Origin of the sequence: Kocuria subflava (assembly GCF_012163155.1) — a bacterium.
GTDB classification, from domain to species: domain Bacteria; phylum Actinomycetota; class Actinomycetes; order Actinomycetales; family Micrococcaceae; genus Kocuria; species Kocuria subflava.
Genome location: NZ_JAAVUN010000011.1, coordinates 1 through 57,293, shown reverse-complemented (window position 1 = coordinate 57,293; position 57,293 = coordinate 1). Strand labels below are relative to the sequence as shown.

At 65.3% G+C, this 57,293-nt stretch carries 53 protein-coding genes and 2 pseudogenes (1 of these 55 running past the window's edge); 41 read left to right on the top strand and 14 right to left on the bottom strand.

Annotated features, from left to right (window positions below; all coding sequences use genetic code 11):
* The 3 genes from miaB to dapF all read left to right on the top strand — a co-directional run.
* Nucleotides 1–1,143: the 3' portion of a tRNA (N6-isopentenyl adenosine(37)-C2)-methylthiotransferase MiaB gene (gene miaB, locus GTW58_RS07140; RefSeq protein WP_119933276.1), read on the top strand. It extends 465 nt beyond the left edge of the window; 1,143 of the gene's 1,608 nt are visible here — the last part of the coding sequence; its start codon lies beyond the left edge, outside the window; the stop codon is at nt 1,141–1,143.
* Entirely contained in the window at nt 1,136–2,077 is a 942-nt protein-coding gene (miaA, locus tag GTW58_RS07135) for a tRNA (adenosine(37)-N6)-dimethylallyltransferase MiaA (RefSeq protein ID WP_168023481.1), read from the top strand. The genes miaB and miaA overlap by 8 nt, the downstream gene beginning before the upstream one ends.
* Before the next feature lie 126 nt (nt 2,078–2,203).
* Nucleotides 2,204–3,154: a diaminopimelate epimerase gene (gene dapF / locus GTW58_RS07130; protein WP_119933289.1), complete on the top strand. Its 951-nt coding sequence runs from the start codon at nt 2,204–2,206 to the stop codon at nt 3,152–3,154.
* Here the strand turns inward: dapF and GTW58_RS07125 are convergent.
* The gene (locus GTW58_RS07125; protein WP_119933274.1) at nt 3,135–3,779 is read right to left on the bottom strand and encodes a class I SAM-dependent methyltransferase; all 645 of its coding nucleotides are present in this window, start codon (nt 3,777–3,779) and stop codon (nt 3,135–3,137) included. The genes dapF and GTW58_RS07125 overlap by 20 nt on opposite strands.
* 136 nt (nt 3,780–3,915) lie before the next feature.
* Between GTW58_RS07125 and hflX the strand changes: the two genes are divergently transcribed.
* The 3 genes from hflX to GTW58_RS07110 are packed head-to-tail and all read left to right on the top strand — an operon-like array spanning nt 3,916 to nt 8,717.
* Nucleotides 3,916–5,586, top strand: coding sequence for a GTPase HflX (gene hflX / locus GTW58_RS07120; protein ID WP_119933273.1), 1,671 nt, complete (start codon nt 3,916–3,918; stop codon nt 5,584–5,586).
* On the top strand, nt 5,583–7,679 hold the full coding sequence (locus GTW58_RS07115; protein WP_119933272.1) for an ATP-dependent DNA helicase: 2,097 nt from the start codon (nt 5,583–5,585) through the stop codon (nt 7,677–7,679). The genes hflX and GTW58_RS07115 overlap by 4 nt, the downstream gene beginning before the upstream one ends.
* 15 nt (nt 7,680–7,694) lie before the next feature.
* The gene (locus GTW58_RS07110) at nt 7,695–8,717 is read left to right on the top strand and encodes a zinc-dependent alcohol dehydrogenase family protein (RefSeq protein ID WP_047689786.1); all 1,023 of its coding nucleotides are present in this window, start codon (nt 7,695–7,697) and stop codon (nt 8,715–8,717) included.
* Nucleotides 8,718–8,763: 46 nt separating this feature from the next.
* Here the strand turns inward: GTW58_RS07110 and lexA are convergent, their stop codons facing one another.
* Nucleotides 8,764–9,534: a transcriptional repressor LexA gene (gene lexA / locus GTW58_RS07105; protein ID WP_047689788.1), complete on the bottom strand. Its 771-nt coding sequence runs from the start codon at nt 9,532–9,534 to the stop codon at nt 8,764–8,766.
* Between the two features lie 317 nt (nt 9,535–9,851).
* Here lexA and GTW58_RS07100 point away from each other — a divergent pair, with 317 nt between their 5' ends.
* The 7 genes from GTW58_RS07100 (at nt 9,852) to GTW58_RS07070 (ending at nt 15,024) form a co-directional block, all read left to right on the top strand.
* The gene (locus GTW58_RS07100; protein WP_052209485.1) at nt 9,852–10,355 is read left to right on the top strand and encodes a LysM peptidoglycan-binding domain-containing protein; all 504 of its coding nucleotides are present in this window, start codon (nt 9,852–9,854) and stop codon (nt 10,353–10,355) included.
* A gap of 77 nt (nt 10,356–10,432) precedes the next feature.
* Nucleotides 10,433–11,542 (top strand): histidinol-phosphate transaminase, encoded by a 1,110-nt coding sequence (locus GTW58_RS07095; protein ID WP_119933271.1) that lies wholly within the window; start codon nt 10,433–10,435, stop codon nt 11,540–11,542.
* A 64-nt stretch (nt 11,543–11,606) separates the two neighbouring features.
* Nucleotides 11,607–12,242: an imidazoleglycerol-phosphate dehydratase HisB gene (hisB, locus tag GTW58_RS07090; RefSeq protein WP_047689792.1), complete on the top strand. Its 636-nt coding sequence runs from the start codon at nt 11,607–11,609 to the stop codon at nt 12,240–12,242.
* Nucleotides 12,242–13,063 (top strand): imidazole glycerol phosphate synthase subunit HisH, encoded by an 822-nt coding sequence (gene hisH, locus GTW58_RS07085; RefSeq protein WP_052209486.1) that lies wholly within the window; start codon nt 12,242–12,244, stop codon nt 13,061–13,063. The genes hisB and hisH overlap by 1 nt, the downstream gene beginning before the upstream one ends.
* Nucleotides 13,060–13,227, top strand: coding sequence for a hypothetical protein (locus GTW58_RS07080; protein ID WP_168023483.1), 168 nt, complete (start codon nt 13,060–13,062; stop codon nt 13,225–13,227). Before hisH ends, GTW58_RS07080 begins: the two co-directional genes overlap by 4 nt.
* Before the next feature lie 64 nt (nt 13,228–13,291).
* Nucleotides 13,292–14,080: a bifunctional 1-(5-phosphoribosyl)-5-((5-phosphoribosylamino)methylideneamino)imidazole-4-carboxamide isomerase/phosphoribosylanthranilate isomerase PriA gene (gene priA / locus GTW58_RS07075; RefSeq protein WP_052209490.1), complete on the top strand. Its 789-nt coding sequence runs from the start codon at nt 13,292–13,294 to the stop codon at nt 14,078–14,080.
* Entirely contained in the window at nt 14,080–15,024 is a 945-nt protein-coding gene (locus GTW58_RS07070; RefSeq protein ID WP_047689794.1) for an SseB family protein, read from the top strand. Before priA ends, GTW58_RS07070 begins: the two co-directional genes overlap by 1 nt.
* An 87-nt stretch (nt 15,025–15,111) precedes the next feature.
* On the opposite strand, the gene GTW58_RS07065 is transcribed toward GTW58_RS07070, so the two are convergent.
* Nucleotides 15,112–15,576 (bottom strand): DUF1844 domain-containing protein, encoded by a 465-nt coding sequence (locus GTW58_RS07065; protein ID WP_047689796.1) that lies wholly within the window; start codon nt 15,574–15,576, stop codon nt 15,112–15,114.
* 106 nt (nt 15,577–15,682) lie between these two features.
* On the opposite strand from GTW58_RS07065, the gene GTW58_RS07060 reads away from it, so the two are divergent.
* The 7 genes from GTW58_RS07060 (at nt 15,683) to GTW58_RS07030 (ending at nt 21,487) form a co-directional block, all read left to right on the top strand.
* Nucleotides 15,683–16,543, top strand: coding sequence for a serine hydrolase (locus GTW58_RS07060; protein ID WP_119933270.1), 861 nt, complete (start codon nt 15,683–15,685; stop codon nt 16,541–16,543).
* A gap of 32 nt (nt 16,544–16,575) precedes the next feature.
* A complete protein-coding gene (locus tag GTW58_RS07055; RefSeq protein WP_232818075.1) occupies nt 16,576–17,514 on the top strand; it encodes an SDR family NAD(P)-dependent oxidoreductase in 939 nt (312 codons plus the stop codon).
* A gap of 325 nt (nt 17,515–17,839) precedes the next feature.
* Nucleotides 17,840–19,093: a translation initiation factor IF-3 gene (gene infC, locus GTW58_RS07050; RefSeq protein ID WP_209436429.1), complete on the top strand. Its 1,254-nt coding sequence runs from the start codon at nt 17,840–17,842 to the stop codon at nt 19,091–19,093.
* A gap of 149 nt (nt 19,094–19,242) precedes the next feature.
* On the top strand, nt 19,243–19,437 hold the full coding sequence (rpmI, locus tag GTW58_RS07045) for a 50S ribosomal protein L35 (RefSeq protein ID WP_047692783.1): 195 nt from the start codon (nt 19,243–19,245) through the stop codon (nt 19,435–19,437).
* 105 nt (nt 19,438–19,542) lie between these two features.
* Nucleotides 19,543–19,929: a 50S ribosomal protein L20 gene (gene rplT / locus GTW58_RS07040; RefSeq protein WP_047692785.1), complete on the top strand. Its 387-nt coding sequence runs from the start codon at nt 19,543–19,545 to the stop codon at nt 19,927–19,929.
* 23 nt (nt 19,930–19,952) lie between these two features.
* Entirely contained in the window at nt 19,953–20,918 is a 966-nt protein-coding gene (locus tag GTW58_RS07035; protein ID WP_119933268.1) for a TrmH family RNA methyltransferase, read from the top strand.
* An 80-nt stretch (nt 20,919–20,998) separates the two neighbouring features.
* The gene (locus tag GTW58_RS07030; protein ID WP_231559555.1) at nt 20,999–21,487 is read left to right on the top strand and encodes a (deoxy)nucleoside triphosphate pyrophosphohydrolase; all 489 of its coding nucleotides are present in this window, start codon (nt 20,999–21,001) and stop codon (nt 21,485–21,487) included.
* 802 nt (nt 21,488–22,289) lie between these two features.
* Here the strand turns inward: GTW58_RS07030 and GTW58_RS07025 are convergent.
* The 9 genes and pseudogenes from GTW58_RS07025 to GTW58_RS06990 form a co-directional block, all read right to left on the bottom strand.
* On the bottom strand, nt 22,290–22,883 hold the full coding sequence (locus GTW58_RS07025) for a cadmium resistance transporter (protein WP_119933267.1): 594 nt from the start codon (nt 22,881–22,883) through the stop codon (nt 22,290–22,292).
* A complete protein-coding gene (gene cmtR, locus GTW58_RS07020; RefSeq protein ID WP_006590980.1) occupies nt 22,880–23,239 on the bottom strand; it encodes a Cd(II)/Pb(II)-sensing metalloregulatory transcriptional regulator CmtR in 360 nt (119 codons plus the stop codon). Before cmtR ends, GTW58_RS07025 begins: the two co-directional genes overlap by 4 nt.
* 181 nt (nt 23,240–23,420) lie before the next feature.
* The gene (locus GTW58_RS07015) at nt 23,421–23,810 is read right to left on the bottom strand and encodes a heavy metal-responsive transcriptional regulator (protein WP_029603659.1); all 390 of its coding nucleotides are present in this window, start codon (nt 23,808–23,810) and stop codon (nt 23,421–23,423) included.
* Nucleotides 23,811–23,904: 94 nt separating this feature from the next.
* Nucleotides 23,905–24,264: a hypothetical protein gene (locus tag GTW58_RS14595; protein ID WP_232818074.1), complete on the bottom strand. Its 360-nt coding sequence runs from the start codon at nt 24,262–24,264 to the stop codon at nt 23,905–23,907.
* Nucleotides 24,260–24,607, bottom strand: a pseudogene (locus tag GTW58_RS14860) (FAD-dependent oxidoreductase); the annotation flags it as partial. The pseudogene GTW58_RS14860 and the gene GTW58_RS14595, both read right to left, overlap by 5 nt.
* Nucleotides 24,608–24,724: 117 nt before the next feature.
* Nucleotides 24,725–26,170 (bottom strand): mercury(II) reductase, encoded by a 1,446-nt coding sequence (gene merA / locus GTW58_RS07005; RefSeq protein ID WP_119933266.1) that lies wholly within the window; start codon nt 26,168–26,170, stop codon nt 24,725–24,727.
* Nucleotides 26,171–26,398: 228 nt separating this feature from the next.
* On the bottom strand, nt 26,399–27,322 hold the full coding sequence (locus GTW58_RS07000) for an AAA family ATPase (RefSeq protein WP_081994409.1): 924 nt from the start codon (nt 27,320–27,322) through the stop codon (nt 26,399–26,401).
* Entirely contained in the window at nt 27,309–28,766 is a 1,458-nt protein-coding gene (locus tag GTW58_RS06995) for a Mu transposase C-terminal domain-containing protein (protein ID WP_168023482.1), read from the bottom strand. The genes GTW58_RS07000 and GTW58_RS06995 overlap by 14 nt, the downstream gene beginning before the upstream one ends.
* Before the next feature lie 13 nt (nt 28,767–28,779).
* Nucleotides 28,780–29,412 carry a recombinase family protein gene (locus tag GTW58_RS06990; RefSeq protein WP_016998066.1) on the bottom strand — a complete coding sequence of 211 codons (633 nt, stop codon included), beginning with the start codon at nt 29,410–29,412 and terminating at the stop codon, nt 28,780–28,782.
* 361 nt (nt 29,413–29,773) lie between these two features.
* Here GTW58_RS06990 and GTW58_RS06985 point away from each other — a divergent pair, with 361 nt between their 5' ends.
* The 7 genes and pseudogenes from GTW58_RS06985 to GTW58_RS06960 all read left to right on the top strand — a co-directional run bounded on the left by GTW58_RS06985 (nt 29,774) and on the right by GTW58_RS06960 (nt 37,748).
* Nucleotides 29,774–30,370 carry a recombinase family protein gene (locus tag GTW58_RS06985; protein WP_064441666.1) on the top strand — a complete coding sequence of 199 codons (597 nt, stop codon included), beginning with the start codon at nt 29,774–29,776 and terminating at the stop codon, nt 30,368–30,370.
* Nucleotides 30,255–31,556 (top strand): annotated as a pseudogene (locus GTW58_RS14320) (transposase); the annotation flags it as partial. The gene GTW58_RS06985 and the pseudogene GTW58_RS14320, both read left to right, overlap by 116 nt.
* A 45-nt stretch (nt 31,557–31,601) precedes the next feature.
* A complete protein-coding gene (locus GTW58_RS14315) occupies nt 31,602–32,360 on the top strand; it encodes an AAA family ATPase (protein WP_189587266.1) in 759 nt (252 codons plus the stop codon).
* A gap of 221 nt (nt 32,361–32,581) precedes the next feature.
* Entirely contained in the window at nt 32,582–32,992 is a 411-nt protein-coding gene (locus GTW58_RS06975) for an endonuclease domain-containing protein (RefSeq protein ID WP_157980548.1), read from the top strand.
* Between the two features lie 194 nt (nt 32,993–33,186).
* A complete protein-coding gene (gene pheS / locus GTW58_RS06970) occupies nt 33,187–34,308 on the top strand; it encodes a phenylalanine--tRNA ligase subunit alpha (RefSeq protein ID WP_119933530.1) in 1,122 nt (373 codons plus the stop codon).
* Between the two features lies 1 nt (nt 34,309).
* Nucleotides 34,310–36,886, top strand: coding sequence for a phenylalanine--tRNA ligase subunit beta (pheT, locus tag GTW58_RS06965; protein ID WP_119933529.1), 2,577 nt, complete (start codon nt 34,310–34,312; stop codon nt 36,884–36,886).
* A gap of 145 nt (nt 36,887–37,031) precedes the next feature.
* Entirely contained in the window at nt 37,032–37,748 is a 717-nt protein-coding gene (locus tag GTW58_RS06960; RefSeq protein WP_119933528.1) for a hypothetical protein, read from the top strand.
* A 35-nt stretch (nt 37,749–37,783) separates the two neighbouring features.
* Here the strand turns inward: GTW58_RS06960 and GTW58_RS06955 are convergent, their stop codons facing one another.
* A complete protein-coding gene (locus GTW58_RS06955; protein WP_119933527.1) occupies nt 37,784–38,743 on the bottom strand; it encodes a quinone oxidoreductase family protein in 960 nt (319 codons plus the stop codon).
* A 165-nt stretch (nt 38,744–38,908) separates the two neighbouring features.
* On the opposite strand from GTW58_RS06955, the gene argC reads away from it, so the two are divergent.
* The 7 genes from argC to GTW58_RS06920 all read left to right on the top strand — a co-directional run bounded on the left by argC (nt 38,909) and on the right by GTW58_RS06920 (nt 46,766).
* The gene (gene argC, locus GTW58_RS06950; protein WP_119933526.1) at nt 38,909–39,961 is read left to right on the top strand and encodes an N-acetyl-gamma-glutamyl-phosphate reductase; all 1,053 of its coding nucleotides are present in this window, start codon (nt 38,909–38,911) and stop codon (nt 39,959–39,961) included.
* 38 nt (nt 39,962–39,999) lie between these two features.
* On the top strand, nt 40,000–41,181 hold the full coding sequence (argJ, locus tag GTW58_RS06945) for a bifunctional glutamate N-acetyltransferase/amino-acid acetyltransferase ArgJ (RefSeq protein ID WP_198673449.1): 1,182 nt from the start codon (nt 40,000–40,002) through the stop codon (nt 41,179–41,181).
* A 58-nt stretch (nt 41,182–41,239) separates the two neighbouring features.
* A complete protein-coding gene (gene argB / locus GTW58_RS06940; protein ID WP_119933525.1) occupies nt 41,240–42,259 on the top strand; it encodes an acetylglutamate kinase in 1,020 nt (339 codons plus the stop codon).
* The gene (locus GTW58_RS06935; protein ID WP_119933524.1) at nt 42,256–43,545 is read left to right on the top strand and encodes an acetylornithine transaminase; all 1,290 of its coding nucleotides are present in this window, start codon (nt 42,256–42,258) and stop codon (nt 43,543–43,545) included. Before argB ends, GTW58_RS06935 begins: the two co-directional genes overlap by 4 nt.
* 111 nt (nt 43,546–43,656) lie before the next feature.
* Complete coding sequence (gene argF / locus GTW58_RS06930; RefSeq protein ID WP_047691886.1) at nt 43,657–44,616, top strand: ornithine carbamoyltransferase; 960 nt, start codon at nt 43,657–43,659, stop codon at nt 44,614–44,616.
* Nucleotides 44,613–45,116: an arginine repressor gene (locus tag GTW58_RS06925; protein ID WP_047691888.1), complete on the top strand. Its 504-nt coding sequence runs from the start codon at nt 44,613–44,615 to the stop codon at nt 45,114–45,116. The genes argF and GTW58_RS06925 overlap by 4 nt, the downstream gene beginning before the upstream one ends.
* Nucleotides 45,117–45,254: 138 nt before the next feature.
* The gene (locus GTW58_RS06920) at nt 45,255–46,766 is read left to right on the top strand and encodes a long-chain-fatty-acid--CoA ligase (RefSeq protein WP_209436422.1); all 1,512 of its coding nucleotides are present in this window, start codon (nt 45,255–45,257) and stop codon (nt 46,764–46,766) included.
* A 4-nt stretch (nt 46,767–46,770) separates the two neighbouring features.
* On the opposite strand, the gene GTW58_RS06915 is transcribed toward GTW58_RS06920, so the two are convergent.
* Complete coding sequence (locus GTW58_RS06915; RefSeq protein ID WP_119933523.1) at nt 46,771–47,172, bottom strand: ankyrin repeat domain-containing protein; 402 nt, start codon at nt 47,170–47,172, stop codon at nt 46,771–46,773.
* A 76-nt stretch (nt 47,173–47,248) separates the two neighbouring features.
* Between GTW58_RS06915 and GTW58_RS06910 the strand changes: the two genes are divergently transcribed.
* The 7 genes from GTW58_RS06910 to tyrS all read left to right on the top strand — a co-directional run bounded on the left by GTW58_RS06910 (nt 47,249) and on the right by tyrS (nt 56,663).
* Entirely contained in the window at nt 47,249–48,766 is a 1,518-nt protein-coding gene (locus GTW58_RS06910) for a long-chain-fatty-acid--CoA ligase (RefSeq protein ID WP_119933522.1), read from the top strand.
* Between the two features lie 63 nt (nt 48,767–48,829).
* Nucleotides 48,830–50,041: an argininosuccinate synthase gene (locus GTW58_RS06905; protein WP_047691894.1), complete on the top strand. Its 1,212-nt coding sequence runs from the start codon at nt 48,830–48,832 to the stop codon at nt 50,039–50,041.
* A gap of 149 nt (nt 50,042–50,190) precedes the next feature.
* Nucleotides 50,191–51,639 (top strand): argininosuccinate lyase, encoded by a 1,449-nt coding sequence (gene argH / locus GTW58_RS06900; protein WP_119933521.1) that lies wholly within the window; start codon nt 50,191–50,193, stop codon nt 51,637–51,639.
* Nucleotides 51,640–51,673: 34 nt separating this feature from the next.
* Nucleotides 51,674–52,348 (top strand): DNA-3-methyladenine glycosylase, encoded by a 675-nt coding sequence (locus GTW58_RS06895; protein WP_119933520.1) that lies wholly within the window; start codon nt 51,674–51,676, stop codon nt 52,346–52,348.
* Nucleotides 52,349–52,445: 97 nt separating this feature from the next.
* On the top strand, nt 52,446–52,952 hold the full coding sequence (locus tag GTW58_RS06890) for an adenine phosphoribosyltransferase (RefSeq protein WP_047692008.1): 507 nt from the start codon (nt 52,446–52,448) through the stop codon (nt 52,950–52,952).
* Nucleotides 52,953–53,038: 86 nt separating this feature from the next.
* On the top strand, nt 53,039–55,321 hold the full coding sequence (locus tag GTW58_RS06885) for a HelD family protein (RefSeq protein ID WP_119933519.1): 2,283 nt from the start codon (nt 53,039–53,041) through the stop codon (nt 55,319–55,321).
* Between the two features lie 31 nt (nt 55,322–55,352).
* The gene (tyrS, locus tag GTW58_RS06880; protein ID WP_119933518.1) at nt 55,353–56,663 is read left to right on the top strand and encodes a tyrosine--tRNA ligase; all 1,311 of its coding nucleotides are present in this window, start codon (nt 55,353–55,355) and stop codon (nt 56,661–56,663) included.
* Nucleotides 56,664–57,293 lie beyond the last annotated feature (630 nt).

Below are 57,293 nucleotides of genomic sequence, written 5' to 3'. Positions count from 1 at the left end.
AATGAGGAAGCCGAGATCGAGATCCTGGAGTCCCTGGAGACCTTCCCCTCGGCCCTTCCCACCAAGCGGGATCAGGCTTACGCCGGTTGGGTGTCCATCTCCGTGGGGTGCAACAACACGTGCACGTTCTGCATCGTGCCGTCGTTGCGGGGCAAGGAGGAGGACCGCCGTCCCGGTGACATCTTGGCCGAGGTCCAGGCCCTGGTGGACCAAGGTGCCGTGGAAGTCACCCTGTTGGGTCAGAACGTGAACTCCTACGGGGTGTCCTTTGGTGACCGGCAGGCGTTCTCCAAGCTGCTGCGCGCCTGCGGTGAGATTCAAGGTTTGGAGCGGGTACGGTTCACCTCTCCGCATCCGGCGGCCTTCACGGACGACGTCATTGACGCCATGGCCCAGACCCCCAACGTAATGCCCCAGTTGCACATGCCGTTGCAGTCCGGCAGCGACCGCGTGCTCAAGGACATGCGACGGTCTTATCGGTCCAAGAAGTTCCTGGGCATTCTGGAAAAGGTTCGGGATCAGATCCCGCAAGCTGCCATCACCACGGACATCATTGTGGGTTTCCCCGGGGAAACGGAGGAGGACTTCCAGGACACCATGCGTGTGGTGGAGGAGTCCCGTTTCTCCATGGCCTACACCTTCCAGTACTCGGTGCGCCCGGGCACCCCCGCCGGTGAGCGTGAAGACCAGTTGCCCAAGGCCGTGGTCCAGGAACGCTTTGAACGCCTGGTGGCATTGCAGGATCGCATTGCCGCGGAGGAGAACGCGGCTCTGGTGGGCCGTACCGTGGAGTTGTTGGTGACGGCCAATGCCGGCAAGAAGAGCGGTGAAACCCACCGTCTGTCCGGGCGCGCCCAGGATCAGCGCCTGGTGCATTTCTCCGTGCCGGAGGGCGCTGAGGCTCCACGCCCGGGTGATTTTGTGACGGTTCCCGTCACCCAGGCGGCTGCCTACCACCTGATTGCCGATCCTGCCGCGGACCAGTACCACCTGCGGCGTGCCCGTGGGGGCGATGCCTGGGAACGTGAGCAGGCGCAGTCCTGCGGGACCGGCTCGGGCGCTGCCGGAAGCACCAAAGCCGGCCAGGTCAATTTGGGAATGCCCACCCTGCCTGTGGCCGCGGCCCCGGTCAACGGTGGCTGATTTCACGACGACGCCGTCCCCGGCTTCCCTGCCCGTCATTGCGCTGGTGGGCCCCACCGGCACGGGCAAAACTGCCCTGAGTGTCCAGCTTGCTCAGCAGCTGGGCGGGGAAGTGGTCAACGCGGATGCCATGCAGTTCTACCGGGGCATGGACATCGGGACGGCCAAGGCCACGGTGGAGGAACGCGCCGGGGTGGCCCACCACCTGTTGGACATCATGGATGTCACCCAGGAAGCCTCCGTGGCCGCGTTCCAGCACCAGGCGCGGCAGTGCTTTGAGCAGATCTGGCAGCGTGGCCACGTACCCATCCTGGTGGGTGGCTCTGGGTTGTATGTCCGGGCCGCCTTGGACCACATGGAGTTTCCCGGTACGGATCCAGCGGTCCGACGTCGTTTGGAAGAGGAACTGGCCGCGCACGGTCCGGGTGCACTGCGCACGCGGTTGCAGGCGGTGGACCCGGAGTCTGCGGCGCGGATTAAGAATGACCGCCGTTTGGTTCGCGCGCTGGAAGTTCACCAGGTCACGGGCCGGCCGTTCACGGCGTTCATGCCCACTCGGGAGTACGTGCAACCGGCCATCCAGATCGCCCTGGACCTGGACCGTTCGCAGCTGCACGACCGCTTGGAGCAGCGGGTGCACGCCATGGTGGAGGCGGGGCTGGAAGATGAGGTCCGCCGTTTGATTCCCAGGGGACTGCGTGAGGGCAAGACGGCGTCCCGAGCCCTGGGTTACGGGCAGTTCTTGGCTGTGCTGGACGGTGAGATGACCATTGAGGAGGCTGTGACCTCCACCGTGGTGTCCACCCGGCAGTTCGCCAAACGTCAGGTGACCTGGTTCCGTGGCGACCCCCGGGTGCAGTGGCTTGATGCCACTGATCCGCTGCTGGTGAAGCACACACTGGAGCTGATCCGGCGCAGTGGAATTGCGGATTAGCATGGTCGCGTGACTACCGAGCACCCCGAATCCCCGCAGCAGGCAGAATCCACTCAGTCCCGGGCTGAGGCCCAGCCCAACACTGACGCCGAGCCCAACGCGGCAACGCACGCCGGCTCCCAGGCACTGTCCGCCGCTGAGCGCACCCGTGCCGATGAGGTTTTTGGTGAGCTGACCGGGTGGCCTTTCATCAAGGCACACGGCACAGGCAATGACTTTGTGGTGGTGGTGGATCCTGAGGCCGAACTGCTGCTCTCGGAAGAGACCGTGCAGTTGGCGTGTGACCGTCACCAGGGAATCGGTGGTGACGGTTTCATCCGCATCACCCGTTCGGCCAACCTGGACGAGGGCGCGGCGTTGTTGGACCAGGCGCCGGAAGCAGAATGGTTCATGGATTACCGCAACGGGGACGGCTCCATTGCTGAGATGTGCGGTAACGGTGTCCGAGTCTTCGTCCACGTGCTGGCCGCACAGGGATTGATCGACCTGCCCCAGGGGGAGGTGGTCCGCATCGGCACCCGTGCGGGGGTCAAGACCGTGGCTCGCACGGCGGACGGGTACGCCGTGGACATGGGGCCGTGGGGATTCATCGACGGCGATTCCGCTCGCTCCCGCGGATCTGATGCCGTGGTCACGGGTGGTGGGCTGCGCGTCCCGCGTCCGGCGGTGTCCATCACCATGGGCAACCCGCACACGGTGGTGGCTCTCGCCGAGGGCGAAAAGCTGGATTCACTGGAACTGTTCACGGAACCCACAGTGCGGCCCACCCCGCCGGAAGGCACCAACGTGGAATTTGTGGTGCCCATTGACGAGGAAGGGGAGGGCTCCGAGGAGATCGGTCGGATCCTCATGCGTGTTCACGAACGCGGCGTGGGGGAGACCCAGTCCTGCGGAACCGGTGCCTGCGCTGCCGCTGCCGCCACGCGTTTCTGGGCCGGGGAGACAGCACCCGATGAATGGTTGGTGGAAGTCCCCGGTGGCGTGGTCTCAGCAACATTCGTGGAGGGCCCGCACGGGGCTGAACACGTGGTCCTGGCCGGGCCCGCCGTGGTGGTGGCTACCGGGACTTTCGGCTGACCGCAAGCACCCGAAAGCCTTTGGACGTGGCACTACGCTTCACGTCCCAGCTCTGGCCGGTGGCCTCCGCCAAAGCCGTCACCAGCCATTTCTGCAGGGAGTCTGCCCCCAAGTTCTTCTGCACCACCAACCAGGCAACCCCGTCCGGACTCAACCGCGGCAGCCACTGCAACAGGATCTGGTGCAGGGCCTCCTTGCCAACACGGATGGGCGGATTGGACCAGATCACGTCAAAGCGCCGCTCGGCAGGAACGTCCTCCGGCAGGTAGGTTTCCGCGCGAACGCCGTTGGCGGCAGCGTTGTCCCGGGTCAAGGCCAGAGAGCGTTCATTGACGTCCACGGCGGTGACCCGCGGTGCGTCGTCGTCGGTTGACTCCGTTGAGAGGTTCGCGCCAGAGAGGCCAAGGGCCAGGGTGATGGGACCCCAGCCGCAGCCAAGGTCCAAGAACTCGCTTCCGGCCGGGTCAGGTGCGGAGTCCAGCAGAACGGCCGTGCCCTTGTCCAGGGCCTTGGGGGAGAAGACCCCTGCGGAGGTGACCACGGAGACGGTGCGTCCGCGAAGCTCAACCTGCATCTGAGTACGTTGTTCAGGAGTTTCCGGGGTGAGGAAGTAGTGCACCGTCATGACCGATAGCCTAGACGGCGGGGAACAACACACACCGTTACACCGTTGTACCCGTGGAAGACCCGCCGGCCCACACCCTGCCGCTACACCACAAGCAGGTACCTGATCAGCGCCGGCTGCAACACGAAAAGGATTCATGACCAACTCCCAAAACTCGCCCGAACACACCACGGCACCGGCACGGGGCGGCCACCAGCCGTCCCAGTCAGAACTTGAGGACGTGGTGGAGCGTGTGCTCTCCCGCGTCCGCGCAGGCCGTGGCTCCGGGACGATCGTGGACGCCGCCGACGGTCAAGATGCCGGAGACTGGCAGCCCCACGTTCTGGGTGGCCGCGCCCGCGAACTGTCCCAACGCACGGTTCACACCACAGCTGACGGAGACCAGTTCGACCTTGCCGAGCGGCAGTCCTTGCGCCGTGTGGCCAATCTGTCCACGGAACTCGAGGACATCACGGAGGTCGAGTACCGAGAACTACGCCTGGAGAAGGTGGTTCTGGCGGGGCTGTGGACCTCTGGCCGCGCCGAGGATGCAGAGAACTCCCTGCGCGAACTGGCCGCTTTGGCCGAAACCGCAGGCTCCGAGGTGTTGGACGGCGTGATTCAGCGCCGTGCCACCCCGGATCCGGCCACCTACCTGGGATCCGGCAAGGCGCTGGAACTCAAGGAGATCGTGTCAGCCACCGGTGCGGACACCGTGATCGTGGATGAGGAACTTGCCCCCTCCCAGCGCCGTGCCCTGGAAGACGTGGTCAAGGTCAAGGTCATCGACCGCACAGGTCTGATCCTGGACATCTTTGCCCAGCACGCCAAGTCCAAGGAGGGCAAGGCGCAGGTTGAACTGGCCCAACTGGAGTACATGCTGCCGCGTCTGCGTGGTTGGGGTGGCAACCTCTCCCGTCAGGCCGGTGGCCGGGCCGCAGCCGGTGAAGGCATCGGCTCGCGTGGTCCCGGTGAAACCAAGATCGAGTTGGACCGCCGCCGCATCCGTGCCCGCATGGCAAAGCTGAAGCGGGAGATCGCCGGGATGAAGCCGGCCCGTGAGGCCAAGCGGCTCAGTCGTCGTCGCAATTCCGTTCCGTCAGTGGCTATTGCCGGCTACACCAACGCCGGCAAGTCCTCATTGTTGAACCGGCTCACGGACGCCGGGGTGCTGGTGGAGAACGCGCTGTTCGCCACCCTGGACCCCACGGTCCGCAAGGCCACCACACCGGATGGAATCGGATACACCCTCTCCGACACCGTCGGGTTCGTCCGATCCTTGCCCACCCAGCTGGTGGAGGCATTCCGCTCCACCCTGGAAGAGGTCGCGGATGCGGATCTGATCCTGCACGTGGTGGATGGAGCACACCCGGATGCGGAGGGACAGATCCGTGCGGTGCGTGAGGTCCTTGCTGACATCCAGGCCACCACGCTGCCGGAGATCATTGTGGTCAACAAGGCTGATGCCGCTGACCCATTTGTGATCGACCGACTGCGCAACACGTACAGGAACGTGGCTGTGGTCTCCGCGCACACCGGTGCCGGGATTGATGAGCTCAAGGACTTGATCGCCTCCTCCATCCCGCGTCCGGATCACGTTCTGGACATGGTGGTGCCTTACAGCGACGGCGACGTCGTCTCTCGCCTGCACAGCTGGGATGCGGAGATCCTGCGCACCGAATACCTTGCCGAGGGCACGCACCTTCTGGTGAAGGTCCGTGAGGACCTGGCCGGGGAACTGGCGCACTACGTGCCGGAGAACCCGCCGGAGTTCACCGTGGCCGATGGTCAGGCAGAATCGGTCGGTTCCACCCCACACTCCGCATGAGCGCTCCTGCCTCCCCGTCGGACAGCATTCGCGACGGCAAGGGCCGGGCGGTCACTGACCGTCCGGAAACCTTGCCGGGCGCAGCCGATGCGCTTGCGTTGCTGGACACCGCGGTTGAGACCCTGGGAGGGCAGCGCCGTGACGGTCAGCGGTTCATGGCCGCCAAAGTGGCTGAAGCACTTGAGCTCAAACGGCACCTGTTGGTCCAGGCGGGCACGGGTACGGGAAAGTCGCTGGCGTACCTGACGCCAGCACTTCACCATGCCGCCGCAAACCGCGGCGCTGCCTCCAAACCAGTGGTGATCGCCACCGCCACCTTGGCGCTGCAGTCCCAGGTGGTGGGCCGTGACGTCCCGCGGCTCCTGGGCGCTCTGGAGGGCGAGCTGCCGGAGGGCATGGAGGTCGCCCTGCTCAAGGGGCGCAGCAACTACGCCTGCCTGCACAAGTTGGAGGGCGGTTATCCGGAAGACGACGACGGCGCACTGTTCGCCGCCCCCGGGGAAGGTTCCCATCCGTCGTCGGGGCCGGTCTCGTCCTTGGGGCAAGAAGTTCAGCGACTACGCGGCTGGGCGGCCAAGACGGACGCCGGCGATCGGGACGAGGTCCTGCCCGGGGTGACCGACCTGGCCTGGCGGCAGATCTCCGTCACGGCACGCGAGTGCCTGGGACGCTCCTGCCCGTTCGTGGAGGAGTGTTTTGCGGAACTGGCCAAGGCCCGCGCTGCAGAGTCGGATGTGGTGATCACCAACCACGCGCTGTTGGCCATCAACGCCTTTGAAGATCTTCAAGTGTTGCCCGAACACGACGTTGTGATCATTGACGAGGCCCACGAACTGCGCGACCGCGTGACCGGCGCTGTGACCGGGGCGCTGTCCGCGGCCACGGTGCGAGCGGCGGCCACCTCCATCCGCAAGCACACCTCGGCCAAGACCGATGATCTCAGCTCCGGTGCCGATGATCTGGAACGGTCCCTCTCCGGTGTCCCCGCGGAACTCCTGGCCCGCGGGCTCACCGAGGCCATGACAGCAGCGGTGGCGCGCATCCGTGACGCCGCCCGGCAAGCGTTGACCGATTCCAAGCCGGAAAGAGGAACCGGGCAGGAGGCCGACACCGACGGCGGCCGGCAGATGGCGCGTTCCCGGGTGACCGAGGTCCTGGAACTGTGTCAACGCATGCTGGAGGCCGATGAACAACGCGAGGTTCTCTGGCTCTCCCGTGTGGGCGGATGGGAAGCCGGACGCGGCTACGTGCCCGCCCAGGACGATGACCCGGCCACCCTGCACATAGCCCCGCTGTCCGTGGCTGGTCAGTTGCGTGACGGACTGTTTGCGGAGCGAACCGTGGTGATGACTTCGGCCACGCTCTCCGTGGGGGAGTCCTTTGACTCCGTGGCCGGTGATCTGGGACTGCAGGGTGCTGGTGCCCCGCGGTGGGACGGCGTGGACGTGGGAAGCCCGTTCGACTACGGCCGGCAGGGCATCCTGTACCTGGCCAAGCACCTGGAAAAGCCCGGGCGCCAACTTTCCCCTGGCATGCTGGATGAAATCCTGGAGTTGATCGAAGCCTCCGGGGGTGCTGCTCTGGGGCTGTTCTCCTCCCGGCGAGCAGCGGAAGAAGCAGCAGAACATGTGCGCTCGCGCGCAGAGATCCCCATCCTGTGCCAAGGGGAGACCTCACTGAACTCCCTGGTCAAAGAGTTCGCCGAGGACCCGGAAACCTGCCTGTTCGGGACCATGAGCCTGTGGCAGGGGGTGGACGTCCCCGGGGACTCCTGCCGTCTGGTGCTGATTGACCGCATTCCGTTCCCGCGCCCCGATGATCCGTTGTCCACGGCACGGACCCGGGCCACCGCTGAGGCCGGTGGCAACGGCTTCATGGCCGTTTCTGCCACGCACGCGGCCGTTCGCCTGGCCCAAGGAGCGGGGCGACTCATCCGTTCCGCCTCTGACCGCGGTGTGGTGGCCATACTGGACTCACGGATTGCCACAGCCCGGTACGGGGGATTCCTGCGGGCAAGCCTGCCGCCGTTGTGGACCACGGCGGATCGCACCGTGGTCCTGGGAGCCTTGAAGCGACTCGATCCGAACACCTGAGACAGGAGAGCAACCATGCGCGGAACCATCATTCACGGACCTGGCGACGTACGGGTGGAGGACCGTGAGGACCCCACCATCCAGAAGCCCACCGATGCCATCATCCGGGTGACTGCTGCGTGTGTGTGCGGCTCGGACATGTGGCCGTGGCGCGGAATTGACGAAATCCAAGATCCCCGCCCCATGGGCCATGAATACGTGGGAGTGGTGGAACAAATTGGCGACGACGTCCGCAACGTCTCCGTGGGGGACTTTGTGGTGGGCTCCTTCATGGCCTCGGACAACACATGCGAAATCTGCGAATCCGGATTCCAGTCCCGGTGCATCCAGGGTGAATTCGCCACCCCCGGTGGTGCCCAGTCCGAACTGCTCCGGGTTCCGCTGGCTGACGGCACCCTGGTGGCCACGCCGGGGCAGCCCGACCCGAAGCTGATCCCGTCCTTGCTGGCGGCCTCCGATGTGCTGGGAACGGGCTGGTTCGGTGCCGTGGCAGCGCAGGCCGGTCCGGGCAAGACCGTGGCCGTGGTGGGCGACGGCGCCGTGGGACTGCTGGCCGTGCTGGCCGCAAAGGAACTGGGGGCGGAACGCATCATCGCCATGAGCCGCCACGAGTCCCGGCAGAAGCTGGCCCGGGAGTTCGGCGCCACGGACATCGTGGAGGAACGCGGTGAAGACGGCGTGGCCAAGATCAAGGAACTGACCGATGGCTACGGGGCGCACTCCGTGGTGGAAGCGGTGGGCACCCAGGAGTCCATGCTCCAGGCCATCCACTCGGCCCGGCCCGGCGGCCACGTGGGATTCGTGGGCGTCTCCCATGACGTCTCCCTGCCCGGTGAGACCTTGTTTGCTGCGGAAGTCAGCTTGCTGGGTGGTCCCGCACCCGTGCGGCGATTCCTGCCCGAACTCATCCAGCTGATCTGGGACCGGAAGATCGATCCCGGCAGGGTCTTCGACCTGGAACTACCGCTGGGAGAGATCGCCGAAGGTTACAAAGCCATGGACGAACGCCGCGCCATCAAGGCCCTGATCCGTCCCTGAGCCAACTCTGGACCGCTGACCTCACGTTGGTGTAGGCACCGGTATTTCAGAGGCTACGCAGTACGGAGACCACCTTGCCCATGACCGTGGCGTGATCACCCAGGATGGGTTCGTACTGCGTGTTCTGGGGCAGCAGCCAGGTGTGACCGTCACGTTGGCGGAAGGTCTTGACCGTGGCCTCGTCATCCAGCAGGGCGGCCACGATGTCACCGTTGTTCGCGGTGTTCTGTTGGCGGACCACCACCCAGTCGCCGTCGCAGATGGCGGCATCGATCATGGAGTCACCGCGGACCATGAGCATGAACAGCTCGCCCTGGCCGGTGAGCTGACGCGGCAGTGCCACAGTGTCCTCCACCTGCTGATCTGCCATGATGGGCACACCTGCGGCAATGTGTCCGACCAGGGGAACCAGGGCGATCTCCCCGGCATCCGCGTACTCGCTCTGCGCTGAGTGGGTACGCGGCGTGAGGGGCGTGACATTCGGCGGGAGGTTCACTTCCGCAGCGGTCTGCCCGGTCTCTGCAGCGGTCTGCCCGGTTTCCACGGTGGGATCCAGCACCTCCATGGCACGGGGGCGTTTGGGATCACGGCGGATGTGACCGAGCTTCTCCAACTGATTGAGCTGATGGGTCACGCTGGACAGGGACGCCAGTCCGGCCAGGTCTCCGATCTCCCGCATGGACGGCGGGTACCCGTGCTCGGCAATGGAGGCGCGAATCACGTCCAGGATCTTCTGTTGGCGCGCTGACAAGGGCTTTCGGGCATCAAGCGACTGAATGCTGTCAGCCGTTGCGGGGGCTGAGTCCTTGTGTGCCATGTCCGTCCTTAGTGCTGCCCGAGGCCAAATCCTTGTGTTGTCTGACCCCCTCGGTTGACTGGTTCCAGGTGAACAAGCCGGTCGAGTCACGGGGGTCATCCCGCGGTTGATCGGCTGGTGAACCAGCCCGTCAACGTCCTCTCAGCATAAGGGAGGTGATGGGCGCAACCAAACAAATGTTCGAATGCGTGTCGACATCATTCGTACACACGTGCTAGAACTGTTCGAAACGGAATCGAACACCTGTTCGAGCCCCTCGGGGTGTCATGCAGGACCAAACGGTTTGTAGAACACCTCAGCAAGAAGGAGTGCTTCCCATGTCAGCCATCAGCTTTGTACCTCGCTTGACCTCGCACGTGGCCCCCAAGGCCCCGCTGCTGCGCGGCGTTCGTTCGGGCTGCCGTGCTTTCACCTCAGAAGTTGTTGCAGCAGTGCCGGTGCTGCAGCGCGGGCCGCGTGAGGTCACCCAAGCCTCGCACACTCGGAAGCTGGGTGCGGCGGCTGCCAAGCAGCGTGTGCATCTCACTCGCCGGGGGCGTCTGCTCTTTGTGGGTTTGCCGGTGATGCTGGCCACTGCAGCCGTTGCCATGGCCCTGTTGATCTTGGTGGCACCGGCCACGGTCACGGCCAGCACGGATCCTGTGCAGGGCTCCGGAACGGAAGTGGTCACAGTGGCAACTGGGGAGAGCCTCTGGGACGTGGCGCTGGCTGCCGATTCAGACCGGGACACCCGTGTGGTCATCGCTGAGATCATGGAACTCAATGACCTCACCTCTCAGTCCGTGACCACCGGTCAACAGCTGATGGTGCCTGTCAACTGACGCCTTGTGGCCCTGCAGGTGGGGTCCGGGTGCGGAGCGAACCTGCAGGCAGTCGCTGAGCCTCGTAGACTGGTGCGGTGACTGAGACCAACCCACGCACTGAGCTCCTGAACGCGCTGCCCCTGCGGGAGGACCTTCGCGGCAAGAGCCCGTACGGAGCCCCGCAGTTGGAAGTTCCGGTCACGTTGAACACCAACGAGAACACCCATCCTGTCCCCACTGAGGTGCAGCAGGCCATCGTGGAGGAAGTCTCCATGGCCGCTTTGAACCTCAACCGCTACCCGGACCGTGAGTTCACGGAACTTCGGGAGGAACTTGCGGCGTATCTGGGCCAGGGTCTGGGGCCGGAGAACCTGTGGGCGGCCAATGGCTCCAATGAGATTCTCCAGCAACTCATGCAGGCTTTTGGTGGGCCCGGGCGCAGCGTTCTGTCCTTTGTTCCCACCTACTCCATGTACCCCATCCTGGCGGCCGGGACCAACACGGAGTTCATTGCCGGGCAACGCGCAGCGGACTTCACGCTGAGCCCAGAATCAGCCGCAGCCCAGGTGCGTGAACACAAGCCGTCCATCGTGATCCTGTGCTCTCCCAACAACCCCACGGGAACGGCACTTGAGGACGACGTCGTGGATGCGGTGTACCAAGCCGGTGAGGCTAGCAACAGCATCGTGATCGTGGATGAGGCCTACGCCGAATTCGCCCGCAACCCAGCCACCACTGCTCTGAGCCTGCTGCCCGGCAGGCCACGCCTGGTGGTCACCCGCACCATGTCCAAGGCCTTCGCCCTGGCTGGTGCCCGTATCGGGTACTTTGCGGCCGCGGCCGAGATTGCCGATGCCATACGGTTGGTCCGCCTGCCCTACCACCTGTCCGCTGTCTCGCAGGCCACGGCGCTGGCAGCGCTGCGCCACCGCAGCAGCCTCTTGGCTGATGTGGAGGACATCAAGATGCAGCGTGACCGCATTGTTGATGAACTGAAACGATTGGGATTGCAACCCTCCGAGTCGGATTCCAACTTTGTGTTCTTCGGTGGGGACTTTGATGCCCCGGCGTTGTGGCAGGAGTTGCTGAGTCGCGGCATCCTGATCCGTGATGTCGGCATTGCCGGGCATTTGCGGGTCACTGCCGGCACGGAGGAGGAGACCACGGCGTTCTTGGAAGCCGTGGAAACTCACCTGACCCGGTAGCCGTCCCCCGGGCAGCACACCCACCACCGTCACTTTTGATCCACCAGCACCCAGCGGAGTATTCATGACCACCACAGATCAGCAACCCGATCAGAACAGTCAGGGTCGGCGTGCCCGTGTTGAACGTGCCACCAGTGAGTCCCAGATCGTGGTGGAACTGAACCTGGATGGCACCGGGGAGAACAACATCTCCACCACCGTTCCGTTCTATGACCACATGCTCACGGCCTTGTCCAAGCACTCACTGATCGACCTGACCGTGCAGGCCACCGGGGACACCCACATTGACGTTCACCACGTGGTGGAGGACACCGCCATTGTGATTGGTGAAGCCATCAAACAGGCTTTGGGAGACAAGCGCGGAATCCGCCGATTTGGTGAGGCATCCGTTCCCCTGGACGAGACGCTGGCGCGCGCCGTGGTGGATGTTTCCGGGCGCCCGTACTGCGTGCACGTGGGGGAGCCGGAAGGTCAGCAGTACCACCTGATCGGTGGGCACTTCACCGGCTCCATGGTCCAGCACGTGTTCGAGTCCCTGACCTTCCACGCGGAGATCTGCCTCCACATGGAGCTCATCAGGGGCCGGGACCCGCACCACATTGCCGAGGCCCAGTTCAAGGCCCTGGCCCGCGCTTTGCGCACCGCCGTTGAGTCCGATCCCCGGGTCACGGGTGTGCCCTCCACCAAGGGAGCGCTGTGATGCGCAGCCCTGAAGAAGGTGTGACGCCGGAGGGCAAGACCATTTCTGCCCCGGAAACTGTGGGCCCCCCGGTCACGCAGTCCACGCAGACGGTGCCGACCGTCGTCGTTCTGGACTACGGTGCGGGCAATGTGCGCTCGGCGGTCCGCGCGTTGGAGGCCGCAGGTTCCCGGGTGCTGTTGACCCGGGACAAGCAGGCGGTACTGGACGCTGACGGTCTGGTGGTGCCCGGTGTGGGCGCCTTCAAGGCCGTGGTGGACGGGCTGCGTGAGGTGGGTGCCGTTGGCCTGATCGAACGGCGTCTGATGGGTGGCCGCCCGGTCCTGGGCATTTGTGTGGGTTTGCAGGTGCTGTTCGAACAGGGTGTTGAACACGGCGAGCAGACCCAGGGCCTGGGGGAATGGCCCGGGGTGGTGGAGCGTTTGAATGCGCCCGTGGTGCCGCACATGGGGTGGAACACGGTTCAGCCGCCGGAGCAGACTCAGCTTTTCCAGGGCATCCAGGACGAGCGCTTCTACTTTGTCCACTCCTACGGAGTCCAGGAATGGAACTTCACCGTGGGCAGCGAACACATGGTCCCGCCTCAGGTCACCTGGGCCGAACACGGTTCCCCGTTCATTGCCGCGGTGGAGAATGGTCCGCTGTGCGCCACCCAGTTCCACCCGGAGAAATCGGGGGAGGCCGGACTGCAGTTGCTGCGCAACTGGATCAGCACCCTGCCCATCACGGGCCGTTTGGACGCGCGGCTGGATGCCCGCAATGACGACGACGGTCTGCCGGAAGCCCAGGAGCAGGCCAACCGCCAAGCAGGTGCTGCATGACCTGGTCCGTCATTCTCCTGGTGCTCGGGGCGTTCCTGGCCGGGGGAGTCATCTCCTTCCACCAACAAGGTTTCCCCAAGTGGGTGGTGGCCTTGATGGCCGTGGCCTCCGGGGCCCTGATTCTCTACGGTGCGTGGTCCTGGCTGGTCGGCCTCAACGCTTGAGGTGCCCAGTTGATCTGCCTGCCCGTGACTTTTGACCCACATCATCACAACTCGTGAGGAATCCATGACTGAGAACACCACGCCGTCCGTATCCGATTTGGTGGCTCAGGGCGAGGGGCTGCCCCGCCTGGAGCTGCTGCCCGCCGTCGATGTCCGCGACGGCCAGGCCGTGCGTCTGGTCCAGGGGGAATCCGGCTCGGAGACCGGTTACGGGGATCCTTTGGAAGCGGCTTTGGCCTGGCAGAACGCTGGTGCTCAGTGGCTGCACCTGGTGGACCTGGATGCCGCCTTCGGCACCGGGGAGAACATTGACGTGCTGACTCGCGTGGCCCAGTCCCTGGACCTGAAAGTGGAGATGTCCGGCGGTATCCGGGATGACGAATCCCTGGAGCGGGCCCTGTCCCTGGATCCGGCCCGCGTGAACCTGGGCACCGCAGCTCTGGAGAACCCGGAGTGGACCCGCAAGGTGATCAGCCAGTACGGGGAGAAGATCGCCGTGGGTCTGGATGTCCGTGGCACCACCCTCGCTGCCCGCGGGTGGACCAAGGAGGGCGGCGACCTTTGGGAGGTCCTGGACCGTCTGGAAGCGGACGGCTGTTCGCGTTACGTGGTCACGGACGTCACCAAGGACGGCACGCTCAAGGGCCCCAACGTGGAGTTGCTCAAGCAGGTTGCTGAACGGACCAACAAGCCCGTGGTGGCCTCCGGCGGGATCGCCACGCTTGAGGACATTGCAGCACTGCGCCAGTTGGTCGGCTCCGGGGTGGAGGGCGCCATCATGGGCAAGGCCCTGTACGCCGGGCGCTTCACCCTGGAGCAGGCGCTGGACGTCGCCGGCCGCCCGGGCTCCTGATGTCTGAACGCACACCTGACGGGTCTCGACCGCTGCCCCCGCACATTGCGGCTCAGCTGCGCAGCGCGGGAGGTGAGACCGACACCGGTGGTCGGCCGTGGGCCGGCCGGGATCTGGCCCACGGCCATCACCACCAGTTCCCTCACGACGACGGCGCTGCAGACGCCGCCCTGGAACGCACCTTTGAGCAGTGGCAGAACGGGCTGGTGGATGAAACGGACGTGGTGGCAGCCCTGGCTGACACCCGCTTGTTCGTGCCCGTGATGGCAGAAGTTAGCCATTCGGAGATCACCGCTGAGGGTCTGGTGGCGGACAAGGAAGCTGACATGTCCCTGGTGACTTTGCAGGCTGCTGATGGCCGCAAAGCGCAACCGGTGTTCACCTCCGACCGTCTGATTCCTCAGTGGCACGCGCAGGCACGCCCCGTGGCTGCTCAGGTGCGCAAGATTGCGATCGCCGCGGTCAAGGACGGCACCGAGTTGTTGGTGCTCAACCCGGGTGCCGGCAGCCCGTTTGTGGTGCGCCGCCCTGCATTGTGGGCCGTGGCCAAGGGGGAAACCTGGGTGCCCTCCTACGCTTCTGCACCTGTGTCTCAAGCGGTGCTCAACGCAGCTCTGGGCCTGGACGGTGTGGCCGGCGCCAACGTCCGGCCAGGGCGCGGGGTGGATGCCGTGGCTTCCGCACACGTTGCTGGCACTGCAGATTCAGCCAGATCTCATGCGGCACTGCACGGATCTGATACCGCGCAGTCCGGATCTGATGCGGCCCTGCGCGGAGGTGGATCTGGTCCTGAACTCACGGTGGTGCTTCAGCTGCTGCCGGGAATGGATCAGCACAAACTCAATCAGGTGCTTTCAGCCTTCCAGAACCGACTGTCAACGCAGAGTGTGGTGGCTGGCCAGGTTGATTCCCTGGAGATCTCCTTGGAAACCGCCCGAATCTGAGGTCGTCGGATTGAGAACACGCTTTGAGCCATGTTTCAGGTGTTCCAGGTGGCTCAAAGCGTGTTCTGAAGGGTGGGACCGTCCGACTCAGGCGTAGACGGGGCCGGTGAACTTCTCACCCGGGCCTTGCCCCGGTTGGTCCGGGAACGGTGAGGCTTCACGGAAGGCCAACTGTAGTGAGCGCAGGCCGTCGCGCAGGGGCGCGGCGTGCTGGGACCCGATCTCAGGCGCCGCAGCGGTCACAAACCCGGCCAGAGCGGTGATCAGTTTGCGGGCCTCATCCAGGTCCTTCAGCTCATCAGCATCCGGGCCATCCGCCAACCCACATTTGACGGCCGCAGCTGACATCAGGTGAACGGCCGAAGTGGTGATGACCTCGATCGCCGGGACCTCTGCAATGTCGCGCATCTGCTCATCGACCGCGGCCTTGGTGTCAGCGTCCAAGCCAGTGGAGCTTGTGTCCTGGTTCACCGGATCGTCGTGTCCTGCGGAGGTGGCTGCGGCGTCGTCGGAACCAGCTGCCCCAAAGCGGAAAGTGTTCTCGGAAGTCATGGCCCCAGCCTATGCGGTGCGCGTGTGAACCCAGAGCACGGAGCGGGCGGAGACCGACCGCGAGGTGACTTTCACCTGGTGCCAGGTCTCAGTAGCGTGAGGGCTCATGAGGCCTGATCCTGTGTCGTCGACCACCAGACTGGACGGTGACACCGGCCTGGCCGGCATGATCTACACCAAGTTGCTGGATCAAGGTCTCATCGCAGCCAATGACAGGCTGGAACAGTACTTACCTGTTCATGGAACTGCAGTCGGCAGGATCACGCTGCAATCGTGTTTGACGCACACCTCTGGTTTGCCACGAGAAGTGGGCGGTCGTTGCATTCGCTTCAAGCAAGGCATGGCTACGGTGCTCGGCCGGGATCCCCAGCCGCAGGACGTCGCAGAGTTCATGCGTCACCTCAGAGAAGCCACTGTGACGGACGCCGGGGTGTGCCGGTACTCCACTGTTGGCGGAGCAGCACTCGGTCATGCTTTGGCAGCGGCGGCCGGGGTGAATTACCCCGGACTGGTTCAGGAACATCTGGCCACCGCGCTGGCCTGTCCCACTCTTCGGGTGGAAGAAGCGGTGAAACACCACTGCGTGGATGATGCCGTGAGCTACACGGTGTTCGGCGGACGGGCACGGTCCTGGACAGGGCGCGGATACGCACCTGCAGGGGCCATTCGCGGGAGTGCCCAGGATTTCGCCACCATTTTGACAGCGCTACTGGTCCAAGACGGTCCATTTCAAGACTGCTTCAAAACACTGCACACCGATTCCAAGGGCAGGGTTGCCGCAGGCTTCTTCGTGGACAAGACCAACGGTCGGGACATGGCCTGGCACAGCGGATTCGCCGCTGGGTTCGCATCCCATCTGATCATCGATCTGGAGCGATGCCGCGGCGCATTCGTGTCCGTGATCACACCCACTCCAACTGTTGATGTAGAGGTACTGGCATTGGAAACGCTCGAAAGTGATGGTTGACTACACACATCACGCGAGGAGGTTGGATTCCCGTGGCAGAGCAGACCATCGTGATGACGGGAGCCTCTCGCGGCATCGGGGCAACGGCAGCACGACGCGTCCTGGCTGAGAACCCTGACGCCCACTTGGTGGTGTTGGCGCGGCCCCGAGCTCGAGGTGCGTTACAAACCCGTGAGAGCTCCACGGAGCGAATATCCACAATCGACGCTGACCTGTTGTCTTTGACCAGTGTGCGGCAAGCAGCGGTTGAGGTGACCGGCCGCATCCGCCGTGGCGCACTTCCTCCACTGGGTGTTCTGGGACTCAATGCGGGGGCCCAGTACGTAACGGCCACCCGGGACTCCATGGACGGCTACGAGGCAACGTTCGCGGTGAACGTCCTGGCCAACCACCTGCTGCTTCGAAGCTTTCACGCCAGTGGTGCCACAGGTGTGCACGCAGTGGTCACCGTCAGCGACACTCATTTTGGCGATCTCCGGCACAACTTGGGCATGGTGCCAGCTCCGCAGTGGATGTACCCTCAAGTTCTTGTTCGCCCGGGTGCCTTCGAGAATCCATTGAGTCCAAGGGCGGGTCGCATGGCCTACTCAACCAGCAAACTGGCGGCCATCTACCTGGTTCATGCCTGGGCACGCCGTTGCGCAGAGTCGTGGTCGATTCAATCGTTCAACCCGGGTTTTGTGCCGAGCACGGGTCTGGGGCGTGATGCCGGGCCTGCCGCGCGCTTTGCCCTGCGGTACGTCCTGCCGGTTCTCACGCTTTCGCCATTGGCCACCACTCAGCAGAGGGCCGGCCAGTTGTTCAAGAATGCCCTGGTCGGGGATGTGTCTGGCCCGTCAGGTGCCTACATAGACCGTGACCACATCACCAGTTCGTCAGCGGAGTCGTACGACGTCGGCCGCGAGGACGAATTGTGGGAAGTGATGGAATCGCTCACTGCCCCTTTCCTGGCCGAAGATTCCGACTTGTGATCCTGGGGGTGACGAAAGCGGGATCACGTTCCGCCCCCTGCTGGTCCGGCGCCTCAGTGTGTATGATGGTCGGCAGTGCGCAAGTGGAGGTGACTCCCACCCGCGCGGGCCGCCATCTGAAGTCATCAGCTGGAACAGCCCCCGGGTCAGAGACGATGACCGTCCGCCACGGTTCAAATGTGAACCGTCACAGCATCTTCAGGATGACGTGTGGAACGTGAAGTTCCGGTGTGATTAGTCAGGTGACCTCCGCTTGCCCCACGTGGCAGCGGAGGTTTTTTGTTGCCACCAGCACTCGAAGAGCACCATGTAGCCGGGGTGGAACCTGGCACTAGATCAGGAGTCAAGCATCAGCGATCCACGCATCAACGACAGAATCCGAGTCCCCGAGGTCCGTCTTGTGGGCCCCGGTGGCGAGCAGGTTGGCATAGTCCGAGTTGAGGATGCCATGCGACTTGCCCGCGAATCGGACCTGGATCTGGTCGAGGTGGCTCCCAACGCAAAGCCGCCTGTGGCCAAGCTCATGGACTTCGGCAAGTACAAGTACGAGGCTGCCGTCAAGGCCCGTGAGTCCCGCAAGAACCAGACGAACACCAACCTCAAAGAGGTCCGTTTCCGTCTGAAGATCGATGACCACGATTACGAGACCAAGGTTGGCCACGCCCGCCGCTTCCTGGGCGAGGGTGACAAGGTCAAGGCCATGATCCAGTTCCGCGGCCGTGAGCAGTCACGCCCGGAGATGGGTGTGCGTCTGCTCCAGAAGCTGGCAGAAGACTTGGGCGAGTTCGGTCAGGTCGAGTCCAGCCCGCGTCAGGACGGACGTAACATGGTCATGGTCCTGGGCCCGCTCAAGAACAAGTCCGAGGCCCGTGCAGCTGCGCGTCGCGCCAAGGTGTCGGACGGCGCTGAAGAGCGCCTGCCGCAGAAGACCAAGTCCTCCCGTCGTGACCGCGAGCGTGAAGCCCGCGCCGCCGGGATGATCGACACCGATTCGGCTCTGCCCGTGGGTGGCAACAGCATTGGTGAGGCCATCCCCGAGGAACTGCGCAAGATGGCTGAGCAGAAGTTCGAGGTTCCGGAAGGGGCACCGCCTCTGAAGGTCTCCGAAGACCAGCCGCCGGTCATGGCACCCAAGGAGGAGCGCCGTGAACGCCCCGCCGGTGGCCGTGGACGTCCCACCGAGCGTGGTGGTTCCCGTGGCGCCGATCGTGGCGAACGGCCGGATCGCACGGAGCGCCCGGAGCGTGGTTCCGATCGTGGTGGACGTCCGGCAGGTCGGCCTGCTGGTGGCGGCCGACCGGAGGGTGGCCGTCCGGCATCATCCGGTCCGCGTACCGGTGCACCGGCCCGCTCAGGTGCGCCGCGTCCGGCGTCGTCGTCCGGTCCCCGCACCGGTTCCCCGCGTCCGGCGGGTGCCCCGGGTGCAGCAGCACCGCGACCGGCAGCCGCCCGCCCCGCCGCAACCGGTGCGGCACCCAAGCCAGGAGCAGCCCCCAAACCGGGCGGTTCCGCAAGCCCCGCGCCGAAGCCCGGCGCAACTCCCAAGCCCGGCCCCAAGCCGGGTCCGAGCAAGGGCTGACCCGACTCACCTGCTGAACCCGCCAGGGATCGAGCAGAACGAGCACCTAAGGGCTGTGCCGCGCAACCCCAGCGCGGCACAGCGCAGACCAGGTCACCAGGACGGTGACGCACCGCGACCGCGGTGAGAGAAACAAGGAGACGGCCGACATGCCGAAGATGAAGACCCACTCGGGTGCCAAGAAGCGCTTCAAGATCACGGGTTCGGGCAAGGTCAAGCGTCAGCAGGCCAACCGCCGCCACTACCTGGAGCACAAGTCCTCGCGACTGACCCGCCGCCTGGCCGGTGACAAGATCGTCACCCCCGGTGAGGCCAAGGTTGTCAAGAAGATGCTGGGAAAGTGACCCTGGCTCATTGAGCACTTGGCGGGCTGATGTTCAGCTCCGCACCCCAAAACTTGTAAGCCGTTCCCGCGTTGAACCGGGAGCAAGACCGTAAGGAGTACACACGTGGCACGTGTGAAGCGGGCGGTAAACGCCCACAAGAAGCGTCGGACCACCCTGGAAGCCGCCTCCGGCTACCGCGGACAGCGCTCGCGCCTGTACCGCAAGGCCAAGGAACAGGTCATCCACTCGTACGTTTACAACTACGATCACCGCCGCGCCCGCAAGGGTGACTTCCGTCGCCTGTGGATCCAGCGCATCAACGCTGCCGCTCGCGCCAACGGCCTGACCTACAACCGTTTCATCCAGGGCCTGAAGCTGGCTGAGGTTGAGGTTGACCGTCGCATGCTGGCCGAGCTGGCCGTCAACGACAACGCTGCCTTTGTGGCGCTGGTTGAGGTTGCCAAGAACGCTCTGCCGGCTGACACCTCCGCTCCGCGCGACGCCGCCTGAGTCACCCTCAGACGCGCACTGACGTGAGCATTTCGGAACGCCTCGCCGAATCCTTGCTGTCCAACCCCCGAGCCGATCGGGTCAGGGCAGTTGCGGGTTTGGCGAGGCGTTCTGCGCGTTGCAAACAGGGTTTGTTCCTGGCGGAGGGGCCGCAGAACGTGCGGGAGGCCTTGTCCACGCAAGTTGCCTTGGGATCTTTCCAGGTCCCCGCGACGACGACGCCCCGTGGGGCATCCTCAGCCCTGTTGCCTGTCCTGGATGCGCTCTACGTGACGGAATCCTGCCTGGATCGTCACCCGGACATCGCCCAGTTGGTTGAGGCCGTGGCGGACGGCGCGGGGCCGCACAGAGTGTTCATCCGCCTGGTGACTGACGAGGTCCTGAAGGTCATCTCCGACGCCCAGACCCCGCAGGGGGCCGTGGCGGTGTGTCGGATTCCCACGGTGTCTGTGGCCGACGTACTGGGGCCTGCGGGTGAGACCAACACCCAGGGGCCGGCACGACTGACTGCAGCCCTGTGCCGCGTTCAGGACCCGGGCAACGCCGGAACCATCATCCGCGCCGCTGATGCCGCCGGTGCCGATGCCGTGATCCTGACCAGTGGCTCCGTGGATCTGCACAACCCCAAGACCGTGCGCTCCACTGCAGGTTCCCTGTTTCACCTGCCGGTCCTCACCCAGGTGGAGTTCACCGATCTGGTGCGCGCGGCTGGAGCCGTGGGAGCGCAAATGTTGGCCGCCGACGGATATGCCGCGCTGAACCTGGATGAGCTCCAGGATGCCCCATTGACCGGCGCATCGGTTGCCTGTGACCTGGCAACACCCACCGTGTGGTTGTTCGGAAATGAGGCACAGGGCCTCTCAGACACGGAGAAGCAGGCAGCAGCGCACCGCGTGGCGGTCCCGTTGTACGGTCGCGCCGAGTCCCTCAACGTGGGCACAGCTGCAACCCTGTGCCTCTACGCCTCCGCCAGAGCGCAACGGCGCTGAGGGTGGGCGGGCGCCGTCGTCGTTCGGTGCGTGAAGCTGCACAATGTGAAACAGATTCACAGGCGGGTTACGCTGATCCGGTGACCGCCGAAAGTGACAGTCCCGAGTCTTATCCGCAGGACCACGTGTTCCGTACCCAAGTTGTGGGGGCCGCCGTCCTGGACGACCCTGAGAACCCCGCCCGTTTCCTGGCCGCTCAGCGCGCCTACCCGGAGACCCTGCGCGGCATGTGGGAGTTCCCGGGCGGGAAGGCCGACCCGGAAGACGCCACCTGCCAGGACGCCCTGATCCGCGAGTGCGCCGAGGAACTCGACGTTGACCTTCGACTTCACCAGGAGATCCCGGGGCCACACCCGCAAGGCTGGCCGTTGAAGGATTCCGCAGCCATGCGGGTTTGGACCGCCACCGTGGTGGACGGTGAGCTGATGCTTGGCCACCAGTACGACGGCGCCGACCACCTTGAGTTGCGCTGGATCCCCATGGAAGACGCCGGACAGGCCGCCCGGGACCTCGAATGGATCCCGGCGGACCGCCCGATCGTGGAAGCGCTGTTGGCGCTGTACCGCTGAGGCGCGTCCTCCGCACTACCGGCCGTGACATCACCGCTAATTGCTGAGATCACCGGCAACGGGGTGTCATCTCATCACTTGGTGGTGATCTCCCGGGGCGGGGTGGGGCGGGGTGTAACGACGACGCCGGCGCACCCTGGCTAAGGCAGGCACCGTTGCACTGTGGACACCGTGAGGCCCTGGGGGTTGTCCACATTCGGAGAATTCAGCTGACGGCTGGCGTTCAAGAGTGGGGACGCTCTCCATATGGCCACTACGTATCCCGTCCCGCAGGCACCCACCGTAAGTTCAACCGGTACACGCCACCTGACCCCGGACTCCATTTTGACCACTGCTCAAGTGCGCAGCCGATGGGGCCGAGCACCGCGTGCCAATGCTGACGGTGTGGATGAAGCCACGGGCCTGCTACGGGTCTCACGTGGCGCCTGGGTGAGCGTTGCACTGTGGGAATCGTTGCCACCGTGGGCAAGGTCCTTGGCCAGGCACTATGCAGTGGACAAGACCTCGCCCCAACCTCCCGTCTTCTGCCTGGCCTCCGCGGCGTTGCTGTGGCGACTTCCCGTCCTGAAGGTTCCGCCCAAGCCGCAAGTGACCTCCGGTAACGGGGGAGGAAGAAGGCGAACCGCGCGGCCCGTGGTTGGCAAGGTGTGGCTGTGGCTTCGTTCGCTTGGTGGCGGGGTTTTTGCAGCGCTCCGTGGCGGTCTTGTTGCCGCGATCACGCAGGACTGGCTGCAGGTAGGTGTCGCGGTCTGAACCGAGATGGGTGCGCCCGGTCGGGGCCGTTTGGATCGCTGCCGCTACGTCAGAGTCCGAAGGCTCCGCCGCTGACGAGGATCGCGATGCCGAGGCCGATGAGAACGATGGGGAAGAGGATGTGCTCCCAGCGTTCGAGCACTTCGGCGATCGGGGGGCGGGTGGCGACGAACTTTGCCAGGGCCACCAGGACCGCGACGAGCGCGAGGAAGACGATGCAGTAGGCGACTACTGCGAGAGGTTCCACGCTGAGGAAGACAGGGGTGTAGACGCCGATGTTGTCGCCGCCGTTGGCAAGGGTGACGCCTGCGACTGTCCACACGCCGACCTTCTTGTCGGCAACCTTGGCCTCGTCGTCATCGTCTCCGCGCCAGGCCTGCCATGCGGCCCAGAGGCCGAGGCCCAGAGGGATGAGACCGAAGTACGGGATGGCTGCCGAGGGCAGGAATGTTCCGGCACCGATGGTCACCAGGACCGCGGCACCGAGGATGCCGGCGAATCCGAGGTACTGGCCGGCCAGAATGCGGGCGGTAGTGCCGCGCTGGCCTGCCCCTCGCGCGAAGAAGAGGGAGAGCACGATGATGTCGTCGATGTTGGTCGCTGCGAACAGGCCCATCGCCTGCAAGACCGAGGTGAGGATCATGCGCCCTCCCCAGCTGCGTCGCATCCGGGAAGCGAGCAGGCGGGATCGATGCACGGGGCGTCTTCGTCCACTGCCAGGGTGGCATCGACCAGTGCCGTCAGCGCCTGCGCCAGGTGCGAATCGGCGATCTCATATCGTGTCCGACGACCCTCGGGCTCGGAGACGACGATCCCGCAATCGCGCAGGCATGCCAGGTGGTTGGACACGTTCGGGCGTGTCAGGTCCAGATCTCGGGCCAGTTCCGCCGGGTAAGCGGGATGGTCGAGCAGGGTCAAGATGATCCGGGATCGAGTGGGGTCGGCCAGTGCACGACCCAGGCGGTTCATCACGTCGAGACGCGAAGCAATAGTCAGCATGAACTGAACTATACAGCGCGCACTGAACACTCGGTCACAGGCGTCAGCCCAGATCGCATGCCCGTAAGGGGAACCCTCACCGGACACCACCGCTACTTATCGAGAGGAACGACTGTGACTGTCGACGGTGAATGGCGGTGTTCTGACAGAGGTATTTGGCGGCCGTGGTGCGGCTGTGGGCTCAGAGGTAGCTGCAGATTTGGGCGGGATCGCACTGGGTGGGGTCGCCTTGGGAGGCGGCCTGGTAGTGCTCGGCCGCGGAGGCCCGCAGGGCGGTGAGCTCAGCGATGTGCTGGTCGAGGTCGGTGAGTTGCTGGGCGAGCTGTGCGGCTACGTGGGCGCAGGGGGCCTGCCCGGCGTCGCGGATCTGCAGGATGTTCCGGATCTCGGCCAGGCTGAGTCCGGCGGCCTTGCTTCGGCGGATGAACTGCAGGCGGGCGAGGGCCTCGGGTGGGTAGTCGCGGTACCCGTTGGGGCCGCGGTGCACCGGGGGCAGCAGCCCGTGCTGTTCGTAGAACCGTAGGGCTTTGGTGGTCATGCCGGCGGCTGCGGCCGCTTCACCGATCCGCACGGTGCGCACCTCGATCCTGGACTGGTCTGTGGCCTTCCACGGTAGAGGAAGGCTCCGGGGGCAGGGCACTGCCTGCCCCTGGAGGGGCCGGTGGTCATCCGGGTTCGGTGCGGGCGCGGTCGGTCTCGACGGCCTGCCAGGTCTTGCGCGCGGCGATGAGCACCGGGTCCCACACCGGGGAGAACGGCGGGGCGTAGGAGAGGTCGATGTTGAGCAGCTCTTCCACCGGGGTCTCGTGCCACAGCGCCACGGAGAGCACGTCGATGCGCTTGGCCGCGCCTTCTTCCCCGACGATCTGGGCGCCGAGCAGCCGTCCGGTGCCGCGTTCGGCGATGAGTTTGGTGCGGATGGGTTTGGCCCCGGGGTAGTAGCCGGCCCGGCCGGTCCCGCTCCAGCACCGCCCGCAGGGCCAGGCCGTCGTCGAGGGTCTGCACCCCGTGGATACCGGCCGCATCGATCCCGGGCAGTGGCGGGCGGGCCGGGGTGGCCCCGGTGGCGACCATGAGCTGATCGAAACCCTCCCAGGCCTCCCGGCCGGCGGTCAGGTCGCGCACGAGCACGGCGCGGCGGTGCAGGTCGATCTCCAGGACCTCGTGACCGGTGCGGGCGTCGATGGCGTGGTGGTCGCGGAACTGTTGCGGGGTACGGGCGATCAGCTCCGTGGTGTCGGCGACGTCCTTGCCGATGAAGTACGGGATCCCGCAGGCCGAATACGAGGTGTAGTGGCCCCGCTCGAAGGCCACGATCTCCAACTGGTCCTGGGGCAGCTGGCGGCGGGCGGCGGAGGCCGCGCTCATCCCCGCGGCGTCCCCACCGATGACGATCAACCTCTGGGCCATGACTTCCCCTTCCGTTACAGTGCCTGCTGAGTCGTCAGCTCCCGGCTGTGCTCGATGCTCGAGGCCGACCGATCCTCACGCGGCGCAGCAGGAGAGTTTGGAGACGTCGGTGCGGAAGGACTGGGCGGCGATCTTGAGGCCTTCGGCCATCGTCAGGTACGGGCACCACAGGGTGGAGACCTGATCCACCGTCATGCCCGCGGACAAGATGTAGACCCCGGCCGCGGCAAGCTCCCCGGCGTCCTTGGCCACCGCGGTGATACCCACGATCCGCCCAGTCTCGGCCTCGGCGACGATCTTCACGAACCCGCGGGTGTCACGGTTGACCAGCGTCCTGGGCACGTACTCCAGGGGCAGCACCCGGCATTCACACCGGAGGCCGGCTTCCCGGGCCTGCTGGTCGGTCATGCCCACCGCCGCGATGGCCGGGGAGGTGAAAGTGACCCGCGGCAGGTGGGTGTAGTCGATCTGCTGGCCGGTGTGGTGGAAGGCGTTCTCCACCGCGGTGACCCCGTGGGCCGAGGCCACGTAGACGTACTGGGGGTGCCCGGTCACATCCCCGGCCGCCCACACCTTCGGATTCGAGGTCGCCATCCGGGCGTCGACGAGGATCTCCCCGCGCGCCCCGGTGTCCACCCCGACCGAGCCGAGGCCCAGGTTCTCGGTGACCGGACGGCGCCCGACCGCGACCATGAGCCGGCCCGCCCGCAGGGTGTCCTGCCCGCCCGGGCCCGTGACGGTGGCCACCACCTCCCCGGTGTCCCGGTCGGGCGTCACGGAGGAGACGGTGGCCCGGGGGATCACCCGGATGCCCTCCTCGGCGAACACGCCCCTCAGGGTCCGGGAGACCTCGGGTTCCTCATGGGAGGCCAGCCGGGACCGCACGACCATGGTGACCATCGAGCCCAGGCGGGCGAAGAGTTGAGCCTGCTCCAGGCCCACGTACCCGCCACCGATGATCAGCAGCGATTCCGGCACCTCGTCCAACTCCATGGCCGTGGTCGACGTCAGATACTCCACCTGATCCAGACCCTCGATCTCCGGGACGATCGGGGTGGAGCCGGTGGCCACCAGATAGTGGGCCGCCCGCACCCGGCGGCAGGAACCGTCGGCTCCGGTGACCTCCAGCGCCGGATCCTCGGCGGTGCCGGTGAACACCGCTTCGCCGGTGGCCAGTTCCCAGCCGTAGTCGGCGATCAGATCCAGGTACTTGTCCGAGCGCATTCCCTCCACCAGCGCGTCCTTGCCGACGATTAGCCCGGGCATGTCCACCCCGGCGGCCGACGTGCTCAGACCGGGGAACCGTCCTGTGGCGTCCAGCGCCACGTGGCGGGCCTCGGCGGCGGCCAGCAGCACCTTCGACGGCACGCACCCGGTGTTCACGCAGGTGCCCCCGACCGTGGCACGCTCGATCATCACCACTGATTTGCCGAGATTGGTGGCCCGGATCGCGGCGGCGAACGCACCACCGCCGGAACCGATGATCGCCAGGTCCACTTCGTGCGTTCCCGTCTCAGGCATGACCGGCCTCCGTAAGTCCGTGATGAAGGCCCCGACGGGCCGTCTGTGTGCGGTGCTGTGCTGTGCCCAGCCTGCACCTTCCCCTGAAGAGGAAGGTCAAGACGTCACCGCGGCAATGTCATGTGCACGACCGTATGTGCCCCAGACCCGGGGGCCCTTTCGAGGAGTCGCTGCCAGAGGCGATTGCCTGGCCGGTGGATCTCAGGAGCTGGTGGCCGGCCCGTGTGCTCAGTGACCGATCAGGAGTGACTCGCGGGCGGCTTCGACCACTTCGGGGGTGACGGTGGCCAACTGGTTGATCGTGAGGATGCGTTGGATCTGGGTGAGGAGGCGGTCGACGAGACGGAAGTTGCCGCCGGTGATCCGGGCGATGGTGGCGATCGCGACCGCCTGGGTGAACTCGTCGTCCTCGCCGGCGAGTCCGTCGGTGTGCCAGCGGCGGTTCAGGACGGCGGTGAGCTCTTCGGGGGTGAGGGGGCGGTATTCGTGGGCGAAGCCCACACGGCTGTAGAGCTGGGGGTAACGGGCCAGGCGTTTGTCGATGCCGGGCATTCCGATGAGGATCACCCCGAGGGTGTGGCGGTCGTAGTAGTCGCGGACCTGTTCCAGGCCGGTGGTCTTGAGCCGGTCGGCCTCGTCGATGATGAGCAGCTCGGTGAGCCCGGAGGAACGCGAGTCGGGGTGCACGAACGGGTCGACGCGGCCGTGGTGGTGGTAGTCGATGGCGTAGGAGATCTGTTGGCAGGCCCGCGGGAGGGCTTGGTCGACCTGTCGGGGGCTGGCGGTGACGGTCGGGGTCCACAGCGCGGTGCGGGCCTGCAGGACCTGCTCAGGGATGGGGCCGGGCTCGCGGTCCTCGCCCAGGTCTCTTTGCCACTGCTCCCATTGCGGGGCCCCGGCGTAGTGGCGGGCCGAGAGGGTCTTGCCGACCCCGGGTGGGCCCCAGCACAGGCCGATGTAGCGGTGGGCGCGGACGGTGTCGGCGAACTCGGTGAAACGGCGGTGCTCCCGGGTGGGAAGGAGCAGGGGTGATGCGGGGTCCGGGGGTGGGCCCAAGGCTGCGATTTCCCCGAACGTGCCGGAGAGGAAGCGCCGGCCGTCGTCGTCCTTGCCCAGCAGGCTCCGGGAGGAGTCGGGCTCAGTCGGTGGCATAGGTCCGCAACCGGTGTCGGGGCGCCGGCTCCGCCGGCGGGTCTGCCGTCGGGCCCGGCGCCGGGGCGGGTGGTGGTGCCCAGCGGTCGTCGGCGGGCAGGGCGTCGGCGAGGCTGCGCCGGGCGCGCAGCTGCTGCTTGAGCGCGGCGCGTCGGGCGCCCCGGGCCTGCTGCAGCTGTTGGAGGGTGATGGTCTCAGCGGCCAGTTCGGGGGCGATCGCCCGGCACAGGTAGGTGTCCTGGTGGTAGACGCGCACCTCGCCGGCGTCGCGGGGGTCGTAGCGGATGGTCACGGTCTCACTGACGTAGGCGGCCAGCACCGGGCAGATGTAGCGGGTGCCTTGAAAGCGGATGCCGTCGCGCTGGACGATGCGGGTGGTCGCAGCGGTGAGCAGCAGCAGGTCGAGATCCTCGCCCCGGGCCGGGGTGCGCGGGATCCACCCGGCCCCGATCCAGCGGGCGGCGGGGGCCTGTCCGGTCTCGGAGTGCACCCGGGCGTGGTAGTCCTCGATCAGGTAGCGCTGGACCACTGCCTCGAGCTGCTCCAGGCTCAGGGCAGGTGGTGAGGTGGGGGTGCCGCCGGTGCCGTGCGGGATGTGCCCGGGCAGGTGCGGGAGCACCTCGGTGGTGATCGTGCCGTAGAAGCGTTCGATCTTGCCCCTCCCCTGCGGGACCCCGACGCGGGAGTGGATGAGCCGGATGTGGGTGTCCAGGCAGACCCGGTCCAGCCGGGTGCTGGTGAAGTCGGCCCCGTGGTCGCTGTAGAGCACCTCGGGCAACCCCTGGACCGGCCACCGCGGGTCGGGCTTGGCTCGCACGGCCTGGTGCAGGGCCAGGGCGGTCTGCTCGGCATTCGGGGCGCCGGTGAAGACGGTGTAGCCGGCGACCGCGCGGGAGTAGTCGTCGAGGATCACGCTCAGCCACGGCCGCACCGGGCGCCCCCGGTTGTCGAGGATCGCCACGTCGAGCAGGGTGTGGTCGGCCTGCCACTGCTCATTGGGCCTCACCGCCGACCGGCGGTGCACCAGCTCGTATCGGTCCCGGTAGGCGGTGTCTCCCTCCAGGGCCAGGGTGCGCAGCCCGGGGTCGATCGCGGCGATCACGCTGCGCACGCTCGAGTAGCTCGGGGGTGCCCAGCCGCGCTCCGGGGCCAGATCGCACACCCGGCGGTGGATGAACCTGGTCGTCGGCGCCGGGCGGCGCAGCGCCAGGGCCTCGATCACCGCGATCAGCTCCGCAGGCAGCCGGCGTTGGCCGCGGTCGCTGCGGGCCTTGCGCTGCAAGCCGGCCGCGGAGGAGTCCGCCCGGTATTCGGCGGCCCAGCGCTGCAGGGTGCGGACCGAGACCTGGGCGTGGGCGGCGAGCCGGGTCAGCGGCACCCCCTCGTCGAGGTGCTGGCGCAACAATGCCGCTCTCTCCTGCGGACCCAGCTGCACCACCACCATCACCCCACCTGGGTCAGTCCGCCGGACCGGGCTCGGGCTCGGCGGCGGTGACCGGTCCGGCCGTCACCGGCTCCGGGGACCGCGGCGGGAGGTGACGGTAGAGACTGGTGCGCGTGATCCCGGTCTTGGCCACGATCTCCGCCATCGTGTGCCCGCTCTCGCGCAGATGCGCCGCGTAGGCCAGCTTGTCCGGATCCACCACCGTAGGCCGCCCGATCCGCCGGCCCTTCGCCGCGGCCACCGACCGGGCATGAGCAGCCCGCTCGAGGGTGTAGGTGCGCTCCATCTGCCCGAACAACGCCAGCAGCACCACCGCCAACTGCGCCATCGGATCACTCGGATTGGTGGAGTCCACCTTGATCGGGTCCGCCAGGTTGCGCACCCCCACCCCCCGCTCGGCGAGGTCATGGATCAGGTTCAAGGTGTCGCGCACCGTGCGCCCGAGCCGGTCCAGGGTGTGCACCACGATCACATCACCCTCCCGGGCGTAGGCCAGCGCCGCGGTCAGCCCGGGACGCTCCGTGGTGGCCCCGGACTTCTTGTCCACATAGATCCGCTCGGCGGCGATCCCGACCTGCCGGAGGGCATCGATCTGCCGGTCGAGGTCCTGTTTGGCCGTCGAGACCCGCGCGTAGCCCAATTCCATGCGCCCAGCGTACCGGAAGTCGGTTCCGTACGACCTAAATGGTTCAGCACTTTTGGTCCAAGTTCTGGTACAGGAATCGCCGATCGTGCACATCGGGCAAGGATCCCCACGCGGGCCGTCCCACTACCAAGGAAGTGGGACAGTCGCCCGAGAGCGATCAACACGTCGATCACCTCGAGCTCGGCCGGCCCGACGACTCCGATCGGGACGCAAGACCTCGATGCCGCCATTTAGCTCCGTCAGAACACCGCCACTTATCGATGCGGTTCACAAGGAACGACGGCACGCCTGGCGGGCTGTCCCGTAAGACCCGTCCGGTGAACTGTCCGGTGAAGGGAGGCTATATGACACACTGGGGAGCATGTCCCCCTTGAAGGTCGGCTATGCCCGAGTCTCCACCGACGAGCAGGACCTGACCGCGCAGCGTGACGGACTCGCGGCGTTCGGCGTCGATCCCAAGCGCATCTACGTCGATCACGGGCTCACGGGCCGCAACGCCGACCGTGAGGGCCTGCAGCAGGCGCTGGCAGCGTGTCGGGACGGCGATACATTCGTGGTCACCAAGCTCGATCGGCTGGCGCGTTCGGTCCGTGATGCCCACCAGATCGCCGACGACCTCGCGGCGCGGGAAGTGAAGCTGAGCATCGCCGGATCGGTGTACGACCCGACCGACCCGATGGGGAAACTGTTGTTCAACGTGCTGGCGATGGTCGCCGAATTCGAAGCCGACCTCATCCGTGCCCGCACCCGCGAGGGGATGAAGGTTGCCAAGGCCAAGGGCCGGCTGCGCGGGAAGTCACCGAAACTCACCCCCCGGCAAGAAGCTCACCTCGTCCAGCTACATGCCGCCGACGAGCACACCGTGGGCGAGCTGGCCGAGCTGTTCAGCGTGGGCCGCTCCACGGTCTACCGCGCCCTTCAGCGCGCCGAGCGCGGGCGCGAGAACGCCTTGCAGTAGGTGCGTCGTGGACGCTCGAGCGCGGTGGCGAATCCTCAGGCTCCACGTCGAGGACCAGGTGCCCCTCGCGCGCTTAGCTCGCGAGACCGATGTTGGGCTGCGGACCCTGGAGCGCTCGCACGCCCGCTACCGCGCCGACGGCTACGCCGGACTGGAGACAGCCTCGCGAGCGGACACCGGCTCCCGCCGCCTTCCGCCCGACCTCGTCCACCTGATCGAGGGCCTGGCACTGAGCAAGCCGCGGCCGGCCATCGCCACGATCCACCGCAAAGTCACCGGCATCTGCGCCGCCCGGAGATGGCCGGTCCCCTCCTACTCGGTGGTGTGGGACATCGTGCGGACCCTGGATCCCGGCATGGTCACCCTCGCCCTGGAGGGCGCAGCGTCCTACCGCGACAAGCACGAGCTGGTGCTACGCCGGCAAGCAGAGCTGCCCAACGCGATGTGGCAATCCGATCACACCATGCTCGACATCCTGGTGGTGGGCACCGACGGCAAGCCTGCACGGCCATGGCTGACAACGATCCTCGACGACTGCTCCCGGGCGGTCTGCGGCTACACAGTCTTCCTGGGCGCACCGTCGGCGATGAACACCGCCCTGGCGCTGCGCCAAGCGATCTGGCACAAGGCCGACCCGGCCTGGCCGATGTGCGGCCTACCGGACGTGCTCTACGTCGATCACGGCAGCGACTTCATCAGCCACCAGCTCGCCGGCACCGCCGTCGACCTCCACATCCGGCTGATCCATTCCACCGTCGCCCGACCCCAGGGACGGGGCAAGATCGAGCGGTTCTTCGGCACCGTCAACACCGAGCTGCTGGCCGACCTGCCCGGACACATCACCGAAGGGCACCCCTGGCCGACACCGAAACTGTCCCTGGCCGCCCTCTATAGCGCCCTGGAGGCGTTCGTGGCCACCTACAACGACCGCACGCACAGCGAGATCGGCACCTCCCCGCGCAGCGCGTGGATCGCCGAGGGCTGGCTGCCCCGCATGCCCGAGAGCCTGGAAGCTCTCGACGGACTGTTGCTGACCGTGGCCAAGACCCGCGTCGTGCGCCGCGATGGCATCCGCTTCCAGGGCCTGCGCTACGTCTCCCCGACCCTGGCCGGCTACGTCGGACAGTCGGTCGTGATCCGTTACGACCCCCGCGACATCACCGAGATCCGCGTCTTCGACCACGACGAGTTCCTCTGCAAGGCCGTCAACCAGGAGCACCACGACCAGGCCGTGCGCCGCGGGCACACCATCGGTTTGTGCTTCGGATCAGCCGGCGTAGGAAAGACACTCTCCGCGCGCCGCTACGCACACTACGAGAAGGCTCATGACCTGCTGACCTACTGGGGGCCGTGCTCCGACAACGACGCCAAGATCTACGCCGCCTTGAACCGGAGCCGCACCGTGCTCTACACCCCCAGCGTGCTGACCACCCCGCGGACCCTGAAGGACGAGCTGACCCAAGCCATCACCCGCACCAACATGTGCATCGAGCAGCACCTCGTACCTCCCGGCACGGCCACTCCCGAGGCCTGGGGATGGCGAGACGGCAGGAACTACGTGGAGCTGATCATCGTCGACGAGGCCGAACGACTGCGTCCCGCCGCTCTGGAACTGCTGCGCGATCGCTACGACCGCGACGACATCGCCCTGATCCTGATCGGCATGCCCGGCCTGGAGAAGCAGTTCAGCCACTACCCCCAGTTCTACAGCCGAGTCGGCTTCGCCCACCAGTACCGGCCCCTGGGACAAGACGAACTGCTGTTCGTCCTCGAGCGACACTGGCGATCCCTCGGCAAGACCCTCGACCCCGACGACTTCACCGACGCCCAAGCCATCGCAGCCATCGCACGGATCACCCGCGGCAACTTCCGGCTCCTCGAACGCCTCTTCCCCCAGATCCAGCGGGTCCTGAAGATCAACGAACTCGACACCATCACCAACGACGTCATCGAAGCCGCACAGAGCACCCTGGTCATCGGTGTCACCTGACCCCGCCACGAAGCGACCGAAGAACCCCGCCATTCAGCAGACGAAGTCACAAGGTGTGGCCCATTGAGCATTCCGACGTGACTCAGTTTGACGGTTTTCGGCTCACCACGCTGGCCCGAACCGCAGCCGACTGTGCGCGCGAATTGCCTCTGCGTGAGGGGCTGGTGGTGGTCGACGGGTACCTCCGCCTCATGTAGGGCCACGGTAGCCGGGAGATTCTGGTGGAGCAGCTCGGTCGATCCACCACCAAGCGCGGAGTTGCACGTGCGCGCCAGGTCATTGAGCTTGCGGATCCACGCAGCGAGTCCGTGGCCGAAACCTTGACCCGCTTGGTGCTGGTGGAAAACCACCTGACCGGCTTTGTACCCCCGTTTCAGGTCACAGTGGGTGGGGAGCGCTTCCGGGTGGACTTCGCCTGGGAGAGAGAAAAGCTGATCCTGGAGTTCGACGGAGAGGTCAAGTATTCCGGCCAGTTCGGAGATCCGTCAGGGGTCATCCGGGCCGAACCTCGTCGTGAAAAGGCGCTGACCAACGCGGGGTGGCGGGTTATCCGCGTGGACTGGGCCATGGTCACCCGCCATCCCTACGCGCTGGTGGCGATGGTGCGCCGGGAACTGGCCGTCCGCCGCTGAGATCACCGCCAACTGTTGAGACCACCAGCAACGGGGTGTCATCTCAACAACAGGAGGTGATCTCACGGCAGAGACAACCGGGGTCGGTTACCTACCCCGTCGGCGGGCTCGCTAGACTGGGCGCCGCCCCCACCACCATGGCGTATGCGCCCCTGGCGGGAGAACGTCACCGAAAGCAGAGGTCAGGAAGCCGCATGTCCGAACGCACACCTGAGACAACGCCGGGGGAGGAGCAGATCGCACCGCAGGTCGACCCCGTGGCGGACGGAGCAACGGATGTGGCTGTTGAGCCCACGGATGAGGCTGCTGTGAATGCTGCCGTGGAGACGGCGCTGGGTGAGATCCAGGCAGCAGCGGATCTGGACCAGCTCAAAACCGTGCGTTTGGCGCACACCGGTGAGAAGTCTCCGCTGGCACTGGGCAACCGCAAGATCGGCAAGTTGCCCAAGGACCAGAAGGCCGTGGCTGGCAAGCTCATGGGCCAGGCCCGGGGTCGCGTGAACAAGGCCATTGCCGTACGCCAGGAGGTTCTTGAGGTTGAGCATGCCGAACGCATCCTGGTGGAGGAGGCCGTGGACGTCACGGCAGCCGGGCGCAGGCGCCGGATCGGTGGGCGGCATCCCATCAGCACGCTCATGGAGCGGGCCTCTGACATCTTTGTGGGTATGGGCTGGGAGGTGGCCGAGGGTCCGGAGATCGAGTCCGAGTGGTACAACTTTGACTCCCTGAACTTCAAGCCGGATCACCCGGCCCGCCAGCTGGTGGACACCTTCTTTGTGGATCCCCTGGACTCTCACCTGGTGCTGCGCACCCACACTTCCCCGGTGCAGATGCGTTCCCTGCTGACTCGTGACCTACCCCTGTACGTTGTGGCACCGGGCCGTGTGTTCCGCACCGATGAGCTGGATGCAACGCACACCCCCGTGTTCCACCAGATCGAGGGTCTGGCCGTGGACAAGGGTCTGTCCATGGCGGACCTCAAGGGCACGTTGGAGCACTTTGCCCGGCAGATCCTGGGCACGGAGGCACAGATCCGCCTGCGGCCGAACTTCTTCCCCTTCACAGAACCGTCAGCGGAGATGGACGTGTGGCACCCGAACGCCAAGGGCGGTCCCCGCTGGATCGAGTGGGGCGGCTGCGGCATGGTCCACCCCAACGTTCTGCGGTCTGCCGGTGTGGACCCGGAGGTTTATTCAGGGTTCGCGTTCGGCATGGGAATTGACCGAACGTTGATGTTCCGCAATAACGTGCCTGACATGCACGACATGGTTGAAGGCGATGTTCGCTTCACCCAGCACTTCGGGATGGAGGTCTGAAATGCGAGTTCCTTTGTCATGGCTGCGTGAGTACGCGCCCGTCCCGGAGGACGCCACCGCTGAGCAGGTTTTGGACACCATGGTCACCGTGGGCTTCGAGGAAGAGGAAGTCCACCGCCCCACGGATGAGATCCAGGGCCCCGTGGTCGTGGGCCAGGTGCTCTCCCGTGAGCCGGAGGAGCACTCCAACGGCAAGACCGTGAACTGGTGCCAGGTCCGCGTGGTTCCTGAGGGCCAGGAGCAGACTTTGACCGGGAAGGGGATCGACCCGACCGGTGTTCAGGGCATTGTGTGTGGTGCGCACAATTTTGAGGTCGGGGACAAGGTGGTGGTCACCCTGCCCGGTGCCGTGTTGCCCGGTGATTTCCGCATCACACCGCGCAAGACCTACGGCCACACCTCCGCAGGCATGATCGCCTCTGTGCGCGAACTGGGGATCGGTGAGGATCACGACGGCATCTTGGTGCTCTCCCGCATCGGACTGGACCCGGAGATCGGCGCGGACGCGCTGGAGCTGCTGGGCCTCTACGACGAAGCTGCTGAGATCAACGTGACCCCGGACCGCGGTTACGGCTTTTCCATCCGCGGTGTGGCCCGCGAATACAGTCACGCCGTGAACCAGCCCTTCCACGACTTTGTGCTGGATGCCGCAGACCGCGCGCCGCAGGCCAACGACGACGCCGGATTCCCGGTCGAGCTGGCCGATCAGAACCCCATCAACGGGGTGCCCGGATGCGATCGTTTTGTGACCCGCGTGGTCACGGGCATCAACCCGGAGGCACCCACGCCGCCGTGGATGGCTTCCCGCCTGCGTCTGGCCGGCATTCGGTCCTTGAGCTTGCCCGTGGACATCTCCAACTACGTGATGTTGGAGTTCGGCCAGCCTCTGCACTTCTATGACCTGGCCACACTTCAGGACAAGATCACCGTGCGTCGCGCCCAGGCCGGGGAGACCCTGACCACGCTGGATGACAAGCAGCGCACGCTGGATCCCGAGGACCTGCTGATCACGGATGCCTCCGGCCCTATTGGGATCGCCGGAGTCATGGGCGGGGCCTCCACCGAGGTCAGCGCGCAGACCGCTGACGTACTGGTGGAAGCCGCTCATTTTGACCCCATCACCATCGCTCGTTCCGCACGGCGGCACCGACTGCCGTCTGAGGCCTCCAAGCGCTTTGAGCGCGGGGTGGATCCCACCATTCAGGCCGCCGCAGCCCAGCGCGCGGTGGAACTGCTGGTGGAATTGGCCGGTGGCTCAGCTCAGGACGCCGCCGGAGACGTGGTGGCGGGTCAACGGCCTGAGCCGCAGGCGGTGCGCTTGGAGGCGGACTACCCGGCTCAGCGCGTGGGTGTGGAGTATTCGCCAGAACGCATCGAGGAACTCCTGATCCAGATCGGCTGTTCCCTGGAGTCCACCACCGCAGGTGAAGGGCAGACCGCATGGATGGTCACCCCGCCGTCGTGGCGTTCAGACCTGGTGGCCCAGGAGGACCTGGCAGAGGAAGTTGCGCGGCTGGACGGCTACCACAAGATTCCGTCCCGCCTGCCCGTGGCACCTCCCGGGCGGGGACTGACGCGGCAGCAGATCGGGCGTCGTCGTGTGATGAACACGCTGGCTGCAGCCGGTCTGACCGAGGTGTTGGACTACCCGTTCGTGTCCCAGGCAGAGAACAACCTCTGGGGTGCAGCTCAGGCGGGCACCCACGTTCCCAGCATCAAATTGTTCAACCCGATTTCCGAGGTCAAGGGCTGGATGCGGGTCTCCTTGCTGCCCGGTCTTTTGGAAACGCTGCGGCGTAACCACTCGCGTGGCTTCCGGGACCTGGCACTGTTCCAGGCCGGTCTGGTGTTCCTCCCGGCAAGCCAGGTGGGATCCCGTCACGTACCGGCCGGTGGCCTCAAGCTCGACGACGACGTCCTGGCCGATGTCAACGCCGGCATCCCCGAGCAACCATGGCGCGTGGGTGTGGTTCTGGCTGGTCAGGAAGCTCCCACGGCACCAGGCGTGGGTGCCCGAGCCCTGGGGTGGCAGGACGCCGTTGACTACGCCTTCATGGTGGCTGACACCTTGGGCGTGGAGATGCAGATCGCCAATGGCTCGCACCAGGGCTTCCACCCGGGCCGTACGGCCACGTTCACCACGGCCGACGGCGCGCTGGTGGGCTGGGCCGGTGAACTGCACCCGCAGATCGTGGCTGCCGGCAACCTGCCCGAGCGCACGTGTGCCGTGGAGCTGGACCTGGATGCGCTGCTGGCAGCCCGGCCCGATGGCGTCCAGGCGCAGGATCTTTCCGTGCACACCGCTGCCACTCAAGACGTGGCGCTGCTGGTGGATGCGGATCTTCCGGCGGGTGTTCTGGTCACCACATTGCGCGAAGGCGCCGGAGATCTCCTGGAAGACGTCCGCGTTTTTGACGTCTACCAGGGTGATCGACTTCCGGAAGGACAGAAGTCCGTGGCTCTGGCCATGCGCTTCCGTGCCCCGGACCGCACCTTGACCGCTGATGAGGCTTCGGCCTCACGTGAAGCGGCGGTGGCTTTGGCCGCTGAGCGTCACGGCGCCGTTTTGCGCGGCTGACTCACCGCATCCGGTGCGGGCGATACCGTGGGAGACAGCATGACGGCCCGCGGGGTGCTCACACTTCCCTCACCAGACCGTGGATTGGTGGTGCGGCAGACTCGGCTCTGCCGCACCACACAACCTGACCCGGCAGGAGCAGACGATGGACAAGCACAACCTCTTTGACGACGGCAACGAGCAGTCCGACCTTCTGGGCGGTGACGCGGTCCCGGAACGGGAGCCGGATGCAGTTGAGGGCTCTGCCGAGGACGCCCACCAGACAGGCGGAGACGACCCGCTGCAGGGATTCAACCGACTGGACGCAGAATCCTCCAGTGACTCTTCCGTGACGTGGTCTTCCGTGGGTGTGGCCATCCTGGGGCTGTTGCTGGCGGTGCTGCTGGTGGCTTTTTCCCACAACGCTTTCCAGCGCGCATACCAGTTGCGCGGATGGGCCAATGACACCTGGGTGGTCAGCGGGCACTACTCCAACATGACCAATGCCCTGGAAGGCAGCGGGTTCAACCCCGTCTACCAGATCGCGCTGCCGGATGATCCGGAGGTGGCCAACCAGCGGTTCGACTCCGGCATGGCAGACCCGATTTTTGCTCGCCCCGGTCAGGCCGCGGAGGTCCGCGGTACGGACATCGGTGAGGTGACCGGTGACTTTGATCAGAGCGCGGACATTGTGCTGGGTGTGGAGGACGACACCTTGCAGGTGCTCTCCACGGAGGAACACGGAAGCCTGGATGGTGCGGTCACTGACCGCAGTGTGAGCCAGCAGCAGGTCAAGGGCTGGTTGCTGGCCGCAGCGGCGTTGGTGACCTTGGCGGCAGGCATTGCTGGTGCCCTGTGGTTGCGCCGCCGGGACCGTGACTGAGGCCCCGGCGCGCTCTCACAAGAACACCAAGGACATCACGGGGTGAGCAGCAGCTTGCCCTGCGTAGCCCGTGACTCCAGATCCGTGTGTGCTGATGCGGCATCCTCCAGCGTGTAATTTCCACCCACGCGGACTGTGAGCCCGGATTCAATGGCCTGGAACATCTCCTGGGCGCGCCACTGCAGTTCCTCCGGGGTGCGCAGGTAGGCGTTGAGGGACGGCCTGGTCACGTAGAGCGATCCCATGGCGTTGAGGCGCTGGAGGTCGAACGGCGGAACCTGGCCTGAGGCGCCACCAAAGAGCACCACGGTCCCGCGGGTCTTGGTGGCCGCCAAGGATTCGTCAAAAGTGGATTTGCCCACGGAGTCGTACACCACGTCCGCCCCCTGGCCGTCGGTCAGATCCAGCACTGCGTCTGCGAATCCGTCGTACGGAAGAACATGGTCTGCTCCCAGGGACCGCGCGGTCTCCGCCTTGTCCTGGCTGGAGGTCAGTCCGATCACCGTGGCGCCCAACTGTTTCATGTACTGAATGGCCAGACCGCCCACACCACCCGCAGCAGCGGTGATGACCGCAGTGGTTTCTGGGCCCACGGCGTAGGTGGAACGGGTGAGGTAATGCGCGGTGAAACCTTGAAGGGGTAGGGCACCGGCGTCGTCATCGCTGATGGAATCTGGCACCACAACGGCTTGATCGGCGTTGACCAGGAAGTATTCGGCGTAGGTGCCCACACCTTGGGAGGTCATCACACGCTGACCGGGGGAGAGATGGGTGACACCGTCGCCAACGGCCTCCACCACTCCGGAGCCTTCTGAGCCCAGAAGGAAGGGGAGTTCGACGTCGTAAACCCCCTCGCGCTGGTAGGTCTCGATGAAGTTGACCCCGGTGCGTGCCGTGCGCACCAGGACCTGACCGGGTCCTGGGGTGGGGGTGTCCACGTCATCCACGGTCAGGACTTCCGGGCCACCGTGTTTGTGGATTCGGACGGCTCGCATGGGACTGTCTCCTCACTCTGGGTAGCGCTGGTCACGCCCGAGATGCCCGAGCGGAGAGCTCTGCAGCGGTCATATGGCGTGTGTCACGAGCCTATCGCCGCAGCGCCACGGACGCAGTTGTATAAATATCGACACGACTGCATAAATTTGCGTAAAGTGGTGCGCATGACGTTTTCCGTAGCTGTTTCCGGCGCCACGGGCTACGCAGGCGGAGAGGTCCTGCGGCTGTTGGCCCATCACCCACAGGTCCAGATCGGGGCTGTGGCAGCCCACTCCAATGCAGGCCAGCGGTTGGGGGATCTGCAACCGCACCTGCATGCGTTCGCCGATCGAGTGTTGGTGGATTCCACCGTGGAGTCGTTGGCCGGTCACGACGTCGTGTTCCTGGCACTTCCGCATGGACGCTCCGGGGAGATCGCGGCGCAACTGCCAGAAGGCACCATCGTGATCGACGCTGCAGCGGATCACCGCCTGGAATCAGCCGAGGCCTGGGAGCAGTTCTACGGTTCCGCCCATGCGGGGACGTGGCCGTACGGTCTGCCGGAGATGATTGTGGACCCGCACGGCACCCGGCAGCGCTCGCGGTTGGAGGGCCAGTCGCGGATCGCGGTGCCTGGTTGTTACCCCACCGGATCGCAGCTGGCACTGGCACCGGCCGTTGCAGCCGGTGCGGTGGAGACCACGGACATTGTGATTGTGGCCGCCTCCGGTACATCAGGGGCAGGCAAGGCTCTCAAACCGCACCTGCTGGGGGCTGAAGTCATGGGGAACATGTCCGCCTACGGCGTGGGGGGCGTCCACCGTCACACCCCGGAGATCGAACAGGGACTGGGCTGGGTGGCCGGTGGCCGTGAGGTCACCGTCTCCTTCACCCCCACGTTGGCGCCCATGCCCCGCGGCATTTTGACGACGGCGACCGCCAAACTGACCGGCACCATGGCAGCCACCGCCGTACGCGATTTCTACGTGGACACCTACGCCCAGGAGCCGTTCGTCCACGTGCTGCCTGAGGGGCAGATGCCCACTACCCAGGCGGTGCTGGGATCCAACCACGTGCAATTGCAGGTGGTTGCTGATGAACGGGCCGGCCGCCTGATTGTGGTGGCCGCTCTGGACAATCTGACCAAGGGCACCGCCGGTGGTGCCATCCAGTCCATGAACATCGCCTTGGGTCTGCCGGAGCAGACAGGTCTGACACAACAGGGAGTGGCCCCGTGAACGATTCCATGCACCCGTCCCAGAACCCCGGTGGAGGCATGTCCGTGGTGACCGACCGCGGTGTGACCGCTGCATCGGGATTCCGGGCTTCCGGGATCACGGCGGGATTCAAGCCTTCCGGCAACCCGGACTTTGCTTTGGTGGTCAACGACGGCCCTCAGACCGCCGTGGGGGCGGTGTTCACCACCAACCGTGTGGCCGCAGCCCCCGTGCACTGGTCCCGGCAGGTGGTTGCCGATGGCACTACCCGTGCCGTGGTCCTCAACTCCGGTGGCGCCAACGCGTGCACCGGCCCGCAAGGTTTCCAGACCTCGCACACCACCGCAGAGCTGGTGGGTGCGGCTCTGGAAATCGGTGCCGGGGACGTGGTGGTCTGCTCCACCGGGTTGATCGGTGAACAGCTGCCGCTGGAGACCGTCCGCGGCGGCATTGACCCCGTGGTTGCAGCCCTTGCTGAGGACGACGCTGCCGGTCTGTCTGCTGCCACTGCCATCATGACCACGGACACGGTGCCCAAGCAGGCCGCCTACGTGAGCCCGGAGGGGTGGAGTGTGGGCGGCATGGCCAAGGGCGCGGGCATGTTGGCACCGGGGCTGGCCACGATGTTGGTGGTCATCACCACGGATGCCCAGATCCCCTCCTCGGTGCTGCAGCGCTGCCTGGAAGAGGCGTGTTCGCGCACCTTTGATCGCGCGGACTCGGATGGCTGCATGTCCACCAATGACACCGTGGTCCTCATGGGCTCAGGCGCCTCCGGGGTGGCAGCTGATGAACCCGAGTTCCTGCAAGCCCTGACTGCCGTGTGCCACAGCCTGGCCACACAACTGATCCACGACGCCGAAGGCGCCAGTCACGACGTCGTGATCACCACCTACAACGCTGTCAGTGAGGACGACGCCGCTGAGGTGTCCCGCTCCGTGGCCCGCTCCAATCTGTTCAAAACCGCCATTTTCGGCAACGACCCCAACTGGGGGCGTGTGCTCTCCGCCGTGGGCACCACCCAGGCGGTGTTCGACCCTGATGAGCTGGATGTGACCATCAACGGAGTGACCGTGTGCCGTGACGGCATGATCGGGGATTCGCGCGACGGCGTGGATCTGGCATCCACTCGCCAGGTAGAGGTGCTGATTGACCTCAAGGTGGGGTCCCATGAAGCCACCATCTGGACCAATGACCTCACCCATGACTACGTGGAAGAAAACAGCGCGTACTCCACCTGAGGCGCGTTCTTCACACGAGCTGTGTTCAACCACCCGTAGGAACTACTCGGAGACCCACATGACATCGCCTTATTCCCGGTTCGAGACCGCCAAGGTCAAAGCCGGCGTACTCATGGAAGCCCTGCCGTGGATCACACGATTCAGCGGCAGCGTCATGGTGTTCAAGTACGGCGGCAACGCCATGGTCTCGGATGAATTGCGTCGCGCATTCGCCGCGGACATGGTCTTCCTGCGCTCAGTGGGCATCCAACCCGTCGTCGTACACGGGGGCGGCCCCCAGATCAACGCGATGTTGGAGCGATTGGGGATCGAATCGGAGTTCCGTGGTGGCCTCCGGGTGACCTCCCGTGAAGCCATTGATGCCATCCGCATGGTGCTCACCGGTCAGGTCCAACGGGAACTGGTGTATCTGATCAACTCCACCGGGCCGTATGCGGTGGGGCTCTCCGGGGAGGATGCCTCCTTGTTCAACGCCGTGCGCCGCGGGACCGTGGTGGACGGCCAGGAAGTGGACCTGGGGCACGTGGGGGAAGTGGTGTCCGTGAATCCGGAGCCGCTGCGCCAGCTGATTGCCAATGGCAACATCCCGGTGATCTCCTCGATCGCACCGGAGGTTGATGCCCACGGCAACGTGACCGGGGAAGTGCTCAACATCAACGCAGACACTGCCGCGGCTGCCGTGGCAGTTGCCTTGCAGGCGGAGAAGTTCGTGGCCCTCACGGACGTGGAGGGGCTCTACGCCAACTGGCCGGACCGGGACTCCCTGATTGATTCCCTCACCGCTTCCGAGCTGCGTGAACTCCTGCCGTCCCTGCAGTCCGGGATGATCCCCAAGATGGAGGCTGCCTTGGCGGCAGTGGACGGCGGGGTGGGGCGGGCCACCATTGTGGATGGCCGTGAAGCCCATTCCGTACTCCTGGAGATCTTCACGGACCGTGGTATCGGTACAGAGGTCCGTCCCGACGGTGCCTTGCCCGCCCAACCACCTGCCGTTCTGGCTCCCAAGCTGGAAACACCTGTGGCGGACACCGCCGCCCTGCAGATCATCGACCCGGACTTTCGAGGAAAGACATCATGACCGCGGAACCCTCCAACGGCTCGCCCATCTCCACCCAGGACCACCTGTTGCAGCAGTACCGTGACCACCTGCTGGGTGTTTTTGGTGCGCCCCAGGCAGTTCTGGTCCGCGGTGAGGGCGCGCGAGTGTGGGATGCCGATGGTCACGAACTACTGGACCTGTTGGGCGGCATTGCGGTCAACGTGTTGGGCCATGCCCATCCTCAGTGGGCGGAGGCGGTTGCAGACCAAGCCCGGACGCTGGGGCACATCTCCAACTTCTTCACCTCACCCCAGCAGATCGAACTGGCAGATGCGCTGTTGGAGATCTCCGGTGCACCGGCTGGTTCACACGTGTTCTTTGCCAACTCCGGAGCTGAGGCCAATGAGGCTGCCTTCAAGCTGGCTCGGCGCAACGGACACCAGAAAGCGGGGGAGGACGGAGCCCGCACCAAGATCGTGGCGGTGGATGGTTCATTCCACGGGCGCACCATGGGGGCCTTGGCCCTGACCGCCAAGAAGGCGTACCGGCAACCCTTTGAGCCGTTGCCGGGCGGTGTGGTGCACATTGCGCCCACGCTGGAAGCCTTGGAAGAGGTCATGGACAACACCGTGTCCGCGCTGGTGGTGGAACCCATCCGCGGTGAACAGGGTGTGCACGCACTACCTGAGGGCTGGCTCCAACGTGCGCGTGAGTTGACCCGTCAGCACGGCGCCCTGCTGATCCTAGACGAAGTCCAAACGGGCATTGGGCGCACCGGCCAGTGGCTGGCCTTCCCTGATCAGCTCAACCCCGGCGAGCTCCCGGATGCCATCACCTTGGCCAAGGGCCTGGGTGGTGGATTCCCCATCGGCGCCATGATCACCCTGGGGCAGGAGGTCTCTGACCTGCTCACTGCCGGCCAGCACGGAACCACGTTCGGCGGCAACCCTCTGGCCACTGCGGCTGGTCTGGCCACGTTGCGGATCATCCAAGAACAGGATCTGATGGCGAATGTTCGCTCTGTTTCCAAGGTGATTGCCGATGGTTTGGGTCAGCTGGATGACGTCGCGGAAGTTCGAAGCCACGGCTTCCTGATCGGCTTCGATCTGGTGGACACCCGTGACGAGCACTCAAAAACCACGGCCCCGTTGGGTGCGGCCGTGGTGGCGGCTGCCCGCGCCCAGGGATTCATTGTCAACAGCACTGGTGGAGCCACCCTTCGACTGGCTCCACCGCTGATCCTCACGGAAGAGCAAGCAGAGTCCTTCCTGACCCAGCTGCCAAAGATCGTGGCCCGAGCTCGTACAGCCGTGAACCAGGCCTGACAGTCACCAACCGGGCCTGAGTCACGAACCGGGCCTGAGTCGCCAACCCGGCTTGAGTCAGAGACCCAAGGCACCAAACACCCCCAGACTTCCACCATCAGGAGACACCTCATGTTGCGGCATTTCCTCCGGGACACCGATCTCACACCAGCAGAGCAGGCCGAGGTCCTTGACCTGGCAGCAGTACTCAAGGCCGACCGCTGGATCCACAAGCCGTTGGCCGGTCCTCAGACGGCCACCGTGATCTTTGACAAGACCTCAACCCGTACCCGGTTCTCCTTTGCCGCGGGCATTGCTGATCTGGGCGGTCAGCCATTGATTGTGAACCCCGGGGAGGCGCAGATGGGAGTCAAGGAGTCCATCTTTGACACGGCCAAGGTGCTCTCTCGCATGGTCTCCGTGATCGTGTGGCGGACCTTTGCCCAATCCGGTGTGGATGAGATGGCACAACATGCAACGGTCCCGGTGATCAATGCGCTCTCGGACGAGTACCACCCCTGTCAGATCCTGGCAGACCTGCAGACCATCCGTGAGCACAAGGGCACCACGCAGGGGTTGACCTTCGCCTACTTGGGGGATGCCGCCAACAACATGGCCAACTCTTATCTCCTGGGCATGGCCACGGCAGGAATGAACGTTCGCATTGCCGGGCCAGAGGGTTACCTACCGGATGCCGCCGTCGTTGATGCCGCCCGGCAGCGGGCCCAGGAAACCGGGGCGGAGATTCTGGTGACCACCGATCCTGCCGAGGCATTGGCCGGTGCAGATGTGGTCTGCACCGACACCTGGGTGTCCATGGGACAGGAGTCTGAGAAGGCGGACCGGGCTGAGGTGTTCAAGGTCTACACGGTGGATCAGGCAGCCATGGACCAGGCTGCACAGGACGCCATTTTCCTGCACTGTCTGCCGGCCTACCGGGGATCAGAGGTCACCGCGGAGGTGATCGACGGCCCCCAGTCCGTGGTGTTCGATGAAGCCGAGAACCGACTGCATGCCCAGAAAGCCTTGATGGTGTGGTTGTTGGCCCGCTCCGGGCGCTACGACCTGGAATCCGGGGCAGTGCGATCATGACCATTCCCGCCACAAAAACAGCACGCCAGGCGCGCATCGTGGCATTGGTGACGGCAGGATCCGTGCGCTCTCAGGCTGAACTGGCCGAGCTGCTGGGGCAGGACGGACTGCAGGTCACCCAGGCCACTCTCTCCCGTGACCTGGTGGAACTGGGAGCCGTGCGCGTACGGGACGCATCCGGGACACTGGTGTACGCCGTACCGCAACCTGGCTCCAGCGACGTCGTGGTGGGTGGGGAGAAGATTGCCGAGGCTTTGGACAGCAGACTGGCTGCCCTGTGCAAGGAACTGCTGATCACCGCGGAGGCCTCCGCGAATCTGGTGATGTTGCGGACCCCACCGGGGGCCGCCCAGTATTTCGCCTCGGTGATCGACCAATCCACCATGCACCAGGTGCTGGGCACCATTGCGGGGGACGACACCATCATGGTGGTCACCCGCGACCCCAAGGGCGGTCAGGACCTGGCGGAGCATTTCCTGGCGCTGACCTCCCGGGACTGATCACACCTCGGGTGGTGGGGCACCGGGCCCCAGCACGGCGGTGACCGTGTGTGATCCAATAAGGATTCGGGTCAATGGGGGAACGTCGTCACATGGTGTGTCCCAGGCCCGGGTATCCAGTGCTCCGCAACCTGAGGAATGACCGTGTCGAACCTGGCCACACTGCTCACAAGTTCCGCCGAACGGCATCCCCAGAACATTGCTGTGCGCAGCGACTCCCAGCAGATCACCTACCAGCAGCTGGATCATCTGGCGGATGCCATGCATGCCCGTCTCAAAGCGGTGGGTGTTCAGCCGGGTGATCGGGTGGCCCTGATCTCCCCAAACGTCGCGGCTATGCCCGTTGCCTACTACGGGGTGCTCAAGGCTGGAGCCGTGGTGGTTCCGCTGAACCCCTTGCTGACGGGACGTGAGCTGGAGGGGCTGTTCCGTGACGCCCAGGTCAGTGCCGTGTTGGTGTTCCAGGTGATGGCCGATCACGTGCGGGAGGTGGTGGCCACCATGGACGAGTCCATTGAGGTCATCACGCTGGATGCTGCCACGGTGGACACTGATCAGGTGGCCGAAGGTGCCCGCTCTGATGCGCCGGAGATGGTCCAGCGCGTGGATGACGACCTTGCGGTTCTGCTCTACACCTCCGGGACCACCGGCACCCCCAAGGGGGCCATGCTCACGCACCACAACCTGAGTTCCAACGCCTGGATGACCACGCGCATGTTCGATTACCGCTCCCAGGACGTGTTCCTGGGGGCCCTTCCGTTCTTCCACGTGTTCGGCCAGACCGTGGTGCTCAACGCAGTGATTGCGGTGGGTGCATGCGTCAGCGCCGTCGCCGCCTTCCAGCCCCGCTCCGTGCTCAAGCAGATTCAGGCCCACGGCGTCACACGGTTTGTGGGGGTGCCCTCCATGTTCGTGGCCGTCAACAGCCTGAAGCGCGCAGAACGGGAGAGCTATCCCACCCTGGTCAATGCCATTTCCGGTGGTGCCTCCATGCCCGTGGAAGTGCTCAAGGAATTCGAATCCCTGTTCGGCGTGACGGTGTATGAAGGCTACGGGTTGTCCGAAACCTCCCCGGTGGTCTGCTTCAACCACCCCGTCAATGACCGCGTGCCCGGCTCCATCGGCACGGCCTGCGATGGCGCTGACGTCCGCATTTTCAACGACGACGGCCAAGAGGTTCCCCGCGGCGAGATCGGGGAGATCGTGGTGCGTGGGCAGTTTGTGATGGCCGGGTACTGGAACCTCCCGGAGATCACCGCAAAGTCATTCAGCGGGGAGTTCTTCCGCACCGGGGATGTGGGCCGCCAGGATCAGACGGACCGGTTCTTCATCGTGGACCGCAAGAAGGACATGATCCTGCACAACGGCTACAACGTGTACCCGCGCGAGATCGAGGAAATCCTCTACGAAAACCCTGCCGTCCATGAGGCTGCCGTGGTGGGGCAGGGGGACATCACCGTGGGACAGGACGTGGTCGCGTGCATCGTGCTCAACGACGGCGCGGACGCCGATTCCGTGGTGACTGAACTGCGCCACGCAGCGCGTGAGGGCCTGGCCGTCTACAAGCGACCCAAGCACTACCGGGTCATGGAATCGCTGCCCAAGGGCCCCACGGGCAAGATCCTCAAGCGGGAGATCGTGCTGGACTGAGCCGTCAGTCGTTGGCTTCGAGCAGTTCCAGCACCGCAGTGCGGCCGAACTCGCGAGCCACGGCCTGGGCGTGGTGGTGGCCGGTGTCCTGACGGGCGCCGGCCTCCAACAGCATCTGGGTGATGGCCTGGTTGCCGCGGAACACGGCACAGATCAGGGCCGTGAAGCCCATGTCTGACACTCGTTCCGTGTCTGCACCGCGCTCCAGCAGGGCAGCCACCGTCTCCGGATGTTCGTGGTAGGACGCCAGGTTCAACAGGGTGTCGCCCTTGCTGTTGGTCAGGTTCACGGGAACGCCTTGGTCCACGGCTGAGGCCAGGTACTGGGTGCGGCCATCACGGGCGGCGTCGAACATGGACTGCAGGAGTTCGAGTTCTTGGGGGCTGAGCTCTGGGGGTTGGGTCATGACTCCATTGTGTCTGACCTGTACTGCGGATTTAGACTGTGGCGCACATCACTCGTTCGGCTGCAAGGAGTACCCCGTGACCAATCTGGCAACCCTGCTGACCACCTCCGCTGGAACGCATGCCGACCGGGTGATGGTCAAACTCGACGACGCCCAGCTGACCTACGCCCAGGTGCATCACCTGAGTGCGTGTTTTGCTGGTCAGCTGCGCAGAGCAGGGGTTTCTGATGGTGATCGGGTGGCCATCATCCTGCCGAACGTGCCGCACGTTCCCGTGATCTACAACGCGATCCTGCGCCTGGGTGCAATTGTGGTGCCGCTGAATCCACTGCTCACGGAGCGTGAAGTCGCCTATCACCTTGAAGATTCGCAGGCGGTTGCCGTCGTCGTGTGGGAAGCCATGGCAGTCACCGCTGAGGCAGCCGCCGGGGACCGCACGGTCATCACGCTGGAGGCGGGGTCTCTCCAGGGCATGGGGGAACAAGAGCCTGCGCAGGACGTGGCGGACAAGGACGAGGACGACGTCGCCGTGCTGCTCTACACCTCCGGGACCACGGGGCGCCCCAAGGGTGCCATGCTGACCCATCGCAACATGCGCACCAATGCGGAACTGGTGGTGGAGCTGTTCAGCATCACCCCGGAGGACGTCTTGTTCGGTGGGCTGCCGTTCTTCCACGTGTTCGGTCAGACCGTGGCCATGAATGCTGTGGCGGCGGCCGGTGCCTCAGTCACGTTGCTGGGCCGGTTTGAGCCCGTCAAGGCTGTGGATGTTCTGAAGCGCGACGCCGTGACCCTGGTGGCCGCCGTGCCCTCCATGCACATCGCCATGGTGCAGGAAGCGGTCAAGCGCAAGGCTGAGGAGTTTCCACACATCCGTGGTCTCATCTCCGGGGGCTCCCCGCTCCCGGTGGAGGTGCTGCGGCGGGCGGAGAAGGTGTTCGATGCCGTGGTGCTGGAAGGTTACGGGCTTTCCGAGACCTCACCTGTGGTCTGCTTCAACCAGTTCGGTGGACCCCGTGCGGCAGGTTCCATCGGCACGCCCGTGCGCGGTGCCGACCTGCGGGTGGTGGATGCTATGGGTGAGGAGGTCCCCTATGGGGAAGTCGGAGAAATCGCCATCTCCGGGCAGTACGTCATGGCCGGCTACTGGCGCAAGGAGGAAGCCACGGCCCAGGCCATTCGGGACGGCTGGCTCCAATCCGGGGACTTGGGCCGTCAGGACGACGACGGCTTGTTCTACATCGTGGACCGTATGAAGGACATGATCATTCGGGGTGGTTACAACGTGTATCCGCGCGAGGTCGAGGAAGTCATCTTTGAGTTCCAGGGTGTCTCCGAATGTGCGGTGATCGGTGTCCCGGATGATCGCCTGGGGCAGGAGGTGGCCGCCGTCGTCGCCTTTGTGGAGCAACCCGAAGATCCAGGTGCGGTGATCACGCAACTGGATGAGCATGTCCGAGCCCAACTGGCCAATTACAAGGTGCCGCGTGTGTGGCAGATTGTGGAGGCGCTGCCCAAGGGTCCCACCGGCAAGATCCTCAAGCGCACCATCGAGGTGGGGGAGGACGCCGTCCGAACCGGCAGCAATGCATAAATACACTGTGGTGTGTATAGTCATGCATGAACGTCGAGCGAACTGACATCAAGGAGAACTTTCGTGACCGAGCGCGTTGTACTCGCCTACTCAGGCGGACTGGACACCTCTGTGGCCATCGGCTGGATCGGTGAAGCCACCGGTGCAGAGGTCATCGCCTGTGCTGTGGACGTCGGACAGGGTGGCGAGGACCTGGAATCCATCCGCCAGCGCGCTCTGGACTGCGGTGCCGTGGAGGCAGTGGTCGCGGATGCTCGCGACGAGTTCGCCAACGATTACTGCATGCCCGCCCTGAAGGCCAACGGCCTCTACATGGACTCCTACCCGCTGGTCTCCGCGGTCTCCCGTCCGGTGATCGTCAAGCACCTGGTGGACGCCGCCAAGAAGTTCGGGGCCACCACCGTGGCCCACGGTTGCACCGGCAAGGGCAACGACCAAGTGCGTTTTGAGGTCGGCATCCAGACCCTGGGCCCGGACCTGAAGTGCATTGCCCCGGTCCGTGACCTGGCTCTGACCCGCGAAAAGGCCATCGATTACGCCGAGCGCAACGACCTTCCCATTGCCACCACCAAGAAGAACCCGTTCTCCATCGACCAGAACGTGTGGGGCCGCGCCATTGAGACCGGCTTCTTGGAGGACATCTGGAACGCCCCCACGAAGGACGTCTACGACTACACGGACGATCCCGCCTTTGCCCCTGCACCGGATGAAGTGGTGCTCACCTTCTCCCAGGGCATCCCCGTGGCCATCGACGGTCGCCCGGTGACCCCGCTGGAGGCCATCCAGGAGATGAACCGCCGCGCCGGCGCCCAGGGTGTTGGCCGTATCGACATCGTGGAAGACCGCCTGGTGGGCATCAAGTCCCGCGAAATCTACGAGGCCCCCGGTGCCATGGCTCTGATTGCAGCCCACCAGGAGCTGGAGAACGTGACCATCGAGCGCGAGCAGGCCCGCTTCAAGAAGACCGTGGGCCAGCGCTGGACCGAACTGGTGTACGACGGCCAGTGGTTCTCCCCGCTGAAGAAGTCCCTGGATGTGTTCCTGGACGACACCCAGCGTTACGTCAACGGCGACATCCGCATGACCCTGCACGCGGGCAAAGCCACCGTGACCGGGCGCCGTTCGGAGACCTCGCTCTACGACTTCAACCTGGCCACGTACGACGAAGGCGATTCCTTCGACCAGTCCCAGGCCCGCGGGTTCATCGAACTGTTCGGCATGTCCTCCAAGGTCGCCTCCGCCCGCGACCAGCGCCTGGCTGCCGACGGTCACTGAGCCCGACCCCGGTTCCCAGGTCCGACGACGACGGTCGCCCTCCTTGGCCTGCTTCGCTTGACGGCCTACGGAGGGCGACCGTCGTCGTCTTTGCACCAAGCCGCACGTATCCTGGGGCGAACACTTCTGGAAGCAACGCAAGGGGAAGCATGACCGAGCACGTCAAGCACGGGACCAATGAGGGTGCGCTGTGGGGTGGTCGGTTCGCCGGCGGCCCTGATCAGGCGCTCGCGGCACTGTCCAGGTCAACGCAGTTCGACTGGCGCCTGGCCCCGTATGACATCGCCGGTTCGCGCGCGCACGCTCGGGTTCTTCACCGGGCGGGTTTGCTCGACGACGCCGAACTGACCGGCATGATCGATGCCCTGGACCGTCTGGAAGAGGATGTTCGTTCAGGTGCTTACGTCCCGGCGGAATCGGATGAGGACGTCCACGGGTGCTTGGAGCGCGGACTGATCGAGCGCGCCGGAGCGGAGCTGGGCGGCAAGCTGCGTGCAGGGCGCTCACGTAATGACCAGATCGCCACCCTGGGGCGGATGTACCTGCGTGATCACGCCGCCATCATCGCCAAGGATCTTCTGGACGTGGTTCGTGCCCTGATTGCTCAGGCGGAGGCTCACCCGTATGCCCCCATGCCGGGCCGTACGCACCTGCAGCACGCCCAGCCGATCCTGCTGTCCCACCACCTGCTGGCCCACGCGTGGGCCATGGTGCGCGACGTCGAACGATTTGTGGACTGGGATGCCCGCGCAGCCGTGTCGCCGTACGGTTCCGGAGCGTTGGCAGGCTCCACCCTGGGTCTGGATCCCAATGCGGTGGCCGATGAGTTGGGCTTTGACTCTGCCGTGTTCAACTCGATTGACGGCACTGCCTCCCGGGACGTGTATGCCGAGTTCGCCTGGGTGTGCGCCATGCTCTCCGTGGACGTCTCCCGGATCTCTGAGGAGATCACCACGTGGGCCACCAAGGAATTCTCCTTTGCCACGTTGCATGACTCCTTCTCCACGGGCTCCTCGATCATGCCGCAGAAGAAGAACCCAGATGTGGCAGAGCTTGCTCGCGGCAAGGCCGGGCGTATGATCGGGGACCTGACCGGCTTGCTGGCCACGTTGAAGGCGTTGCCCTTGGCGTACAACCGTGACCTGCAAGAGGACAAAGAACCGGTCTTTGACGCCATTGACCAGCTGGAAGTTCTGCTCCCGGCGGTCTCCGGCATGGTGGCCACCTTGACGTTCAACACCGAGCGCATGGCCGAACTGGCACCTCAGGGCTTTGCCCTGGCCACGGACATTGCCGAGTGGTTGGTCCGCCAGGGCGTGCCGTTCCGGGACGCTCACGAGATTTCTGGCGATGCCGTGCGCGTGTGCGAGTCCCGGGACATTGAACTGTGGGACCTGACCGATTCGGACTTTGCCGCCATCGATTCCAGGCTCGCCCCGGAGGTTCGCAGCGTGCTGACCCTGGAGGGTTCCTTGAACAGCCGCTCCTCCCAGGGTGGCACGGGCCCGGATGCGGTGTCCCAGCAGCTCAGCGCTTTGAAGGAATGCCTGGAGGCCTTGGCCGCGTTCGAAAACCGTCAGCCGATCGTCTCGGCCTGAACGCCTGAACCATCTGAAAGGCCGAGCAGCCCGGATGCCTGAAGGACGTGCGGAACTGGATCCTGCGGTGCTGGAGCTCTTGAGCGCCCCGGCACCGCAGGTTGCCCCGCGCTTGTTGGGTGCGGTGCTCTCCACCACCGGTGCTGAGGGGCGCGTGGCCCTGCGGATCACTGAGGTGGAGGCCTACGGTGGACCCGCGGACTCCGACCTGCCGGATCCTGGTGCCCACACCTACCGCGGGCAGACTGCGCGCAATTCCTCCATGTTCGCAGCCCCCGGACACATCTACGTCTACTTCACCTACGGCATGCACCACGCTGTGAATCTGGTCTGCCGCCCGGTGGGCTCTGCCGGCGGTTGCCTGATCCGCGCCGGTGAGGTCATCCACGGGCAGGAGCTGGCGCGGCGTCGTCGTGCGGCTCGCCGCTCCACGGCCGTTGCGGATGTGGCCTTGGCGCGCGGACCGGGCAATGTTGCCCAAGCTCTCGGGCTGACCTTGGATCACGACGCCGCCCCGCTGACCGCCGATCCCCAGGAACCGGGGGTTCACTTGGAACTGGGGGAGGCTGTGGAGGCGGTCACGGTCACGGCACGGACGGGGGTGTCCGGGCCTGGTGGTGACGGTGAGAGCTTCCCCTGGCGATTCGCGGTGACGGGGGACCCCACGGTCTCCCCGTACCGGGCTGCCGCCCCGCGTAAAGGGCGTTGATCTCAGGCCCGCGGCGCGGCACGGGCGGTGGGCAGCCGCTACGATGTCGCCTGTGAATCACCAGCAGACCGCGCAGCCGTCCGAATCCGTTGAGCAGATGATTGATCGTCTGTGCGCCAAGATCCCCGATTACCCCGAACCCGGGGTGCTCTTCCGGGATCTCACCCCACTGTTTGCAGACGGACCCGGGTTCAAACGCACCGTGGAGGCCTTGGCGGATGCCTTTGACGGCCAGTTCGACTGTGTGGCTGGTGTGGAGGCCCGCGGGTTCATCCTTGCTGGGGCCATCGCCAATGTGGCCGGTTGCGGTGTGCTGCCCGTCCGCAAGGAGGGCAAGCTTCCACGGGAGACTTTCAAGCAGAGCTATCAGCTGGAGTACGGCTCTGCCACCTTGGAGGTCCACACGGATGACCTGCCCCGCGGCTCTCGAGTCCTGGTGGTGGATGACCTCCTGGCAACCGGTGGAACGCTGGAGGCCACGGGTCACCTGCTGCACCGCGCCGGGCTTCACATTGCAGGATTCGGTCTGGTCATGGAACTGACGGACCTGCGTGGCCGCGCCAAGTTGGGTGGTCACCGCGTTCGGGCCCTTTACCGCGTGTGAGGTTTTCTTCACCGGAAGCCACCTGCCCCGAAAGGCCGCCCGGCACTACCATGGTGGGTCGGTATTCAGCGGAGGAGAGCAATCGCATGACCGAGGCCACCACTCAGACGCCCCAAATGGTTCAGCGTCAGTTGGACGTGGAGCGTGAGTACGTTCGGATTCTCTACGCCCGCTTGGATGCGCTGCGTCAGGAGAAGGCAGAGGAACTGGCCCGGGTGCGCCGCACGGACACGGGCAGCAACCACCAGAGCCGCTCCGAACGTGATGCCTTTGCCACGCATTACGAGGACCGTTTGGCTCAGCTGAATTCCGTGGACAACCGTTTGGTCTTCGGTCGCTTGGACGCCACGGACGACGACGGCGCCCACACCCGGTACATCGGCCGAATCGGGCTGGCCACGGAAGACCATCAGCGGTTGATGGTGGACTGGCGTGCGCGTGAAGCTGCCGCGTTCTACCAGGCCACGGCTCGTCATCCCATGGGAGTGCGTAGGCGGCGGCATCTGATCCTGGACGGCCGGGACGTGACTGCCATTGAGGACGACGTCCTGGATCCTCAGATGTTGGGGGAGGACGGTGTGCTCCAGGGCGAAGGTGCCCTGTTGGCTGCCCTGAACTCCAAGAGGACGGGGCGGATGACGGACATTGTCTCCACCATCCAGGCCGAACAGGACCGCATCATCCGCGCACCGCTGCCCGGTGTGCACGTGGTGCAGGGTGGCCCGGGTACGGGAAAGACCGCTGTGGCCCTGCACCGTGCCGCGTATTTGCTCTACGAACACCGTGAACGGCTGAGGAAGTCGGGTGTGCTGATTGTTGGGCCGTCGTCGTCGTTTCTGTGGTACATCGACCGCGTGCTGCCTTCCTTGGGGGAGACCGGCGTGGTGATGTCCTCGCTGGCCGACCTGTATCCCGGGGTGCACGGTGTGCCGGAGTGCAACCGGGAGGTTGCCCGGATCAAGGCCGGTCTGGACATGGCAGACGTGATCCGACAGGCCGTGCGGGACCGCCAAAAGGTTCCGGCCACGGACCAGAAGTTGCGTGCGGACTCCTATGAGGTGGTGCTGCCGCGCAAACTGGTGCGCCGTGCCCGGGACAAGGCGCGGGCCACGGGCAAGCCGCACAACCAGGCGCGGGCCACGTTTGTGAAGATCGTGCTGCGGGAACTGGCGGATCGGCTCGGCCAGGATTTGAACAAGCGTTCCGGAAATGCCATTGACCGTTCCTACCTGGTGGAGGACCTGCGTCAGGCACCGGAGGTGCGCAAGGCGCTGAACCTGTGCTGGTTGCCGGTTTCCCCGGAGACGCTGGTGCGGCAGGTCTTTGCCAAGCGGCACTATCTGGATTCGGCCTTCCGCACCTACACCTCAGCCCAGCGCGACCTCCTGGCCCGTGCAGCGGATGCCCCACTGACGGTCTCGGACGTGCCGCTGTTGGACGAGGCCGCTGAACTGCTGGGTGATTTGGAAGAAGCCGGTGTGCGCTTCCGAACTTCTGAGGCTGAGCGGGCCAAGGCCACGGAGAACGCCGAGAAAGCGCTCTACAACATGCACCAGTCCTTGGAGGACGTTGGCGTGGACGGGGTGGTCACTGCTGCGGACCTGACCGCGTTCAATGAGGAATCCGAGTACCGCATGACGGCAGCCGAGGCAGCGCACGCGGACCGAACCTGGGCTTACGGGCACGTGGTGGTGGACGAGGCCCAGGAACTGACTCCCATGCAGTGGCGGGTGCTCATGCGCCGCTGCCCCATGAAGTCATTCACCGTGGTCGGGGACATCGCCCAGGGCGGTGCAGCATCGGCAGCCACCTCCTGGGACGCGGCCCTTGAACCGTTTGTGGGGGACCGCTTTGCCCTGGACGAGCTCACCGTCAATTACCGCACGCCCGCTGCGATTGCGGATGCCGCAGTGGCTGTGGCCCGTGCCGCGCGTCTGAAGATCTCCACACCCAAGGCTGTCCGCGATGGCCAGGCGCCGCTGCTCACCCAGTTGCCCACCAACACCGACGACGCCGCCCTGGCCGCCGAGGTTGCGGATCAGACCCAAGCTGAAGTTGAGGCTGTGGCCGGTGGTCTGGTTGCCGTGATTGCCCCCGAGCACCGTGTGGCGCACCTGGGCGAGGTCCTGAGCGGACGTCTTCCGGGGAAGGTTGGTGCCGGGATGCGCCGCGTGGAGAACAGCGTGGTGGTGCTCTCCACCTGGGAGGCCAAGGGCCTCGAGTTCGACTCCGTGGTGCTGGTGGAACCTTCGGAAATTGTGGAGGAGTATGACGGTGTGGGTTCCCTCTACGTGGCCATGACCCGTCCCACCCAGCGGTTGAGGATCATAGGTGCCGGCGCCATGCCAGCCGGGCTGACGGCGTCGTGACCGGGGGTGACGGGCTGGTAAATTTGCGCGGGTGACGGAAAGCATTGACTTCGATCAGCAGCACAACGATCCCTCCTTCCCCAACGTCTGGCAGGAGCTCAAGTGGCGCGGCCTGGTGCACGTGTCCACGGATGAAGCCGCGCTGGAAGAAGTCCTGGCAGGCGATCCGATCACCTATTACTGCGGATTCGATCCCACTGCCGCCTCCCTCCACCTGGGCCACCTGGTCCAGCTGTTGACCCTGCGGCGTCTGCAGTTGGCCGGCCACAAACCGTTGGGTCTTGTGGGTGGCTCCACGGGCCTGATCGGCGATCCTCGGCAGAGCACCGAACGTGTTCTGAACTCCCGGGAGATCGTGGCCGAATGGGTGGAGAAGCTGCGCGTGCAGATCGAACGCTTCCTGTCCTTCGACGGCTCCAACGCCGCCCGGATGGTCAACAACCTGGACTGGACCTCCAAGCTCTCTGCCATTGACCTGCTGCGTGAGGTGGGCAAGAACTTCCGCGTGGGAACCATGATCAAGAAGGAGATCGTGGCCAAGCGCCTGAACTCTGATGAGGGCATCTCCTACGCCGAGTTCAGCTACCAGGTCTTGCAGGGCAATGACTTCCTGAACCTCTACCGGGACTACAACTGCGTTCTGCAGACCGGCGGATCTGACCAGTGGGGCAACCTGACTGCTGGCACGGAACTGATCCGCAAGACCGAGGGCGTCAACGTCCATGCGATCGGCACACCGCTGATCACCAACTCGGACGGCACCAAGTTCGGCAAGTCCGAAGGCAACGCCATCTGGCTCAACCCGGAGATGACCACTCCGTACGCGTTCTACCAGTTCTGGCTCAACACGGCAGATGCCGACGTGATTGATCGGCTCAAGGTATTCACCTTCCGCACGCGTGATGAGATTGCTGAACTCGAGCGCAAGGTGGCAGAGGAACCCTTCCGACGTGAAGCACAGAAGGTGCTGGCCACGGACGTGAACACCTTGGTGCATGGTGAGTCCGCGACTCGGCAGGCGATTGCCGCATCTGAGGCCGTGTTCGGCAAGGGTGACTTTGCCCAGCTCGATGAGGCAACCCTGACCGACCTTGCCAAGGAACTGCCGTCGGCGCAGGTGTCACCCGAACAGTTGGCCTTGGTGGACGTGCTGGTTGAGACTCCGTTGGCCGGGTCCAAGTCGGAGGCGCGGCGCATGCTGGCCGAGGGTGCCGTGTCCGTGAACAACACCAAGGTCACAGGGGCTGATGCCCAGCTGTCCCCGGAGGAACTCCTTCTGGGGAAGTACGCCTTGATCAAGCGCGGCAAGAAGAACATGGCAATCGTGACCGTGACGGGATGACCGTCACCTGAGTGGCCCATGGGACGGGGCGCCTCTCACGGGAACAGTGGCCCGGCACCCTTGGGGTGCCGGGCCACTGTGGTGCTGAGGCACCGCGTCGCTCAGGTGCCGTGGTGCCGAGTCGCTGTGGTGCGGAGTCGTTGTGGGCGCGGATCCCGCGTGGTGACGGGCGGCTCGTGGTGACGGGCAGCTCGTGCTGGCGGGCCTCTTGCGGGGCGAGCCACTCCGAGGGTGGGGTCTGTGATGGAGGGCACCGGCCCTTACGGCCTCATCCGGTTGCGAGCCCCTGGAGGCGGGTGTAGTGTTTTCATCTGTTGCCGCAAGGGGCTGACGAACAGAAGTTCAGCAGCCGCGGCACGCAAGGTCCAAGACCTACTCCACACCCCCCCAACTCAGCAACCGCTAGTTGCCGTGCGTACGTACGGGAATCACCGAGTTGCCAAGAGCCGGGAAGGCGAGTAACGTTGCGGGCCGCAGTGATCCGGACAGGATCGCAGCAACAAAGAACTCCGGGGTTCTTGGTGGTCATCACGGTTGTGGTGGGTGCTGGTTCCACTGGTCTGTTGTTTGAGAACTCAATAGTGTTTCATGTTTGTTGATACCAAATATTGTTTTGTTTGGTTGATGGCC

Bases quoted from the DNA above. Each gene is read 5' to 3' on its own strand.
- GTW58_RS06990 (WP_016998066.1), bottom strand. From the start codon at position 29,412: ATGGAATTGGGCTACGCGCGGGTCTCGACGGCCAAACAGGACCTCGAC.
- GTW58_RS06960 (WP_119933528.1), top strand. From the start codon at position 37,032: ATGGACAAGCACAACCTCTTTGACGACGGCAACGAGCAGTCCGACCTT.
- GTW58_RS07115 (WP_119933272.1), top strand. From the start codon at position 5,583: ATGAGCGCTCCTGCCTCCCCGTCGGACAGCATTCGCGACGGCAAGGGC.
- GTW58_RS06890 (WP_047692008.1), top strand. From the start codon at position 52,446: ATGATTGATCGTCTGTGCGCCAAGATCCCCGATTACCCCGAACCCGGG.
- hflX (WP_119933273.1), top strand. From the start codon at position 3,916: ATGACCAACTCCCAAAACTCGCCCGAACACACCACGGCACCGGCACGG.
- GTW58_RS07125 (WP_119933274.1), bottom strand. From the start codon at position 3,779: ATGACGGTGCACTACTTCCTCACCCCGGAAACTCCTGAACAACGTACT.
- GTW58_RS07070 (WP_047689794.1), top strand. From the start codon at position 14,080: ATGTCTGAACGCACACCTGACGGGTCTCGACCGCTGCCCCCGCACATT.
- GTW58_RS06915 (WP_119933523.1), bottom strand. From the start codon at position 47,172: ATGACCCAACCCCCAGAGCTCAGCCCCCAAGAACTCGAACTCCTGCAG.
- GTW58_RS06955 (WP_119933527.1), bottom strand. From the start codon at position 38,743: ATGCGAGCCGTCCGAATCCACAAACACGGTGGCCCGGAAGTCCTGACC.
- argB (WP_119933525.1), top strand. From the start codon at position 41,240: ATGACATCGCCTTATTCCCGGTTCGAGACCGCCAAGGTCAAAGCCGGC.
- priA (WP_052209490.1), top strand. From the start codon at position 13,292: ATGACTGAGAACACCACGCCGTCCGTATCCGATTTGGTGGCTCAGGGC.
- argF (WP_047691886.1), top strand. From the start codon at position 43,657: ATGTTGCGGCATTTCCTCCGGGACACCGATCTCACACCAGCAGAGCAG.
- GTW58_RS06885 (WP_119933519.1), top strand. From the start codon at position 53,039: ATGACCGAGGCCACCACTCAGACGCCCCAAATGGTTCAGCGTCAGTTG.
- GTW58_RS07000 (WP_081994409.1), bottom strand. From the start codon at position 27,322: ATGCCACCGACTGAGCCCGACTCCTCCCGGAGCCTGCTGGGCAAGGAC.
- argC (WP_119933526.1), top strand. From the start codon at position 38,909: ATGACGTTTTCCGTAGCTGTTTCCGGCGCCACGGGCTACGCAGGCGGA.
- GTW58_RS07060 (WP_119933270.1), top strand. From the start codon at position 15,683: ATGAGGCCTGATCCTGTGTCGTCGACCACCAGACTGGACGGTGACACC.
- hisH (WP_052209486.1), top strand. From the start codon at position 12,242: ATGCGCAGCCCTGAAGAAGGTGTGACGCCGGAGGGCAAGACCATTTCT.
- lexA (WP_047689788.1), bottom strand. From the start codon at position 9,534: ATGGCACACAAGGACTCAGCCCCCGCAACGGCTGACAGCATTCAGTCG.
- GTW58_RS06995 (WP_168023482.1), bottom strand. From the start codon at position 28,766: ATGGTGGTGGTGCAGCTGGGTCCGCAGGAGAGAGCGGCATTGTTGCGC.
- GTW58_RS06920 (WP_209436422.1), top strand. From the start codon at position 45,255: ATGACCGTGTCGAACCTGGCCACACTGCTCACAAGTTCCGCCGAACGG.
- GTW58_RS07100 (WP_052209485.1), top strand. From the start codon at position 9,852: ATGTCAGCCATCAGCTTTGTACCTCGCTTGACCTCGCACGTGGCCCCC.
- pheS (WP_119933530.1), top strand. From the start codon at position 33,187: ATGTCCGAACGCACACCTGAGACAACGCCGGGGGAGGAGCAGATCGCA.
- merA (WP_119933266.1), bottom strand. From the start codon at position 26,170: ATGCCTGAGACGGGAACGCACGAAGTGGACCTGGCGATCATCGGTTCC.
- GTW58_RS06935 (WP_119933524.1), top strand. From the start codon at position 42,256: ATGACCGCGGAACCCTCCAACGGCTCGCCCATCTCCACCCAGGACCAC.
- GTW58_RS07065 (WP_047689796.1), bottom strand. From the start codon at position 15,576: ATGACTTCCGAGAACACTTTCCGCTTTGGGGCAGCTGGTTCCGACGAC.
- argJ (WP_198673449.1), top strand. From the start codon at position 40,000: ATGTCCGTGGTGACCGACCGCGGTGTGACCGCTGCATCGGGATTCCGG.
- GTW58_RS14595 (WP_232818074.1), bottom strand. From the start codon at position 24,264: ATGCGGCCGGTATCCACGGGGTGCAGACCCTCGACGACGGCCTGGCCC.
- rpmI (WP_047692783.1), top strand. From the start codon at position 19,243: ATGCCGAAGATGAAGACCCACTCGGGTGCCAAGAAGCGCTTCAAGATC.
- argH (WP_119933521.1), top strand. From the start codon at position 50,191: ATGACCGAGCACGTCAAGCACGGGACCAATGAGGGTGCGCTGTGGGGT.
- pheT (WP_119933529.1), top strand. From the start codon at position 34,310: ATGCGAGTTCCTTTGTCATGGCTGCGTGAGTACGCGCCCGTCCCGGAG.
- hisB (WP_047689792.1), top strand. From the start codon at position 11,607: ATGACCACCACAGATCAGCAACCCGATCAGAACAGTCAGGGTCGGCGT.
- GTW58_RS06895 (WP_119933520.1), top strand. From the start codon at position 51,674: ATGCCTGAAGGACGTGCGGAACTGGATCCTGCGGTGCTGGAGCTCTTG.
- GTW58_RS07025 (WP_119933267.1), bottom strand. From the start codon at position 22,883: ATGATCCTCACCTCGGTCTTGCAGGCGATGGGCCTGTTCGCAGCGACC.
- cmtR (WP_006590980.1), bottom strand. From the start codon at position 23,239: ATGCTGACTATTGCTTCGCGTCTCGACGTGATGAACCGCCTGGGTCGT.
- GTW58_RS06925 (WP_047691888.1), top strand. From the start codon at position 44,613: ATGACCATTCCCGCCACAAAAACAGCACGCCAGGCGCGCATCGTGGCA.
- GTW58_RS07110 (WP_047689786.1), top strand. From the start codon at position 7,695: ATGCGCGGAACCATCATTCACGGACCTGGCGACGTACGGGTGGAGGAC.
- GTW58_RS07080 (WP_168023483.1), top strand. From the start codon at position 13,060: ATGACCTGGTCCGTCATTCTCCTGGTGCTCGGGGCGTTCCTGGCCGGG.
- GTW58_RS06985 (WP_064441666.1), top strand. From the start codon at position 29,774: ATGTCCCCCTTGAAGGTCGGCTATGCCCGAGTCTCCACCGACGAGCAG.